The following is a 56,379-nucleotide window of genomic DNA, read 5'->3' on the forward strand; positions in this document are numbered from 1 at the left end:
ATGTTGAATCAGAACCGCGATGATTTGGGAATCCTACGACTCCTATAAAGCTCATCCCGCTCTAGCCTTCGTCGCCCTAGCCGGCGCAGTCGGCACCACGGCCTATGCCGAAAACAATGCCAGCGAAAAGATGCGCGAGGGCACGATGATGCGCCTCAGCACGGCGATAAGCGATACCAACGGCACCATCACCTTCGACCAGTTTTCCGACGCCATGAACGCGCGGCTGAAGAAGCTCGTCGCCGACAATGGCGGCAAGCTGACCGTCGCCGAGCTCGCCGACGCGCTGGAGAAGGCGCGTTTTGAGCAAATGGCCAAACGCATCATCGCCCGCTACGACACCAGGGGCGATGGCACGTTGACATCGGACGACATCACCAGTCGCCAGAAGAAGGTCTTCGCCATGCTCGACAGGAACAATGACGGCAAGATCGAGAAGAGCGAACTGCCGAAAGGCGACCGCTTTGGCCGTCATCGTGAATGGGAAGGCGACGGCAATGGCGGTGATGACGTACAGTAACATCATCAGGTGAGCTCCGGCGGCGGCGCGGGTCGCCGGAGAGCTTTCTCGATCTTCAACTTTCGTGCAGCTACTCTGTCCGCCTTATCTGCTGGAGCACGCGGCTCGCGTGTGCCTTCAAAATCCTATCGCGCAGATAGGCATAGAAGCGCGGCGGCAGCATGCCATAGTCGAAGCGGGATGGCTTGATGCCTGCAATGGGTCTGAGATCTGGGCCCGGCCAAAGGAAATCGTTGGTTTCAGTCACGACGATCCATGACGGCGTGCCATCGAGGCCGAGATAGGCCTTGAGTGGCGCGGGTATCTCTATTGCATCGGCAGGATCGGACGGCGCCGAGTGCGTGATCGGGACCACCGTTACGACCTCACGGCCTCTATTATCCGGCGAGCGGCGACGATCGCGCAGGGCCGGCTTTTACGGCCTTCTTCCGCACCCTTTTCGTGTTCTCTCACCCAGAGGTACGAATAGGAAATCACCAAGCCGGGGATAGGCTTGGGCAGGCTCACGGCGTCCAGTCTTTGAGCATTGCGTCGAGCCCGGCATATTCGTTCGGAACGGTGCTCTCGGCGATGGCGTTAAGCGTCTCGTCGTCGAGTTCTTCCACGGGACGGGCGACCCGCCGTTTGACCAGAACCTCGAACATCGCCGCCGACAGGAGCACCGTGTGAGTCCGGCCATTCTTGGTGATTGCGACCGGCGCATGCTGGGCAGCGTCCTGGAAGCGCCCGACATTCTGTTGGAATTCCGTTGACGTCACCCGCATGACAAATTCTCCTTTCTCTTATCTAAAATAGATAAAATAGATAATTTGTCAAAGCATCTCACCTCGCATCTGCACGGGAGATGAGGATTAAGGTGGGCGAGATATCCTAGGCCGCGACCTTGATCGCCGGCGCGGCCTTCTTGACCGGAATGCGCACCGACACGATCGTGCCGACGCCTTCGGTCGAACGGATCTTCAGCGCGCCACCTTGAAGTTCAGCAAGCGAGCGTGAGATGGCGAGGCCGAGGCCGGACCCGGCATGGCTCTTGGAGAACTGGTTCTGCACCTGTTCGAAGGGACGGCCGAGCTTGCCGAGCGCGTCTTTGGGGATGCCGCAGCCATTATCCTCGATGGTCAATACAAGCGCGCCGGAGGTGTTGCGGGCCCTGACCGATATGTGGCCGCCCTGACCGGTGAATTTCACCGCGTTGGACAAGAGGTTGATGACGATCTGCTTGATCGCGCGGCGATCTGCGAACAGCGTCAGCGCGTCGGCGATGCGTGTTTCCACGGCGATCGCCTTTTGCGCCGCCTGCAGCGAGACGACGCGAACCGTCTCGCTGATCAGCGGACCGAGGTTGATCTGTTCCTGGTCCAGCGAGAATTGGCCAGCCTCGATCTTGGACATGTCGAGAATGTCGTTGATGACGCCCAGCAGATATTTGCCGCTGCTGTTGATGTCGGTGGCATATTCCTCGTAGCGCTCCGACCCCAGCGGACCGAACAGGCCCTGTTCCATCAGTTCGGAGAAGCCGATGATGGCGTTCAGCGGCGTTCGCAGTTCATGTGACATATTGGCGAGGAATTCGGACTTCGCGCGGTTCGCCGCCTCGGCGCGTTCGGTTTCCTTCATGTATTTGCGGTTGAGGTCGACCAGTTCGCGCGATCGCTCCTCTTCGGCCCGGCGGGCGAGGCTCAGATCATGGATCGTCGCCATCAGCCGGCGCTCGCTGTCGACCAGCTTCTCCTGGTGCAGCTTGATCTGGGTGATGTCGGAGCCGACGGAGACGATGCCGCCGTCCCGGGTCTTCAGTTCGTTGACCTGCAGCCAGCGGCCGTCGGCCAGCTGCCGCTCGAAGGTGGCGCCGCCCTGCAGTCCGCTGGTGTTGGCCAGCCGCCGTTCGGAAGCAAAGGCCAGCATCCGGTCTTCCAGCACCGCGCGCGCGGTGCCCGGCATCACGTCGCGGTCCGAAAGCCCGTTGTCCTGCTGGTATTTGGAATTGCACATGATCAGGCGCTGGGCCGAATCCCACAACACGAAGGATTCGTTGATGTTTTCGATCGCCGTTCGGAGGCGAAGGTCGGCCGCCTCGGAACGCAGCGCCAGATGGCGCTGTTCGGTGACGTCGACGGCGATGCCGATCAGCTGGATCTCCGGCGCTTCGGGATCGATGACCTGTGCCCGGGCGCGCATCCACACCCATTGGCCGTCGGCGTGCCGCATACGGAAAACCTGGTCGATATGGTCGATTTCGCGGGCGACGATTCTGTTGGCGAGCTCGAACAGGTCGCCGTCCTCGGGATGGATGATCTCGTCGACCTCGCCGAAGGACAGCATCGTGTCGCAGGGCTTGTAGCCGAGCATGTCGTACATCGAGCGCGACCAGTACATCTTGCCGCGCACCATGTCCCAGTCCCACAGGCCGCAGCGGCCGCGAACCAGCGCCATGTCGATGCGCTGATGCGCTTCGAGATAGATGCGATCGGCCGCCTGCGCGCGTGCCGCCTGGCCGAAATAGGCGTAGAGGATGACGATCAGCACGCCGGCCGTCAGCACGAACAGGGTGACGTTCAGCGAGACAGTCTTGCGCCAGGTGTCGAAAACGGCGTCCTGAGGGACCAGTGCCGCCGCGGCACCCTTTCGCCCGTTCGCCAGGCTGACCGCCGCATACCAGTCCCGTCCGCCGATGTTGACCTCCATGACGCCGGCGCGGTCACCGAACATGAACAATGGCTGGCCGCCCTGGACGAGGCCGTCGAGAGAGTGGCTTTGCCATGGCACCGAGCGCGGTGTCACCGCGACGATCTTGAAAGCGCTGTCGGTGATGACGAGCACATGGCTGCGGCCCATCGCGCCCTGACGGCTGGTGGTCTCCAGCAGGTCCTGGATGGCGCCCGGCACCGTGTCCGAAGTGATGGCGAGCGAACTCGCCAGTTGACCTGCCGCCAGCGTGAGGATCGCCTTGGCGTTGCGTTCGATATCGTCGCGCTCGTTCATCAGCGACAGGATCCGCAGCGCGGCGATGACGATCAGGAAGGTGATGATGAGGGCCGGTATCGATCGGCGCAGCAGCGGCTCGGCGGCCAGAAGCCGCCGGTAGGCCGGTTCGGCGATGAGCCGCGTGTTCCCGGCAAGGCCGTCGCTTCGCGTCTCGCGATGCGCAAAAACCTTCCCCCCGGGCGCGCCCCACGCGTCCGCCTTCGCCATAAATGGCACTCCCCGAAGTTGCCTATGCAGCTTTGATCCGGCAAACGCCGCACATCCGAATCGTCAGTAAAGAATCAAAGGTGATTCGCCTTGTCCAGTGGTCCGGCGAAAAAAGATTAAAAATTGACTAAAATAGTGCCGAAACGGCCCTTTCCGGACGAGAGCGCACGCCTAGGCCAGCGTGCGATCGACAATATCGCTCAGATCCGCCGACAGGTCTCCGGCTTTCGCGATCGAAAGCAGCGCTTCCCTGGCCTTGGCCTGTCGGCCAAGTTCGAGCGAACGCCATGAGCGGAGTGCCGTCGCCAGCCTCGCCGCCAATTGCGGATTGCGCTTTTCGACCTCGAGCACGGTCTGCGAGAAGAACCGGTAGCCCTCGCCATCCGCACGGTGGAAGCCGGTCTGGTTGGCGCTGGAAAAGGTGCCGATCAACGAGCGCACCCGGTTCGGATTGTGCATCGAGAAAGCGGGATGAGCGGTCAGCGCGCGCACCGTGTCGACGGCCTGCGGACCGGGCACGCTGGCCTGGATCTGGAACCATTTGTCCATGACCAGCGGGTCGGAGCCATAAGTCGTCTCGAAAGCCGCCAGCGCCTGGATCGCCTGGGGCGAACCGTGGTGGCGATGCGCAAGCACGGCAAGGGCCGCCGCGCGGTCGGTCATGTTGGTCGCCGACTGGAAATGTCCGGCGGCAAGTGCTGCTCCCCCCGGCTGCAGCGAGAGGTAGTCCAGCAGGGTGTTGCGCAAGGCCCGTCGTCCGGCGCTCGCCGCATCCGGGCTGAACGCCGCCTTGTCGGCAAGTCTGTCGTAGAGACCGGCAAAATTGTCAGAGTTGGCCGTTCCGATCGCCAGTGCAAGCGCCTCGCGGGCAGCGTAGATGGCGTCGGGGTCAATGTTGCTGCCGATATCGCGCGCAATGTCGGCTTCGCCAGGCAGCGCCAGCGCCAGCGCCCGGTAGGCCGGCTCCAGCGTCTCGTCGGCGGCGATGCCGCCGGCGAGTTCGGTCAGCCGCGACGCGAAAACCGGCTGCCTGCCGCCGAGGATCTCGCGGAAGGCGGCAATCAGCGCGTCGGTCAGCAGCGTGTTGAAGGCCTGCCAGCGCGAGAAGGCGTCGCTGTCATGGCGGGCGAGGAAGAACTGGTCGTCAGCCTTCTGCTCGACGGACAGCGTCACCGGCGCCGAAAAACCGCGGTTGAGCGACACCGCCGGGCGTTCGGCAACACCTGAGAACCGCACCATGTGGCGGCGCTTGCGGACATGGATGACGCCGTCCTCGACGCTGGCGCCCTCGACGCCGCTATAGTCGACCGGCTGGCCACTAGCGCCGATCAGGCCGAAGGCCAGCGGGATGTGCATCAGCCGCTTGCGGCTTTCAGAGGGTGTCGGCGGCACCGACTGCTCGATTTCGAGCATGAACTCCTGCGACGCCGGATTGTGCGTCGAACTGATGGTCAAATTGGGCGTGCCCGCCTGGTGATACCAGAGCGCGAACTGCGACAGGTCGCGGCCGGACGAATCCTCGAACACCTTGATGAAATCCTCGATCGTCGCCGCGTCGCCGTCGTGCCGCTCGAAATAGAGGTCCATGCCGGCACGAAAGGTATCAGGCCCGAGAATGGTGCGGATCATGCGCACCACTTCGGAACCCTTTTCGTAGACCGTCGCCGTGTAGAAATTGTTGATCTCGCGGTAGCGGCGTGGCCGCACCGGATGCGCCAGCGGGCCCTGGTCCTCGGGAAACTGGTGGGCGCGCAGCGTGCGCACTTCGTCGATCCGCTTGACCGCGCGCGAGCGCTGATCGGCGGAGAATTCGTGGTCGCGGAAAACCGTCAGCCCTTCCTTCAGGCAGAGCTGGAACCAGTCGCGGCAAGTGATTCTGTTGCCTGTCCAATTGTGAAAATACTCATGCGCGATGATCGCCTCGATATTGGCGAAATCGGCATCCGTCGCTGTCTCCTGATCGGCCAGCACATATTTGTCGTTGAAGATGTTGAGGCCCTTGTTCTCCATCGCCCCCATGTTGAAGTCGGACACGGCGACAATATTGAAGACGTCGAGGTCGTATTCGCGGCCGAACGCCTCTTCATCCCATTTCATCGACCGCTTCAGGGCGTCCATCGCGTAGCCGGCCAGCTTCTCCTTGCCGGGCTCGACATAGATGCCGAGCTCGACCATGCGGCCGGATAGGGTGACGAAACTGTCGGCGACTTTGCCGAGATTGCCGGCCACCAGCGCGAACAGATAGGACGGCTTGGGGAAGGGGTCGTGCCATCTAGCAAAGTGCCAGCCATCGCCGACGTCACCCTTGTCGACCAGGTTGCCGTTGGACAAAAGCAGCGGCGCCTCGTCGCGCAGGGCTTCGATGCGCACTGTGTAGACAGACAGGATGTCGGGGCGATCGAGGAAATAGGTGATGCGGCGAAAGCCCTCGGCCTCGCATTGCGTACAGTAGACATTGCTCGAGCGGTAAAGGCCCATCAGCGCTTCGTTGCCCACCGGCGCCAATTCGGTCTCTATGAGCAGCTGGAAGCGCCGCGCGGCCGGCGGCTCGAGGATGGTCAGCTGGTCCGGCGTAACCAGAATATCGGCCGGTTTCGCATTCTTGCCGCCGATCTCGACGCGCTTGAGCGTCAGCCCGTCGCCGTCGAGCACCAGTGGAGCCGACGCGGATACACCGTCACGGCGCTCGACCGTGAGCACGGCCGTGACGCGCGTTGCGTCTGGCGAAAGGCGGAAGGTGAGGTCGGTTTGCGGAATGAGGTAATCATTGGGGCGGTAGTCTTCGAGCTTGAAGACCTGGCCGGTGTCCGTGCGCATTCCGTGGGTTTTCCTGTCGATTGCGTTGGCGGCGGAGTGTTTCCGCTGGTCCAAGAAATTTGAAGTCCGCGCTCTTTACACGAAACGGCCCCTCGACAAAACTGAGACAATGCCTATTTCAGGCGTTCCTCTTCCAGCCATCATCACGAGGCATCCATGACCGTCGCCACGCCGAAATTCGGGATGGGCGCATCTGTGCTGCGGCGCGAGGATGCTGCCTTCATCCAGGGCCAGGGCCGCTATACCGACGACATCCAGCCGGCTGGCGTCCTGCATGGCTATGTCCTGCGCTCGCCGGTCGCCAAGGCCAGCTTCACAATTGGTTCGATTGACGCGGCGAAGGCCTCACCCGGCGTCCATCTGGTGCTGACCGGCAAGGATCTTGCCCATCTCGGCGATCTCAAGTCCGGCGTCATGCAGGAACAGCCGGACGGCACCAAGGCGCCGACCCGCGACATTCCGATCCTGTGCCGTGACCGCGTCAACTATGTCGGAGACGCCGTTGCCTTCGTCGTCGCCGACAGCCGCGCTTTGGCGCAGGATGCCGCCGAACTGATCGACGTCGACTATGACGGCGAAGATGCGGCGTCCGGAACGGCGACGGCGCTCGCCGAAGGCACGCCGCTGGTCTGGCCGGAACTCGGCTCGAATCGGGCCTTCAGCTACCATACGGGCGACAAGAAAAAGGCGGACGCGGCTTTCGCCAAGGCCGCCCATGTCACCCGCATCGAATTCGTCAACAACCGGCTGGTCTGCAACTACATGGAGCCGCGCTCGGCGATCGGCGAGTGGAAGGTACAGGAGAACCGCTTCGTGCTGACCACGGGGTCGCAGGGTGTGCATTCGATGCAGTACATCCTGGCCAGCCTGTTCAAGATCAAGAAGGACCAGCTGCGTGTTATCACGCCGGATGTCGGCGGCGGTTTCGGGCCGAAGAGCTTCGTCTACCGCGAATACCCGCTGGTGCTCGAGGCGGCGAAGCGGCTTGGCCGTCCGGTGAAATGGGCGGGCGACCGCACCGAACACTTCCTGACCGACGCGCAAGGCCGCGACAATGTCGTGAAGGCCGAGATGGCGCTGGACAAGGATGGCCGCTTCCTTGGCATGAAGGTGGACCTACTCGCCAATATGGGCGCCTATGTCTCGCAATACGGTCCCTACATTCCCTATATCGGCGTCAGCATGTCGACCGGCGTCTACGACATCCAGGCGCTCGACGTGTCGGTCACCGGCCTCTACACCAACACCTGCCCGGTCGATGCCTATCGCGGCGCCGGTCGCCCGGAAGCGGCGTTCCTGCTGGAAAAGCTCGTCGACGCCTGCGCCCACGATCTGGGTCTGCCGGTCGAAGAAATCCGGCGCCGCAATTTCATCCGGCCCGAGCAATTTCCCTACCGCACGCAGACCGGCCGCCTCTACGACACTGGCGAGTTCGAAGGCCACATGACCCGCGCCATCGAACAGGCGGAATGGAAGGCGTTTCCGCAAAGGCTCGAACAGTCGAAAGCAGGTGGAAAGATCCGCGGCCTCGGCATGGCGACCTATATCGAAGCCTGCGCCTTTCCGGGTTCGGAACCGGCGTTTGTCGAACTCAACGGCGACGGAACGGTGACCCTGAAGATCGGCACCCAGACCAACGGCCAGGGGCATGCCACCGCCTACGCGCAGTTCCTGTCGGAAAAGCTCGATCTCGACATCGACAAGATCCATGTCCGCCAGGGCGACACCGACGAATTGAAGGCCGGCGGCGGCACCGGCGGCTCGCGCTCCATTCCGCTCGGCGGCGTCTCGGCGTCGCGCGCCGGTGAGGACCTGGCCAACAAGATCAAGCGCATCGCCGCTGACGAGCTGGAAGCTTCGCCCGGTGACATCGAACTGTCGAACGGTGTTGCCCGCATCGTGGGCACCGACCGCACGATCGATTTTTCGAGTATCGCCAAGGCCGCCAGGACGCCGGATGATCTCAAAGGGTTCGGCGAGTTCGTGCAGGACGAGTGCACCTATCCCAACGGCACCCATATCTGCGAGGTCGAGATCGACCCGGATACCGGCACCACCGACATCGTCCGCTACACCATCGTCGACGATTTCGGCGTCACCGTGAATCCGATCCTGCTCGCCGGTCAGGTGCATGGCGGCGTGGTGCAAGGCATTGGCCAGGCGCTGACCGAGGACACCATCTACGGCGAGGATGGACAGCTCTTGACGGCGAGCTTCATGGATTACGCCATGCCGCGCGCCGACAATTTCCCGTTCTTCCATTTCGAGACCCGCAACGTGCCTTCGACGACCAATGCGCTGGGCATCAAGGGGGCAGGCGAAGCCGGCACCATCGGCTCGACGCCGGCGGCACTCAACGCGGTGACCGACGCGCTCTGGCGTGCCTACGGCGTCAAGCACATCGACATGCCGGCGACGCCGGCGCGCATCTGGGCAACGATCCGGGGAGCGGCTAGACCATGATCCCGAAAAGTGGGAACCGGTTTTCGGAAAAGACTATGGTCAGGCAAGAAAACAGAGATCCATTCCGATCATATCGGGATGGATCAGACTCGTGACAGCAAAACCAGGTCAGGCCGCAGCAGCCAGCGACCATCCCGTCGGGCACAGCACGCTCACCGGCATCACGCTCAAGATCGTTTCGGTGGCGGTCTTCGTCGGCATGTCGACCTGCATAAAGGCGGCGGGCACCGTGCCGGCGGGCCAGATCGTCTTCTTCCGCTCCTTCTTCGCCATCTTTCCGATTATTGCCTTTCTCGCCTTCAAGGGAAAACTCGGCACTGCGTTTTCGACCAAGCGCCCGCTCAATCACATTGCGCGCGGTGTCGTCGGCGTCTGCGCCATGGGGCTTGGCTTTTTCGCGCTGACCCGGCTGCCGCTGCCGGAGGCGATCACGCTGAACTACGCGCAGCCGCTGCTGGTGGTGGTGTTCAGCTCGATCTTCCTTGGCGAAGCCATCCGCGTCTATCGCTGGAGCGCGGTCGCCGTCGGCCTCGTCGGCGTGCTGATCATCTCCTGGCCGGAACTGACGCTGCTGAGCTCCGACGAGGCGCTTGACGACCAGGAGGTGCTCGGCGTCATCGCCGCCCTTGTCGCGGCGGCGATCTCGGCGGTCGCCATGCTGCTGGTGCGCAATCTCGTTCAAAGCGAGCGCACCGCGACCATCGTGCTGTGGTTTTCGGTGACGGCGAGCGTCATGGCACTGCTGTCGCTGCCGTTCGGCTGGCAGGCGCTGACGCCGCTCCAGGCGGCGCTTCTGGTTGCCGCCGGCTTCTGCGGCGGCCTCGGCCAGATCCTGATGACTTCGGCCTATCGCCATGCCGAAGCCTCGGTCGTGGCGCCCTTCGAATACACCTCGATGATCCTTGGCGTCGTCGTCGGTTATCTCGTCTTTGGCGACGTTGCCACGCTCAACATGCTTGTCGGTGGCCTGATCGTCGTTGCCGCTGGGATCTTCATCATCTGGCGCGAGCGCCAGCTCGGCCTGGAGCGCACCCGCACGAGAAAGGCGGCGCCGCCGCAGGGGTAATATTCTCCGGGTCGAGTTCCGTCACGCCCCCCTCTGTCCTGCCGGACGTCTCCCCCTCAAGGAGGGAGATTGGCGGCTTCGGTAACGGCGCCTTCTCTCCGACATTGAAAATTGGCGAAAGCCGTCGTGATATTCGATCTCCCTCCTTGAGGGGGAGATGGCCGGCAGGCCAGAGGGGGGTGCCTCGCGCCGGCGTTCGAAGCAGAGCTTCTGACTACAGCGTCTTCGCAGCCCGCTCCTTTGCCAGCCGCACCAGCACGGTCCTCGTCTGCTCATCGGCCGGGAAGAACGATTCGATCGCCAGTTCCGACAGCGTCACGTCGAGCGGCGTCCCGAACACTGTGATGGTGCTGATGAACGACAGCACCTGATCGCCATGCGCCAGCCTGAGCGGGTGCACGATGGCATTCGGCTCGACCGGCGCCGGCCGGCTGCCGTTCAAGCCGGACGGATAAGTCCGCAGTTCGCGCTCCAGGTCGATCAGCACCGGGTCGCCGCTGGCGTCGTTCTGGTGTTTGAGGCGCTCGAGCAGGTGCGTGCGCCATTCCTGGAGATTGACGATGCGCGGTGCGATGCCGCCCGGATGCAGGCTGAGCCGAAGCACGTTGACCGGCGGCGTCAGCAGCGAAGCCTCGCTGACATCGGCAAGAAAGGGAGCGATAGCGCCATTCGCCGAAACCAGGTTCCAGTGCCGGTCGACAGCGAGCGCCGGGAATGGCTCGTGTCCCTTGAGCACGATCTCGACCGCTGCCATCGCCGGCGCCAGCGTCGTGTCGGTCAGCGAACGCTCGCCGAAGCTCGGTGCAAAGCCTGCGGCAAGCAGCAACTGGTTACGCTGCCGGAGCGGGATCGACAGTTGCTCGGCCAGATGCAGCACCATGTCGCGCGACGGCGCGGCGCGCCCGCTTTCGACGAAGCTCAGATGCCGCTGTGAGATTTCGGCTTCCATGGCAAGGTCGAGCTGGCTCATGCGGCGGCGGGTGCGCCATTCGCGAATGAGGCCGCCGGCGGAATTTTCGAACGTCGTCATGAGCGAATGACTAGGCCGGCGAGAGGCACATTTCAATTACCTGCGAGGTCATCGCTAGTGGTGAAAACCTGACTCTTGGTACCCGCAATTAACGGCGGCTTCGGGGCCGGTTGCGGACTGGCAGCTTCAGGCTGCGAATCTTCAAGAGCGGACATTATGCTCGGCGCTGGCATCGTCATGACCTGACCCAATCACGATGTTCACTTCGGCCAGTGGAATGTCTGGATTTGGCGCGCGATTCCGACCTCAGCGAACGAAGTTATGGCACGCCATTCAAGTGAAGGATCGCTTCGCCAATTGCACTGTAATAACATCCGAGACACTCGCGCTTGCCGAAGGGGCTGTCGGCTCGGACAGGATTAGCGTAAGCTAATGTCCATAAGGGGTGCACACATGCACCGTGTCATCGCCATAGCGATCGTAGTTCTGGCGGCCGTGTTCAGTTCCGCGCGGGCTGAGCTGCTGATCGGGGTCTCGGCTGCGATGACAGGGCGGCTTGCCTGGATCGGCGAGCAGGGACAGCGCGGCGCGGAGATGGCGGTGGCCGACGTCAACGCGGCGGGCGGCGTGCTCGGCCAGAAGGTGAGGCTCATCTCGGTCGACGATTTCTGCGATCCCGACCAAGCGGTCGCGGCCGCCCAGAAGCTGGTGGCTGACGGGGTGGTGCTCGTCGTCGGGCATTATTGCTCCGGGGCCTCGATCCCCGCATCAAAAGTGTACGAGGAGGCGGGCGTCGTCGAAATATCCCCAGGCTCGACCAATCCGCAGCTGACCGAACAGGGCCGTGGCAATGTCTTCCGCACCATTGGCCGCGACGACGCGCAAGGTTTAATCGCCGGCAACTACCTTGCCGATCGCTGGGGCGACAAGAAGATTGCAATCCTTCACGACAATTCGACCTATGGGAAGGGTCTGGCAGACGAGACTAGGAAGCAGCTGAACAAACGGGGCGTGACTGAAGCTGTTTACGACGCATACACGCCCGGGAAGGACGACTATTCAGCCGAGGTCGCTGCGTTGCAGACCGCCGGCGTCTCAGCCTTGTATGTGGGTGGGTATCATGCCGAGGTTGCGCTGATCGCTCGCGCTGCGCACGACCGTGGCTACACGGTTCAGCTCATATCCGGAGATGCCTTGGCTACCGAGGAATTTGCCCTGATCGCAGGCTCAGCGGCCGAGGGAACCCTGTTCACCTTCCCGGCGGACCCGCGGCGAAATGCCGGCGCGGCCGCGATCGTGGAGCAGTTCCGTGCGGAGAACTTCGAGCCCGCGGGCTACACGCTGTTGAGCTACTGCGCGGTCCAGGTCTGGGCCCAGGCGGTCGCGAAGGCAGGTTCGCTGGAGCCGAAGGCGGTCATCGCGACACTGCACGAACAGGAATTCGACACCGTCATCGGCCGGGTCGATTTCGACGACAAGGGCGACCTCACGAAGCAGAGCTGGGTTTGGTACGTCTGGCGCGGCGGAGAGTACGTGCCGGTTGAATAGGGTTGGCTGATCGCCGGCGTACCGGCTGAGACGTCTAGTCTGATGCAGACCAGTGTGGCCGAACTGTTCCGTCTCGCCGAGATGCTTGAACGCCTCGGCATACGCGGCCGGCTGTTGCTCGCTTTTTTCGGGATCAGCGCCCTTGCGGTGCTGGCAACCGCTGCGGCGCTTTATGCCTTCCTCCAGGTTGGCGACGTCGTCGACCGAATTACAACGGATCGAGTGCCGTCGGCGCTCGCCTCCCTCCAGCTGTCGCGCCAGGCCGAACGGGTCGCTGCTGCCGCGCCATCGGTGCTGGCAGCGACAAGCAGGGCCCAGCACAGCGAGGTCTCGGCTGCCGTCGCGCTCGAGATGTCCCGCCTCGAGGCCCTGCGCACGGACCTCCGGGATGCCAAGTTGGGCACAGTGCCTTTGGCCGAGATCGAGGAAGCCGCGATCGTTCTGAGGCGCAACCTGAAGGAGCTCGACTCTCTTGTTGTCGCCCGGCTCGACTTGGTCGCCCGCAAGGAGGAGCTCCTGAACCGCCTCGCCGCGACGACGACCGGAAGCCAGCGCCTTGTCGCCACCGGCATCCTAGTGATGGATTCCAGGCTCCCGCAATGGCGGGCGGTCGCGGCCGACACGTCGCTGTCGCCCGATCGACGCGCAGCGGCGATGGCCGACCTGGTCCAGGCGATTGCGGCCTACATCCCCCAGCAGAAGGCGCAGCTGGAGATCTCGGCGGTCAACGACGCGCTGGTGAAGGTCGCGAACGCGCCGACGCCGGGCGACCTGGCGTTGATCCTCTTTCCGCTACGCCGTTCGCTCGCTGCTCTTGAAAAGGTTTCCACGGAGATCGACGAAAAGCTGCGGACCCGCTTCCGGCAGCGTGTCGACGAATTCAAGGGTTTGACCGACGGCGAGGACAGCATCCCGAAGGCACGGGAGGAGGAGCTTGCGGTCCTCTCGCAGGGCGAAAGGCTTCTGGCCGAAAACAATCGGCTGTCGCGCAGTCTCACCGCTGCCGTCGACCGTCTTGTCGCAGCAGCGGACCGCGAGATCGCTGCCGCCGGTCGCGAAGCCGCGCTCGTCCAGCGCTACGGCACCGGAGTTGTCCTCGGCTCCGCCTTTCTCAGCCTGTTGAGCTCGGTTTTGGTCGTCTGGCTCTATGTCGACCGCAGCCTTCTCGCCCGTCTGGGAGCGGTGAGCCAGGGCATGCTCGCGATTGCGGGGGGCAACCTTCGTGCGCCGGTGCCAGCCGCGGGCAGCGACGAAATCGGGCGCATGGCCGAAGCACTGAGACTCTTCCGGGATACTGCTGTCGAGGTCGAGGAAAAGAACCTACGCGACGTGGCGGAAGCTCGCCAGCGGCTCATAGATGCCATCGAAAGCATCTCCGAAGGATTCGCTCTGTACGACGGGGAGGACCGGCTCGTCCTCAGCAACAGCCGCTACCGCGAGCTGCTATACGCCGGTCTGGAGGCCGAGCTAACCCCTGGCATGGCATTCGAGGAGATCATTCGCCGATCCGCCGAGCGCGGCTACATCAGGGATGCCGAGGGGCGGGTCGACGAGTGGGTTGCCGAGCGCCTGTGGCGGCACCGCAACCCTGGCGAGCCATGGGTGCAGCGGCGGGCCGACGGACGATGGATCATGATAAGCGAGCGGCGGATCAGCGCCGGCGGCACGGTAGCTGTCTATTCGGATATCACCGAGCTGAAGCAAAGGGAGGAGAACCTCGCCGAGAAGTCCACTGCCCTAGAGGCGCTGTCCAGCAAGCTGGCCAAATATCTGGCGCCCCAAGTGTACAGCTCGATATTCACCGGCCGCCAAGACGTTAGAATCGCCAGTCAGCGCAAGAAGCTGACCATATGCTTCTCCGACATCGCCGGCTTTACTGAGACCACCGACAAGATGGAGTCCGAGGATCTCACCCAGCTCCTCAATCACTACCTGACGGAAATGTCGAAAATCGCGTCGGATCATGGTGCCACGATCGACAAGTACGTCGGCGACGCTATCCTGATGTTTTTCGGCGACCCTGAGACGCGCGGCGTCAAGGAGGACGCGCTGGCTTGCGTACAGATGGCGCTTGCCATGCAAAAGCGGATCAGCGAGCTTGCCGAAGTCTGGCGGGACATGGGGATCGAAACACCGCTGCGCTGCCGCATCGGCATCCATACCGACTACTGCACCGTCGGTAACTTCGGCAGCGAGGACCGGATGGACTACACGATAATCGGCGGCGCCGTGAATCTCGCCTCGCGCCTGGAACAGGAGGCGGCACCGGGCGCCATCCTCATTTCCTACGAAACGTTTGCGCAAGTGAAGGACACGATCGATTGTGAGGAGATGGGGCACGTCCAGGTCAAGGGGATCGCCTATCCCGTCGCCACCTACCGCGTCATCGATCTGAAGGCCAATCTAGCGGGCGCTTGTCGCGCCGTTCGAACCGAGCTGCCGCACTTCAGGCTGGAACTTGAACCGGATCTGATGTCCGCCGACGAGCGTGGCGGTGCCGCCACTGCGCTTCGAGATGCGCTGGATCGGCTCTCCCACAAGCCCGGGCAGTAGGGCTTGGTTCACAACGACCCTGGCCGATCGCAGACGGAGGAGGAAAAGAGCAAATGTCCGTGGACGCGGGACCGAGAAAAGTGGACGCCGAATATGCGATTGAGTACCTCCAGGAAAATCCGGAAGCGGGGCTTTGCTGCGAGGATCGGCGCAGCTGGATTACGCCGAACGCAAACGAGACCGATCAGCGGATCCTGCTTCTTGATGTGGTTGAGGCTGACCGGCTCAAAGATGATCCTCGCCTTCGACTCGTGTCCGGAATCGCTCATGCGGGCCGGTCGCTCTGGGTCGTTCGGAGAATGACATAATTACGTGCAGCCCTCGCCCTACCTGGCGTCTGCGGTTACGATTGAGGGATATCGCCCTGCAAGCACCACAGGACCCGAGACCAATGTCGCGCGGCAAGGCGGTCGGTTATGCGATTGGCTTGCTTCCCTGCTCGGCTTGCTATTCCTCCCGGCCGGCTCGATCGGCTGGCGACCCGGGTGGCTATTCGTGGCGGTCGTCATCCTAGCCTTCGGCATCTCGGCGCTCGTGCTGGCGCGCGTCAATCGGATAAGCTCGGCATCTGATCGAGGAGATATCTGTTGGCCGACGATGATATCACCCCGCTCGACGTGCCCCCTGCCTCCCAGCGTGTCCGCTTACGGGCAGTGCGAATGTTTACCTCAACGTCTGAGATGAGGGCGCAAAGCAGTCATACGCGCCTTCGCCTGTGACAGTCTGCTACGGGGTCAGATCACGCCATACAGTGCTCGCGACTGAACGACCTTGAAGGGTCGAAAGCGGCAGGCACCAAGTGTCCGGTTTTCACCGCTAGGCGAGCGCCCGCAGCTTCGCCTTCACTTCGAGGAAATCCCGCCATGCCAGCTTCTTGTGCGCTGGGGTCCGCAGGAGATAGGCCGGATGCAGCGTTGGCATGGCCGGGATGGCGATGCCGGAAGCCGTCGTGTGGACGCGCCAGTTGCCGCGCAGCCGCAAGATGCCTTCCGAAGTGTTGAGCAAGGTCTTGGCAGACGGGCCGCCGAGGTTGATCAGCACCTTCGGATTGACCAGCTCGATCTGCCGCTCGATGAACGGCCGACAGATCTCGGTCTCGTGCGGCGTCGGCGTGCGATTGCCCGGCGGCCGCCACGGAATGACGTTGGCGATATAGACGGAAGTGCGGTCGAGCCCGATCGCCGCCAGCATGCGGTCGAGCAGCCGGCCCGAGCGGCCGACGAAGGGCAGGCCCTCGATGTCCTCGTCGCGGCCGGGCGCTTCGCCCACCAGCATGACGGCGGCCTGCGGGTTGCCGTCGGCGAACACCAGGTTCTTGGCGGTGGCCTTGAGATTGCAGCCGTCGAAGGCCGCCATGTGCTGGCGAAGGTCGTCCAGGGTCGTTGCCGTCGTTGCCAGGTGGCGCGCCAGCGCCGCCTGCGCCTCGTCGGGAACCGCAGCGGTTATCGACGGTGCACGCGCCACGGGCGGTGGATTTGCCCTGTCGGCCGGCTCGGGGCGCGACGCGCTCGTCGAACCAGGTGGCGCAACGGCGTTGGCTGACGACGCCACCGCCCGCTCCGCCGGTTTTGGCGCCCCGGCGAACCGGTTCACCGGCTGGTCTTCAAGCGCCTCGTCTACACCGGCGCTAGCATAAAAGGCCAGCAAGTCGGCAAGGTCCTGTCTGTTGATTGGGGAAGCGGCAGTCATGGCGGCACATTCGTCCGCATGGCGGCAATTTGCAAGGCTGGCTGCTTGCTCTAGCCCGTGGGTATGCGTGGATCCTGCACCAGATAGAAGGTCCAGCGCGGCGTATAATCGGTCATCAGGAATTCGAACCTTGCGGTTTTCAGCGGGTCGACCTTGCCGTTCCTGAACAGCAGCCGGTCATAGGGTTCGAAATCGCGATCGAAATCGGCGAAATTGCTCGACGAGATATTGTCCGGCGTCTTGTTGCGCTGGTCGAACGAAAGTCCGTCGCCGAACACGCTCGGCTGGTTCAGGATTTCCTGCAGCTCGAACTGGAATTCGATCCAGGCCTGGCCGCTGTTGTTGAGCACGTCGATGCGCATATACATGATGCCATTGGCGAATTCGCCGGACGGACCGAAGGCCTGGATCGGCTTGGTCGTGCGGATGGTTAGCGTCACCGGCGTCGACGAATTCAGCTCTTCGCTGATGACCAGCGGGTCGTCCTTCGTTCCGATGCCCGAAGCGCCGGTGATGTGGAAGCCGCCAAGCTCGTCGGAGAAAGAGTAAGCGCCCGTCGCCCAGACTTTCACCTCGTCCGCGGCGGCGTGACCCGGTGCCAGCATTAGAAGGGCCAAAAGAAGCGCCCGGCAGGCCCGGCCGGGCGTCGATGGAAAGCGCGTCGATGAAAAGCCGCCTGGCCCAGGAATGCGCATGGTGTGAAGTATGGCCGATAAGCGCGCCGTCGAACAATTAAAAACGTAAGCGCTGAGGGCCTTGCAAGACGAAAACAGCCGCCCAGCCCTCGCGATGCGCGACTTTTTGGCCAAAACGGCATTGTCACGTATGCGCCGGTTTCCTGTCGCCAATTGATGCGCTATGCAGCGCAGGAGCCAGCAAGATACCCGAATGGGATAAGCCAGTGCGGAGGGGCAGATGAGCGACATCGAACGCGAAAGCATGGAATTCGACGTGGTTGTAGTCGGCGCCGGCCCGGCCGGCCTCGCCGCCGCCATCCGCCTCAAGCAGGTCAATCCCGAACTCTCGGTTGTCGTCCTGGAAAAGGGCGGCGAGGTCGGCGCCCATATCCTCTCCGGCGCCGTCGTCGATCCGATCGGCATCGACCGGCTGCTGCCGGGCTGGCGCGTCGAGGAAGGCCATCCTTTCAAGACGGCGGTCACGGCGGACCACTTCCTTGTGCTTGGCCCTGCCGGCTCGTTCCGTCTGCCCAATATCCTCATGCCGCCGCTGATGAACAATCACGGCAACTACATCGTCTCTCTGGGCAATGTCTGCCGCTGGCTGGCGACCAAGGCCGAGGCGCTTGGCGTCGAGATCTATCCGGGCTTTGCCGCGGCCGGCTTGCTCTACAATGAGGAAGGCGCTGTCACCGGCGTCGTCACCGGCGACATGGGCGTCGAGAAGGACGGCACGCACGGCCCTGGCTTTGCGCCCGGCATGGCGCTGATGGGCAAATATGTGCTGATCGGCGAGGGCGCGCGCGGTTCGCTCGCCAAGCAGCTGATCGCCAAATACAAGCTGTCCGATGGCCGCGAGCCCGGCAAATACGGCATCGGCCTCAAGGAACTCTGGCAGGTCAAACCGGAGAACCACCGGCCGGGCCTGGTCCAGCATTCCTTCGGTTGGCCGCTCGACATGAAGACCGGCGGCGGCTCGTTCCTCTACCATCTCGAGGACAATCAGGTGGCGGTCGGCTTCGTCCTCCACCTCAATTACAAGAACCCCTGGCTGTCGCCGTTCGAGGAATTCCAGCGCTTCAAGACCCATCCGGCGATCCGGGGCACCTTCGAAGGTGCCAAGCGGCTGGGCTATGGCGCGCGCGCCATCACCGAAGGCGGCTGGCAGTCGGTGCCGAAACTGTCCTTCCCCGGCGGCGCGCTGATGGGCTGCGCGGCCGGCTTCGTCAACGTGCCGCGCATCAAGGGCTCGCACAATGCGGTGCTGTCCGGCATGCTGGCGGCCGAGCATGTCGCCGAGGCGATCGGAGCCGGTCGCGCCAATGACGAACTCGCCTCCTACGAGGCCGCCTGGCGGGCGACCGACATCGGCAAGGACCTGAAGAGGGTGCGCAACGTCAAGCCGCTATGGTCGCGCTTTGGCACCATCGTCGGCGTCGGTCTCGGCGGCCTCGATATGTGGCTGAACACGCTGTTCGGCGTCTCGCCCTTCGGCACGCTGAAGCATGGCAAGGCCGACTATGCGACGCTTGAGCCTGCCGCCCAGCACCAGAAGATCGCCTATCCGAAGCCCGACGGCGTGCTGACCTTCGACCGCTTGTCCTCGGTGTTCCTGTCCAACACCAATCACGAGGAAAACGAGCCGGTCCACCTGCTCGTCGGTGACATGGAGCTGCAGAAACGTTCCGAACACGATGTCTTTGCCGGACCTTCGACGCGCTACTGTCCGGCCGGCGTCTATGAATGGGTCGACAAGGACGGCAACGCCGCCGCCGATCCGGCGGCGAAGGACGTGCGCTTCGTCATCAACGCGCAGAACTGCGTTCACTGCAAGACCTGCGACATCAAGGACCCGAACCAGAACATCAACTGGGTCCCGCCACAGGGCGGCGAGGGCCCGGTCTACCAAGGCATGTAAAGTGGACCACGCCGGCGGCACTTTGCCGCCGGTCCACCCATCGTCGTTGGAAAGGAGCCGGATATGCGCTTGCTCATTCTTTCAGGTCTGGCGATCGTCGGCGCCTTGTGCGGTTCCGCGACGGCTGCATCGGCAGGCGTAAAAATCCTGGTCAAGACGCAGACATACGACATCTCCGGCAAGACCGGAGAGGCTCTGATCGAGTCCATGGACCGCAACGGGCCGAGGCATGGCTTCATGGCTCGCGCCATCGCACAGACCAGCTATACCAAGGCTTGGGAGTTCGACCTTGTTGAGGTCAAGGGCACCTGCCGCATCGGGCAAGTCAACGGAACGCTCAACCTGAATTTTACCTACCCCCGTGTCGCTTCCACCCTCCCGCCGGCCCTCGACAAGCGCTGGGCGCGTTTCTTCGCCGGCGTTCGCACGCATGAGGAGACCCATGGCGACATTGCCAGGCAGATGATGCGTGCGACCGAGAAGTCGCTCAAGGGCCTGACAGTCCCCAATGACCCCCAGTGTTCCAAGGCACGGCGTGAGGCGCGGCGGCGGATCGACGCGGTTTTTGTCGACTATGAAGCCAGGCAGAATGCCTTCGACGCGCGCGAACACCGGGAAGGCGGTCACGTAGAATATCTGGTCGAGGCCCTGGAGCGGCCCTAGGGGCAAAAACTCACTCAAATTGGCTGCCCGGTCGACGGGAACGAGCACAGAGCGCCAGGCTTGACAGTCAAATGGTCCGTTCCATCAGGACGGACTGCAACATCGGCCCGGGGCCAATGCGCACTTCGATCCGCCCTAGCGAGCTGAAGCCCAAGGCTGCATAGAACCCCTCTGCGTTGAGGCTTGACTGGCATTCGAAACGGCGCACACCGGACGAGCGTGCATCTTCTTCGCAACGCCGGTAAAGCTGGCGCCCGATCCCGCGGCCCAGCCATTCGGGACGAGTGGCGAAATGTCGGATGTGCGCGAGTTCGGGCTTCACCTCGGAGCTTCCCGGACGTTCCCGGGACCAACCGCCGCAGCCGGCGGCAAAGCCATCTTCATTGACCGCGAGATAGTAGGTGCCAGCCGAAAGCAACGCAGGGTTTGCGCGAGTGATCAAAGGCAGCGCAGCTTCAAGAATGGTCTGATCGTATGCCGTGCGCATCAGGCCGGGATAGGAAGCGAGAAGCAACTCGCTTACCCCAGCTTCGTCCTCTGGCGTGGCGCGTCTGACGATGAAGGTGGGGGACATGCACGGCACCCCGTATGTTGAACGGGCCGACCTTCGGCGGACCATCGAGCCATGTCAAATCGAACAAGCCAAGGGTCCAAACTCTGACCGTAGGGCATGATCCCAAAAAGTGGAATCCGGTTGTCGGAAGGACCATCTTCAAATGGCCTCTAACCCCGATATCCGTTTCGCGAATTTCCGGCTGATGTCAGCGACACAGTCGCGGTCTCGTGTTCGTCGGTTGGCTTTTGCTCGTTCAGCCTGAGCGTGAACTCGACCAGCACCGGCAGATGGTCCGAGCCGGTTTCTTCCAAACGTGTCGCCGAATGAATGGTTACCCCGCCCTTGCTGAAAACCTGGTCGATCGGCAGGCCGGCGAAACGCCGCAGGAAGTCCGGCAACTTGATGTATGTCCAGGTCGGACCGGCGGATGGCATGACAGTCAGCCCGCCGAGCGCGGCGACGCGGCGCACTGCGGCGCTCCATGGCACGGCGTTGCAGTCGCCCGCCATGATGGCTGTCTCGCCGAGCGATGAGAGCGATTCGGTAAGCTCACCGATCTGCCAGTGCTGCTCGCGTGGCCAAGGCCAGCTGAGATGGATCGCCGCGACATCGACGCCAATGCCGCCGAAGTCGACGGTCGCTGTCGCCATGGCGCCGCGCCGTTCGCAATGCGGTTCGGTGCCGGCGGCAAAGGGCCGCCGCGAGAGCAACGCGACGCCGAATATGCCGTTGGGGTAGGGGCAGAGGATCCGGTATGGATAGGCGCTGCTGATATAGCCAAGCTCGGTCGTCCACATCGCCGACACCTCGTCGAGGGTGATCACGTCGGGATTGGTCCGGCCGATCAGCGACAGCACCTTCTTCGGCGTTGGATTGTCGTAGCGCAGGTTCATCTGCAGCAGCTTGTAGACCATCTGGCCAGCCGGCTTGGCGACCGCTTCCACCGGCCACAGCTGCGGCAGCGCGCTGATTGTCGTGGCAAAGGTTGCCACGGCAAAGAGCAACGCAGCGGCGGCTTGCAGGCGAAATGTCGTGGCCAGCAGCGGCAGCGCGCAAACCGCCATCAGCACGGCAAGATGAACGCGGAAATGCGAGAAGGAATCGAAGGCCGGGTGCAAGGCGCCGAAGAACCCGGCGACCAGGGCAACCGAGAACATCATCATCGCGATGAATGCCAGTGAAGCTGCCATGTCTCGACTGCGTCTCATCGGCTCAGGTCTGCACGGGTTGCCAACTGTGATGCTGCACGGTTATCGGCAAAAATGCGGCCCAATCAAGATGACTGGATGCCCAATGCATGTCGCCCAAAAGTGCCTAGTGGTTTTGGGGCAACGACATGCATAAAACAAATGCATGTCGCCCAAAAGTGCCTAGTGGTTTTGGGGCAACGACATGCATAAAACAAATGCATGTCGCCCAAAAGTGCCTAGTGGTTTTGGGGCCACGACATGCATAAAACAAATGCATGTCGCCCAAAAGTGCCCAGCGGTTTTGGGGCAACGACATGCATAAAACAAAAGCATGTCGCCCAAAAGTGCCCAGCGGTTTTGGGGCAGCGACATGCATAAAACAAAAGCATGTCGCCCAAAAGTGCCCAGCGGTTTTGGGGCAACGACATGCATAAAACAAATGCATGTCGCCCAAAAGTGCCCAGTGGTTTTGGGGCAACGACATGCATAGAACAAAAGCATGTCGGCCCAAAAGTGCGCAGCGGTTTCAGCGAGACACGCTCTAGGCGATGCGCGATCGGCCTATTGGAACGCCGTCTCCGAGAAACTTCTCAGCTTGCGCGAATGCAGCCGCTCCATAGGCATTTCCGCGAGTTTCTCCATCGCCCGGATGCCGATGGTCAGGTGCTGCGCCACCTGCCGCTTGTAGAACTCGGTCGCCATGCCGGGCAGCTTCAGTTCGCCATGCAGGGGTTTGTCCGAAACGCACAGAAGCGTGCCGTAGGGCACGCGGAAGCGGAAGCCGTTGGCCGCGATGGTCGCCGATTCCATATCGAGCGCGATGGCGCGCGACTGTGACAGACGCTGCACCGGTCCGCGCTGGTCGCGCAGCTCCCAGTTGCGGTTGTCGATGGTGGCGACGGTGCCGGTGCGCATGATACGCTTGAGGTCATAGCCGGACAGGCCGGTGACTTCGGCAACCGCCTCCTGCAGCGCCACCTGGATCTCGGCCAGCGGCGGGATCGGCACCCAGACCGGCAGGTCGTCGTCAAGCACGTGATCCTCGCGCACATAGGCATGCGCCAGCACATAGTCGCCGAGCGCCTGGGTGTTGCGCAGCCCGGCGCAGTGGCCAAGCATGACCCAGGCATGCGGCCTCAGCACCGCGATATGGTCGGTGATGGTCTTGGCGTTGGAAGGCCCGACGCCGATATTGACCATCGTGATGCCGCCATGGTTCGGCTTCTTCAGATGATAGGCCGGCATTTGTGGCAGGCGTGGCGGCGCGACCCCTTCGCTGGGTGCGCTTTGCCCGCCCTTGGTGATGACATTGCCCGGCTCGACGAACTCGCTATATCCGCCGCCGCCGCCGGCCATCAGGTCGCGCGCCCGGGCAACGAACTCGTCGATGTAGAACTGGTAATTGGTGAACAGCACGAAGTTCTGGAAATGCTGCGGCGTGGTCGCCGTATAGTGCGAAAGGCGGTGCAGCGAATAGTCGATGCGCTGTGCTGTAAAGGGCGCCAATGGCCGTGGTTCGCCGAAGGCCACTTCGAAAGTCCCGTTGGCGATCTGGTCGTCGGTGCCGTCGAGGTCCGGCACGTCGAACAGGTCGCGGATCGGCCGCTTGATGCGCTCGGCGGCCGAGCCGTCGACATGGGTGCCTTCGAGAAAGGCGAAGTGCAGCGGAATGGGGGTGGTCGATTCCGACACGGTGACCGCGACACCATGATTGCGCATGATCAGGCGCAACTGCTCGACTAGGTAGCTCTCGAACAGGCCCGGCTGGGTGACGGTGGTCGAAAAATGTCCCGGCGTCGGCATATGGCCATAGGCCTGGCGCGAGTCGATCTGGGTGAACGAATTGGTGGTGACGCCGATCTCCGGGTAGAAGGCGCGGTAGCGCTTGCTGTTGTCGCCGCCCGCTGTCGCCAGTGCCGCGAAGGACTCGCGCAGGAACTTGGTGTTGCGGTCGTACAGCGCCTGCAGTGCGGCGACGGCCTTTTTGGGGCTATCAAAGCTTTGCCGGCCAAAAGGCTCCGGCATGACGACCGATTCGATGGCTTGTGGGTAGATTCGCTTTTCCATGGCCCAATATAGAGACTTGGATCGGCACTTGGGAGGGGTGTCGCAACCGAAGGCGGCCAAAGCGTCGTTTTTCTTTAACCGCGCTGCAGGCTGACCAGGAGCACGAAGCCGACACCGGACTTCCTCAAAGCGGGTGCTTCGATCGTCGAACCGGTATCGGCGCGCATCATCGGCACGGCCAGAACCGGAGCAGCCAGAACCATCAGGATAAGCGCCGCCCGCGGCAGAAGCCGAAGGGTCTTGAGAGTGTTGGCGGCGATGCGGTTCATGGTGTTCTGCTTTTCTTTTCGAGGTCTTGGTTTCTTTGTTCAGTTGCGAAGGTGGGTGGAGCAGGTGAGGCGACAGGTTCTGGAACTGGCTTCGTCCCAGGCGCGGGCCGGACGGCCCGTTTCGGCGACGAGGATTGCGAAGAACATTCCAAACAGGCTCATCAGCAGGCAGACGATGGTGAAGCGGCGAGCAAGCATTGGGTCGTGTCTCCTTCAACACGCAGGAGAATGCCCGAGCGCGACTGAACCGGCTCTGATGCCGGCGTTCATCTGCGGTTCAAATTGGTTGACGGGTTGACGGCGTCGGCGTCAGTCCCGGCCGGCGCGAGGCCATGCACGGGCTCCTCGCGCCTGGGCAAATAAAAACGGGGCCTGTCGAGGCCCCGTTTTCATGTCGCAAGGATGCGGTCGATCAGAGCTTGTGCCAGGTCTGGCTCTTGCAGATCAGTCCGCCAAGCACGCAGCCGCTCATCTTGAGCGAGGTGCCCGACAATGTCGCCTTGCCCGAATAGGTTTTGTCGTTTGCCGGATCGGTGATGTTGCCGGCATATTTGTTGTCGCCGGCGGCCTTGAGCGAACCGATGGTCTTGCCGGCATATTTGCCGGACTTGAGCATGATGGAAAACGTGCCGCTGCCGCCGATGGCTGCGGTATCGCCGGCCTGTGTCTTCCAATTACCTTCGATCGGATCGGCCCACGCCGCACCCGCCATGATCAATGTGGCCGCCAGGGCCAGGCTCACTTTTCGAAACATGGGCTTCCTCCCTTTGGATATCCGGCCGACGCTCCGCCTCGTCGGTCTGCCGCTTACGCAAACGTAAGCTAATCCAGCTCCCCGCAAAACAAAAGTGGTGCCGCCGCGTAAGATTTTCGGGATTCTGAAAGGCGCCCACGCGGGCCGCACGGGCAAGAAAGGAAAGTATCCGCGGACCGTGTTTGTTTCCCGTGGTTAGCGGAGTGTTGATTCCTGCCGCGAAAATTTTCGTCGAATTTGAGGAAAACCGGCCCGATTGCTGGCTTTGTATCCTTAATGAATTTCCGCGTTTACCTCTTGTTTTAGCTTTGTTTTCCTCAAATTAAGCACGCCATTTAACGACGGATTCAAGCCTCCACGGCATTCTCGAAAGCATCGGAAGAGCAGCCCGCAAGGACAAACGAAGGCAGCTCTCGGGAGCCAGACAGGGCCAGAACAGGGGATTGAAAATGGCACGTTTTGAAATGCTTGAAGCAGGCTTCGGCGCCATGGGGGCAACCGCCCAGGCCGACATTCTTTTCGAACTGGGCATGATGTATGCGACCGGCCGCGATTGCGAGACCGATGTCGTTGCCGCCCACAAATGGTTCAACATCGCCGCGATCAAGGGTTCGGCCCGCGCCGCGGAACTGCGCTCGGAACTGTCGGCAGCGATGTCGAAGGTCGAGATCGCCAAGGCGCTTCGCGAAGCCCGTGAATGGATGACCATGCACTGAAATCCGCCGACCGCGGATAGACCTATCCAAGACAGGGAAGCCCGGGATCAAGACCGCACAGACGGCCAGACCCGGCGGAATGGAAGGCCGCGCAAGACGGTCCTGGAGCAGGTTCTCGGAATCAGGCTCGAACAAGAGATAAAAAGAACGCGGCAGGCCGGCCAGGCTCAGTCGTGCGATGCGGGGAAGGCGAGCGGGATTTCGGGGCGCTTGGGGCCGCTTGACGAGCAAAAAGCCACGACCAGCCGAAACAAGGCTGGCGTGGCTTTTTTGCGTGGATGACGTCTTGCAGGCCCAATCGAGTGCCGCCGATGCGCCTAGACAGGCCCGGTGAAGGATGAAATTGTCCCGCCTCTCTGGAAGAAGCGCGGCCGGGCGGCCGCGCGTGAGTGGAGGAGTTCTATCACCATGAAAAAAATGAGTATTTTGAGCGCGGCCGTTTTTGGCCTGATGATGAGTGCGCCGGCCGCATTCGCTGACGACATCACCTTTGCGGTGGTCGGTCCGATGACTGGACAACTCGCCACCATCGGCGATCAGTTCAAGCAGGGCGCACAGGCCGCTGCTGACGCGATCAACGCGGCGGGTGGTGTCGACGGTCGCCAAATCAAGCTGAGTATCCAGGACGACCAGTGCGATCCCAAGCAGGCCGTGTCGGTCGCCAACCGCATCGTCGCCGATGGCGTCAAGTTCATCGATGGGCACGCCTGTTCGGGTTCGAGCATTCCGGCCTCTGCCGTCTATGCCGAGGCTGGCGCCCTGATGATGAGCCCGGCCTCGTCAAACCCGGTGCTGACCGACGCGGCGGCCAAGGCCGGCTGGCCGACGATCATGCGCCTTTATACGCGTGACGATGCGCAGGGCGCCTTCATTGGCCCATGGATCGCCAAGAAGTTTGCTGGCAAAAACGTCGTCGTCCTGCACGACAAGAGTGCCTACGGACAGGGCGTGGCTGACGCCGTCAGGGCAACCATGAATGCCGGTGGCCTCAAGGAGGTGTATTATGACGGCATCAATGCCGGCGAGAAGGACTATTCGGCTCTCGTCACCAAGCTCAAGGATCTGAAGGCCGATGTCGTCTATTTCGGCGGTTACCATCCTGAAGCCGGCCTGATCCTGCGCCAGTCGGCGGAACAGAACCTGAAGTTCCAGCTGATCATGCCGGACTCCATCGCTTCGCCGGAATTCTGGCAGGTTGCCGGCCCGGCCGGCGAGGGCACGATGTTCGTCTTCCCGTCGGATCCGCAGGCAAAGCCTGAAGCCAAGGCAGCCGTCGACAAGATCAAGGCGGGCGGGTTCGTGCCGGAAGGCTTCACGCTGTTCTCCTACGCGGTGGTCCAGGCTTTCGCCGAAGGCGTCAAGCGCGCCGGCAGCGACGATCCGGGCAAGGTTGCCGAAGCGTTGAAGAACGGCACGCCGATCAGCACCGTTGTCGGCAACGTCACCTTCGACGAAAAGGGCGACCTCAAGAATGCCAGCTATGACATCAACCAGTGGCACGACGGCAAATACGCGCCGATCGCGCAGTAATGGCTGACGTCGCTCCAGCGACCACCCTAGAGAAATGGCCGGGTTCGTCCCGGCCATTTTTCTTTTGTAATCCGTCGTCCGCCTTCGGCTGTCAGTTCGCAGCCGCGGTCGAGGCATCCCGTTCCTCGACGAACCGCACCAGCACCGTCCCATCGGTTACCTGCGCGCCTTCGGTGGCGATCTCGGCGATCACCCCGTCATGCGGCGCGGCGATGGTGTGCTCCATCTTCATCGATTCGAGGATCAACAGCGGCTGGCCCTTGATCACGGTATCGCCTTTTGCCGCGCGCACCAGCTTGACCAGCCCCGGCATCGGGGCGCGGAGGCTGCCGGCGCCTGCCGCCGCCTCATCCGCCCGCGCCAGCGGGTCCGGCACGGCGAAGATATAGCCAACGGCGCCGTCGAACACGGTAATATGGCCCGGCCAGCGGGCGAGGCGTGGCGTGGCGCGAAAATCATGCCCGTTGGCGTTGTCATAGGGCTCGTCCAGCGCCACCTGGAACCGCCCGTCCGGTCGCATCGAAACTCTTGCCGCGATATCGATTTCGCCGAACTTCAGCCGTGTGCGCCGGGCCACGCTGTGGAAATGCGCGTAGCCGGCAAGCGACGACCATGGGTCGCTCGACGACGGCAACGTTCCGGCGCCTGAGGCCGCAAGCGCGGCTGCCGCAACGGTCTCGTCGCTCGGCGGCGCGACCTCGGTCAGTGCCGGTTGATGCCTGGCGATCAAGCCGGTGTCGACATCGCCCGCGGCAAAGTCCGGATCGGTTGCCAGAGCGGCAAGAAAGGCAGTGTTGACGGTCGAGCCGGCGATCTCGGTTTGCGACAACGCCGCGCCGAGCGCTTCCAGGGCCGTCTGCCTGTCCTTTGCGTGGACGACCAGCTTGGCGATCATCGGGTCGTAATAGGGCGAGATGGCATCACCGGCCCGGACGCCGGTCTCGATGCGCATCGTGGCGCCTTCAGGGGCCGCGTCCGGAAACTTCAGATGATGCAAGGTGCCGGTCGCCGGCAGGAACCCCTTTGTCGCATCCTCGGCATAGATGCGCGCCTCGAAGGCATGGCCGGTAAGCGCGATCTCGTTCTGCGTCTTCGGCAGCTTTTCGCCGCTGGCGATCCGCAATTGCCACTCGACCAGGTCCGTGCCGGTGACCATTTCGGTGACCGGGTGTTCGACCTGCAGGCGGGTGTTCATTTCCATGAACCAGAAGCGGTCGGCCTTCAGGCCTTGCGAGGCATCGACGATGAACTCGATGGTGCCGGCGCCGGAATAATTGATCGCCTTGGCGGCTTTAACCGCCGCATCCGTCATCGCCTTGCGCAGCGCCGGGGTCATGCCGGGTGCGGGGGCTTCCTCGATCACCTTCTGGTGGCGGCGCTGCGCCGAGCAGTCGCGTTCGTAGAGATGCACCGCATTGCCGAAGTTGTCGCCGAACACCTGCACCTCGATGTGGCGCGGCTTGTCGACATATTTCTCGACCAGCACGCGGTCATCACCGAAAGCGGCCTTTGCCTCGCGCCGCGCGCTGGACAGCGCCTCGGAAAACTCATCGGGATGCTCGACCCGGCGCATGCCCTTGCCGCCGCCGCCGGCACGCGCCTTGATCAGCACGGGATAGCCGATCTCGCGCGCCTTGGAGGCCAGCAGCACGATCTCCTGCGCCTCGCCATGGTAGCCCGGCACCACCGGCACGCCGGCCTTCTCCATCAGCCGCTTGGCGGCATCCTTCAGCCCCATGGCCCGGATCGAGGCCGCCGACGGACCGATGAAAACCAACCCCGCCGCCACCACCTGGTCGACGAAATCGGGGTTTTCCGAAAGGAAGCCGTAACCGGGATGAACGGCTTGCGCGCCCGCAGCCAAGGCCGCGGCGACAATCTTGTCGCCGCGCAGATAGCTTTCGCCGACAGGCGAGGGGCCGATGCGCACGGCTTCGTCGGCCATCTCGACATGCAGGGATTTTGCATCGGCATCCGAATAGACGGCGACGGTGTGCACCCCCAACTGGCGCGCCGTGCGGATGACACGGCAAGCGATCTCGCCGCGATTGGCGATCAGGATCTTGGCGAACATGGAGCCTCCCGGGTCTGCCTCGGGCGGCGCCAGCCCGGCCGCCGGCTTACTTCGACGCAACGATCGCGCAACCGCCGCTTGCAGTCTTGACCTTCCACCTGGCGAAGCCGCTCTGACAGCCACGCAACGCAGTCTCCTCGGCGTCCCTCTGCGAAGGTGCGTTCAGCTTCACGCTGCAGAAAATGTGGAGATCGACGACGCGTGAATAGAACGTCGTGGCGTAGGCTGAATTGCCGCTCGCCGCGATATAGGCGAGGTAGGATTTGTAGCAGGCTTCTTTCGGGTCGAGCGACAAGGTCGGAGAAAACCGCTTGTCGCCCATCTTGCCCGCCAGCGATTCCGCTGAGCCGACGCCATGCGTTGCGAATATGAGCAAACTTGCAAGTATAGAACCAATCGTCTTCTGGCAATATCTCAGTTTCATTTTCACCCTGTCTCCGTTGCACTGTGCAGGATGAGCGATAGAGAATATTTTGCCTCCCCGCCAGCGCGCCAGCGGAGATTCGAGTTTGCCTATGCTGGTAAATCGGTTGGTCCATGCAGTTCAGCCCTTTCGCGGGGCAGCAACGGCCTGCCGGTATAGTTCAGCCGTTTGGTTGTCGAAGCAGCAAAAAGTGATGGTTTCCGGCATTGTTCGCTTCTCGACGAACGCGCTGACTGTGTCGACGGCGATCTGTGTCGCCTCTTCTTTCGGGTAGCGGTAGACACCCGTTGAGATCGCCGGAAACGCCACGGTGCGGCAGTCATTCACGGCGGCGAGTTCGAGCGAGCGTATATAGCAGGCGGCCAGCAGTTCGGCTTCACCCTTGCCGCCGCCTTGCCAGACCGGCCCGACCGTGTGGATGATGTACCGCGACGGAAGTTTATAGCCCTTGGTGATCTTGGCTTCGCCCACTTTGCATCCATTCAACATACGGCATTCGAACTCGAGCTCACGGCCTGCCGCGCGATGAATAGCGCCATCGACCCCGCCACCACCGAGAAGCGAGGTGTTGGCGGCGTTGACGATGGCGTCGACTGCCAGTTTGGTGATGTCGCCGGCATGAACCTGGATCCGCGGACGGTCATTCATGTCACATCCTGAACACGCCGAAGCGCGTTTCCTCAATCTCGGCATTGAGCGCAGCGGACAGGCTGAGCGCCAGCACGTCGCGCGTCTTCGCCGGGTCGATGATGCCGTCGTCCCAAAGGCGGGCGGACGAGTAGAGCGGATGGCCCTCATGCTCGTATTTCATCAGGATCGGCTTCTTGAATTTTGCCTCCTCCTCGGCGCTCCATTCCCCGCCCTTGCGCTCGATGCCTTCGCGCTTGACCATGGCGAGCACCGTCGCCGCCTGCTCGCCGCCCATCACCGAGATGCGGGCGTTCGGCCACATCCACAGGAAGCGCGGTGAATACGCGCGGCCGCACATGCCGTAATTGCCGGCGCCGAACGAACCGCCGATGATGACAGTCACCTTCGGCACCCTGGCGGTGGCGACCGCCATCACCAGCTTGGCGCCGTCCTTGGCGATGCCGCCCGCTTCGTATTTCCGACCGACCATGAAGCCGGTGATGTTCTGCAGGAAGACCAGCGGGATCTTGCGCTGGCAGCACAATTCGATGAAGTGCGCGCCCTTCAGCGCGCTCTCGGAAAACAGCACGCCATTGTTGGCGATGATGCCGACCGGCATGCCATGGAGATGGGCAAAGCCGGTGATCAGCGTAGTGCCGTAGTTCTGCTTGAACTCGTCGAATTCGGAGCCATCGACGATCCGCGCGATCACTTCGCGCACGTCATAGGGCTGGCGCAGGTCCGTCGGCACGATGCCGTAGAGCTCATCGGCTGCGTGAAGCGGCGGAATCGATTTCTGTAAGTGCAGCCGTACAGTCTTGTTCCGATTCAGGTTTTTGACGATACGGCGGCAGATGGCAAGCGCATGGTCGTCATCCAGCGCATAGTGGTCGGCAACGCCGGAAAGCCGCGTGTGCACGTCCGCGCCACCGAGGTCTTCGGCGCTGACGTCTTCACCAGTGGCCGCTTTCACCAGCGGCGGGCCGCCGAGGAACATGGTCGCCTGGTTGCGCACCATGATCGTCTCGTCGGACATCGCCGGCACATAGGCGCCGCCCGCCGTGCAGGAACCCATGACGCAGGCGATCTGCGGGATGCCGGCCGCCGACATGTTGGCCTGGTTGTAGAAGATGCGGCCGAAATGCTCGCGATCGGGAAACACCTCGTCCTGGTTGGGCAGATTGGCGCCGCCGCTGTCGACCAGATAGATGCAAGGCAAATTGTTCTGCAGCGCGATCTCCTGCGCCCGCAGATGCTTCTTCACCGTCAGCGGATAATAGGTGCCGCCCTTCACCGTCGCGTCGTTGACGACGACCATGACCTCGGTGCCTTCGACGCGACCGATGCCGGCGATCATGCCGGCCGCGGAAATCTCCTCGCCATACATCGACCACGCGGCGAACTGGCCGATCTCGAGGAAGGGCGAGCCGATGTCCAGCAACTGCGCAAGGCGCTCGCGCGGCAACAGCTTGTCACGCGAGACGTGGCGCTCTCGTGCCTCCTCCGAGCCACCGCGCTCGACGCTTGCAGCCTTGTCCGCAATGTCGGCGACCAGCGCCCGCATGCGCTCGGCATTGGCGCGAAAGGTGTCGGAGGACGGGGAGATCTGGGTTTGAAGTACGGCCACGGTCGATTCCTATTGCTCCGCCACGACTTGCAACTTGCCGTCTACGCGCTCGAAAATATACTCGGATAGAAGGTCGGGTTCGTTCTTAAAAATTTTGTCTATCTTGATGCGACTGTCGGTCTTCAGACACGAAATGACTTCAGCCCGCAGTACAGCGACGTTTTCGAATCGCAGCGGATCAGAATAAGCGGTCCCCGCAGATACCGACAGCGAAATTAATGCGACGACGGCGCGTGTGATTGTTTCGAAATAGTCCTGCAAACTACCCATTTTGAAATCGCTTACACTCCCTCCGCCACGATTTCCCGCCCGATCAGCCAGCGGCGAATCTCGCTGGTGCCGGCGCCGATTTCGTAGAGCTTGGCGTCGCGCAACAACCGGCCGGTCGGATAGTCGTTGATGTAGCCATTGCCGCCCAGCAGCTGGAGGGCGTCGAGGGCCATCTGCGTTGCCTTTTCGGCGGCAAACAACACGCAGCCGGCGGCATCCTTGCGCGTCGTCTGGCCGCGATCGCAGGCGGCGGCGACGGCATAGACGTAGGCGCGCGCGGCGTTCATCGTCGTGTACATGTCGGCGAGCTTGCCTTGCACCAGCTGGAATTCGCCGATCGGCTGGCCGAACTGCTTGCGCTCGTGCACATAGGGGATCGCCACGTCCAGGCACGCCGCCATCAGACCGATCGGCCCACCGGCGAGCACGGTGCGCTCGTAGTCGAGGCCTGACATCAGCACTTCGACGCCGCGGCCTTCCTCATGCAGCACGTTTTCGAACGGCACTTCGACATCCGAAAAAACCAGTTCGCCGGTGTTGGAGCCGCGCATGCCGAGCTTGTCGAGTTTTTGCGCCACGGAGAACCCGGCCATCGCTTTCTCGACGATGAAGGCGGTGATGCCGCGCGATTTCCGATCGGGATCGGTCTTGGCATAGACGACCAGCGTTTCGGCGTCCGGCCCGTTGGTGATCCACATCTTGGTGCCGTTGAGCACATAACGGTCATTGCGTTTTTCGGCGCGCAGCTTGAGCGAAACGACGTCCGAGCCGGCGCCGGATTCCGACATCGCCAGCGCACCGACGCGCTCGCCGGAACACAGCGGCGGCAGGAATTCTTCCTTCTGCGCCGGCGTTGCCCAGCGGCTGATCTGGTTGACGCAGAGGTTTGAGTGGGCGCCGTAGGAGAGGCCGACCGATGCCGAGGCGCGGGAGATTTCCTCGACGGCGATCACATGCGCAAGGTAGCCCATGCCACTGCCACCGAAATCGGGGTCGGCGGTAATGCCGAGCAACCCGAGCGCGCCGAGTTCACGCCATAGATGCGCCGGGAATTCGTTCGAACGATCGATGTCGGCGGCGATCGGCGCGATCCTGTCCTGGGCGAAGCGCCGCACCATGTCGCGCAGCGCCTCGATATCCTCGTCATGCCCGAAGCTGAGCGTGTTCGTGTACATGCCTTCCTCCTGCCCGCATGACCCCGAAGATCCCTCTCGATCTTCGAAGGAGCATACGCGAAATCAAAGTGCTGCGGCGTCTCTTGCGCGTCCGAGGGCGCGCGCGCTGCCATGGGTCGTCTCGCCGACGGTTCCTACTCCAACCAGACGCATTGTCATTGAAAGATATGTCGCCGTCACTTCAGCGATCGACAGCCGCTCGCCCGGGCGAAACCAAACGATGACGCCGGTCATCATCTGGATCAGCGCCATGGCCGTCAGCCCGGTGTCATCGATGTTGAAGACGCCGGCCTCGGCGCCATCGCGCAGTATGGCGCGCAGCTCCTTTTCGTAGGCCGTGCGCAGGCGCAGGATCTGCGTCAGCCTTTCGGGCGACAGGCTGCGCAACTCCATGTTCGACACATGCGTGGCATGCCGACGCTCGATATGAAAAGCGATGTGGTTTTCGACATAGGCGGCGAGCCGCCGCACGGGATCCGTGCTGGTCGGGCGGGCTGCTTCCCACGCATCGCTCAGGCCTTCCATATGCTCGCGCATCAGCGTGAACAGAAGCTCTTCCTTGGTCGGAAAATAGCGGTAGAGCGCCGCTGCCTGCACGCCGACTTCAGCGGCGAGCTGGCGCATCGACATCGCTTCGTAGCCAAACCGCGCGATCAGATTGACGGCCGCCTCGCGGATGGTCGCTTCGGTCTTTTCGCCATCGGATCCGGTGGTGCGCGCCATGTCAGCCTCTTTGCGGGACAATAATAAAACGAACGTTCAATTAATTCAAGAGTACTCGAACACGATCCATCGTCATGCGACAATCCTGAACCCAACAGAAGCGTTTCCGGCGGCCAACTCCTCGACGTCGACCCTGGAAACCGACGCCGCGGACGGCCCTTTCCGCAGTCGCCCGATCATTGTCGAGACCGCCTCATCGGGGCCCGCAATCTGGGTCGTTACCGATCCGTCCGCTTCATTGCGAACCCAGCCCGCTAGACCAAGGCTTGTGGCCTCGCCCCGAACCCAGATCCTGAAGCCGACGCCTTGCACATTGCCGTAGACGCGTGCCCGTACTTCCCTGCGATGATCAGCCATGAATCTCTCCAAGCCTGTCTCTCTGGAATCTGGCGTATGGCGCAGGGAATGCAACCTGAATTGCGTGCGGCGTCGGGCTCTTCGGGTTTTGAAATTTAGTTGACTCAGTCCATTAATTTGGGAAAATGGAGCTGCCATATCGGAGTTGGACGCAGATGTTGGACGAACGCAACGCATTGGTGGCGCAGATCCGCCACTTCAACCGGTTCTACACCCGCACCGTCGGCCTTCTCGACGAGACGTTGACCCAGAGCGCGTTCACCTTGACCGAGGCGCGGGTGCTGTTCGAACTCGGCCACCACAGCCGCCCGGCTTCGGCCGAGATCGCCGGCGAACGCGGTTTCCTGGCCGGAGCATTTCGGCTGGAGAACGGCCCGGCGGCCTCCGAAATCGCCAGCCAATTGCGTGTCGATGCCGCCTATCTGACGCGGATCTTGCGCAAGTTTGCCGGCGAGGGGCTGACCGAGGCCCGGACGGATCCCGCCGACCGGCGCCGAAGGGTTCTCTCGCTGACGTCCAGGGGCGAGGCCGCTCTTGCGAGGCTTCAGGCGGCGGCTGATCGGGACACGGCGCGGCTGATCGAAAGCATCCCCGACGACAGGCTGCGCGAACTGGGCGGCGCCTTGCGCAAGGCCGGGGAATTGCTGGGTGATCCCGCCAGCGAGAACGGCGAGGTGACGCTGCGGCCGCACCGCGTCGGCGACGTCGGCTGGGTCGTGCAACGGCAGGCCCAGCTCTACGCCGATGAATATGGCTGGAGCATCGAGTTCGAAGCCATGCTTGCCGAAATCGGCGCCGACTTCATCCGCAATTTCGTGCCGGGTCGCGATTTCTGCTGGATTGCCGAGCGCGGCAGCGGGGAGCCAGTTGGCGCGGTGTTCCTGGTTCATCTGGACGACGAGGTGGCTAAGCTGAGGATGCTGCATGTCGAGGCGGCGGCGCGCGGCCTGGGCATCGGCAAGCGCCTGGTCGCGGAATGCGTGAGCCGGGCCCGCGCCTGCGGCTACAAGCGATTGGTGCTGTGGACCAACGATATCCTCGTCGCGGCGCGCGCGATCTATGAGCGTGCCGGTTTCAAGCTGGTCTCGGAGGAGCACCACCACAGCTTCGGCAAGGACTTGACCGGCCAGAACTGGGAGCTGGATTTGTAAGCGCGACCCGGCCTTGCATGATCCCGAAAAGTGGGTGCCGGTTTTCGGAAAAGATCACGCCGAAACAAGAATGTTCCATCCCGATTCATCGGGATGGAACAGCTCTAATTCCCTCGCGCCGCCGCCAGCGCACCGGGCAGTTCCTCGGCGAAAATGTCCAGTTCGTGATCCAGTCCGACGCTGACGCGGATGCAGCGGTCGAGCACTGGTACCATCGGCTTGCGGATGAAGACGTCGCGTGACAGCAGGCCCTGCAGCACTTTCAGCGCGAAGGCGCCGTCGCCACCACAGTCGATGGTGACGAAATTGGTTGCCGAGGCCAGCGGCTTCAGCCCGTTCTGTTCGGCTATGCCGGCGATGCGTTGGCGGCCGGCCGCGACCCGCGCCACCACACTCCGCAGATAGTCCTGATCGGCAAGTGCCTCGACGCCGGCGATCTGCGCCATGCGGCTGACGCCGTAATGGTTGCGGATCTTCTCGAAATCGCGGATCACCTGGGCCTCGGCCACCGCATAGCCGCAGCGTATGCCGGCGAGCCCGTAGGCCTTCGAGAAGGTGCGCATGCGGATGATGTTCGGTCGCGAGATATCGATCGGCGGCAGTGCCGAGGCTGGTCCGAGTTCGCCATAGGCCTCGTCGAGCACTAGCATGGTGGCTTCCGGCAGCGCCTCGATGAAGCGGATGAGCTCGCCCGCCTCCCACCAGCTGCCCATCGGGTTGTCCGGATTGGACAGGTAGACCAGCGGTGCCTTGTCCTTGCGCACAGCCGCGAGCAGGCCGTCCAGGCTTTCCCTGTCGTTCTCATAGGGGACGGTGACCAGCCGTCCGCCGACACCGGCGACATGGAAGTTGAAGGTCGGATAGGCGCCGAGCGAGGTGACCACGGCATCGCCGGGCGCCACATACATGCGTGCCACCAGGCTGAGCAGGCCATCTATGCCTTCGCCGACCACGACGTTTTCGACCTTGACGCCGTGATGCGCGGCGGCCGCCACTTTCAGGTCGTGATTGTCGGGATCGCAATACATCCACATGTCACGGGCAATTCCGGCCATGCGCTCAATGACGCGCGGCGAAGGACCAAAACTGCTCTCATTGGCGCCGATGCGGGCGCGAAAGTCGCGGCCACGCTCGCGCTCCTGCGCCTCGGGGCCAACAAAAGGCACCGTCGAGGGAAGCGCTGCGACGAGCGGAGTTAGGGGAGGGTGTGGGCGCATGGAGGAAGCTCGCTTGAAACGGGTCTTCTTGCTAGCCTGCCCGCTTGGTCGGTGCAAGTTGCCCGCGGCCTGCAACCGTAATGCTGGATTCCTTCGTCCCTTTTTGCTAGCGAGGCGCAATGAACAATCGTCTGCCGCCAGCCTGGTCCAAGCACCTGAAGGTCCAAACCGGGCCGAAAGCCAAGTTCCCGCAGCAAAATCTGCCGCAAGGAAATCCGCTTTCGCGTACACAGGCAGACGACGCGCTGCTGGAGCAGGCGTACCAGTTTCAGCAGGCCAAGCGGCTTAACGAAGCTCAGGACCTGTGCCTTCGGGTGCTGGCGCGCACGCCCAACCATCCACTCGCCCTGTATATTTTGGGGACCGTGTGCATAGGCTACGACGATGAGGCGGCGTTGCGGTATTTCGCACGCGCACTCAACGAGGAGCCAAAGAACCCCTACTACCACCTTGGCCTGGCCTCGGGCTACGTGAAGGTCAGTGAGTTTTCACCAGCAATCGAACATATGCAGTATGCCTTGGAGTTGCAGCCGAACCTCGTCGAAGCACTTTGCGCATTGGGGGATGCCTATATCCAGTTTGATAAGCCCGAGATGGCTCTGCCGCTCTATGAAAAGGCGCTGAAGACCAACCGCGATCATCCCAAGGTGCGGACAGGACTGGCTCGCGCGCTCAGCAGCCTGGGGCGCATGGACGAGGCCGCCGTCTATTTTAAGGAAACAATTGAACGTGGCATCGCAGTGCCGACTGCCTACAATGATCTTGTGCAGACGCGAAAGTTCACCGAAGAGCCAAAGGAACTCCAATCCATCATTCGTGAACTCGGCAATGCCAAGCTTGATCCGGACGGTTTAGAGAAGCTCCATCTGGCCGCCGGCAAGGTGCTGAACGACCTCAAGCGCTATAAGGATGCATTCGACCATTTCAAGAAGGCCAAGCAGGCTTCAGGCCGCATCTTCGACATCGACCAATACCGTCGCTGGACGGACTCTCTGATCGAGACCTTCACGCCTGAGATGCTGGCTGCCAGGTCCGGTTACGGAAGTCCTTCGGACGTTCCTGTTTTCGTGGTCGGCATGCCTCGCTCGGGAACGACGCTTACGGAACAGATTTGCGCCAGTCATCCCGATGTCCATGGCGCAGGGGAACTGAGCAAACTCAGAAGAGTCGCGAATGCGATCGACCTCAAAAAGTCATCGGCCGGACGTTTAGACCAGGTGATCGCGTCGATCACAAAAGACCTGTCCAGAACGTTGGCCGAAGAGCATCTGACCTATCTGAGGGAGCGGGCACCTTCCGCGCTTCGGATCGTGGATAAGATGCCTCATAATTTCGAACTGATCGGTCTTATCGCCGTTCTCTTTCCCAACGCGCGCATCATTCATTGCCGTCGTGACGCCATCGACAATTGCGTCTCTTGTTTTGTCCAGAGATTCGGCGAGGGGCACAGTTACAACGCCGACCTGAAGGCACTCGGCCTGTACTATCGCGAATATGACCGCCTCATGCAGCATTGGAATGAGGTTTTCCCGGGCCTGATCTTCGAGAATCAGTACGAAACGTTGGTCCAGGATCAAGAAGCACAGTCTCGTCGGCTTATAGATTATCTTGGGTTGCCTTGGGACGACGCCTGCCTGCGCTTTTTCGACAGGGATGGTTCGGTCAACACGCCAAGCCGCTGGCAGGTCCGTCAACCGATTTACAGGTCGTCCGTCAAACGCTGGAAGAATTATGAAAATGAAATTCAGCCGCTGATTGATGCATTGGGCGACCTGGCGGACAAATAGTCCCAATTCCGAAACTTGCGAACGAGCTTTGTGGGTACTGAAGCGCGCGATGCGTCTGCGACCTGCGCTCTCGAGGCCGAACCAAAGTTAGGACCGCGAACTGCAGCACCGCATGCAATGGTCGCGCAAAGTCCTGAAAAAACCCGGCGGTTGCCCGCCGGGTTTTCGATTTCGACAAGCCGAAACCTGTTAGAACGAGCGCTGGAAGCGGAGGATACCGCCGACGCTGTTCTTCTTGTCGGCGTTGACCCAGTTGCGATCGTCGGCATCGCCAAACTTGCCATCGTGGTTGTAGTCGACTTCGCCCGTGACCGTGAAGCCGGGGACGATGTCGTAGGCAACGTTGGCCGCGACGCCGACGTTCTTGTCGTCATCAGCCGACGCCTGGAGGTTGAACGAGGTCTTCTCGTTGAACTTGTAGGTGCCGCCGCCCCACACTGCCCAGTTGCCGCCCCACTGCTTGTAGAAGTTGCGGTCGATGTGATCGTCCGAACCATAGCCGCCCATGATCCACAGCGTCAGGGCGTCAGACGCTTTCACGTCCAGGCGAACCTTGCCGGTCCACTCTTCCCAGGTGCTGTCGTAGGATGCCACGCCGGTGATGGCACCCCAGCCCTGCGTGTACTTCACGCCGCCGACGACGTCCGGAACGTAGCTGTCGATGGTGTCGTTGCCGGAAGTCGCGTTGAAGAGATAGTTGCCGGCCCCGTCGAAGGTGGCAGCGCCAGCATCACTGGAGCCTTCTTCGAGTGAGACGACGGCCGAGAAGCCGTTGCCCCCGTCGAAATAGTACTGGACGACGTTGGTGTCGAAGCCGCCATAGGGGACGATCGTATCCTGGATGACTTCGCCGGCGTAGCCGATGAACGTATTGAAGGCCGATTCGTCCTTGCCGACGCGGAGACCACCGAGCTGGATCCAGGCGAAGTTCAGCGTGATGCCCTTGTTGTGGGCATCATTGCCGTATGCGTCGCCATAGCCGTTGGAGTTGCCGAATTGGATGCGGGTTTCGGTGTAGGTCTTCAACGTGCCCAGCTCGGTTTCCTGGCCGGTCCAGGTCTTCAGCGTGAAGCGGGTGTTCTTTGCCCACGTGTCCTGCAGCTTGGGATCGCCAAGCTGGTTTTCGGCACGCGCGCCATCGAACGAGCCGACGTCGCCGCCGCCGATGTCGTAACGGACATAGCCGCCGATGCGCAGGCAGGTTTCCGTGCCGGGGATGTAGAAGTAGCCAGCGCCGTAGACGTCGCAGATCTTGACGTATTCAGCGGGTTCCGGCTCGGCGACGACAACGGCGTCGGCGGCGCGCGCACCGGAAACTGCGAGCAGAGCCGCAGCGGAGCCGAGGAGAAGGCTCTTAATGTTCATTTTCTGACCTCCAGTCAGAATCGAACAAAACAGCGTTGCCTTCAGTGCATTTTTGGCACGGGGTTGCGTTCCGACGGCAACGGATTGCCTGCCTATCTATCTGATTTAATGGGATGAATTTTGATGGGCCGCCTTCGAGGCAGGCAGAGATGGCGGAGAGGATGGGATTCGAACCCACGAGAAGCTTTTGACCTCTACTCCCTTAGCAGGGGAGCGCCTTCGACCACTCGGCCACCTCTCCGTTGCGCCGCTGGATAAAGAAAAGCGCCGGCACAATCAACAAGCTCGCACCATTATATGGAAAAATAAGAACGCACCGAGCTGCGGCTTTCCATGGATGCGGCGGTTCTGCGGCAGTTTCCTGGCTGGCGACTCGGGGCCTCGCCATGATTCCGTCGGCCGATCGCCGGATTCGACTGGAAATAAGCGGTTGCGGCGGCCCCAATGGTTAACGAGAGCTTTCTGAGTGAGGCCAAATCGTGTCATTTGTGCAACAACGCCAGGGGATAGCAGCCGAACAGCCCTTTCGCCGGTACGATCGTGGTTGAACGCCGCCGTCTCATGGGTAATGTCGAATTCGAAGGAGCGGCGCGGTGCGCATCTTTTTCGGTAGTGGGGATGGGGCAGGGAACGCTGTCCTTCAGCAAAGAATACCCAGACCCGTTTTTTAACTTTTGACTGGAGGTCAGAAAATGAACATCAAGAGCCTTCTCCTCGGCTCCGCTGCGGCTCTGCTCGCAGTTTCCGGTGCGCGCGCCGCCGACGCCGTTGTCGTCGCCGAGCCGGAACCCGCTGAATACGTCAAGATCTGCGACGTCTACGGCGCTGGCTACTTCTACATCCCCGGCACGGAAACCTGCCTGCGGATCGGCGGCTATGTCCGTTACGACATCAGCGGCGGCGACGTCGGCTCGTTCGATGGCGCAAGAAGCGCAGATCATATGGATGTCGATGAGAGCAACGACACTTGGCGTAAGCGGGCCCGCTTCACGTTCAAGACCTGGACCGGCCAGGAAACCGAACTGGGCACCTTGAAGACCTACACCGAGACCCGCTTCAACTTCAACAACGCCAATGCCGACACAAGCCCTTACATCAACGAGGCCGGCAACTCGGGCGCCTCGCTGAACTTCGCCTGGATCCAGCTCGGTGGTCTCCGCGTCGGTAAGGACGAATCGGCCTACAACACATTCATCGGCTACGCCGGCGAAGTCATCCAGGATACGCTGGTTCCTTACGGCGGCTTCGACACCAACGTCATCCAGTACTATTTCGATGCTGGCAACGGCTTCTCGGCCGTGGTCTCGCTCGAAGAAGGCTATGGCGGCTACACGATCGACAGCTATGTTCCGCATGTCGTCGGCGGCGTGAAGTGGACGCAGGGCTGGGGCGCCATCACCGGCGTCATCGCTTATGACAGCAACTACGAAGAAGTGTCCGGCAAGGTCCGCTTGGACGTGAAAGCGTCTGACGCTCTGACTCTGTGGGTCATGGCCGGCTTCGGCACGGACGACAACCTCACCGACGATACCTTGAATTTCCCGGCCAACGGTCGCGGCATGTACAAGCAGTGGGGCGGCACCTGGGCAGTCTGGGGTGGTGGCAGCTACCACTTCAACGAGAAGACCTCGTTCAACGCCCAGATCTCGTATGACGATTGGCAGAATCTCGGCGTCGCCGCGAACGTCGCCTACGACATCGTTCCCGGCTTCACGGTCACGGCCGAAGTCGACTACCTCAATGCAGGCAAGTTCGACGACGCCGACTTCTCCAACTGGACCCATGCCGACAAGAAGAGCAACGTCGGCGGTATCCTCCGCTTCCAGCGCTCGTTCTAAGGGCTGGTTCTACACAGGTGAAATCCAGCCCGGGCGCGCAAACGCCCGGGCTGTTTTTGTTTCGTGACTGGGTCAAGGCAAACAGAAGGAACAGGGGGTAACGGTAGCTGAATAGGGTCCGTGGGTGATTTCGTGGGATCCGCTGATGGGCGGAGGAAATCACAACTGCGTGATTCAAATCTCTTGAAAGGACGCCTCCAAGCGGATAGGGCTGATCTATCCCACTCGGGGGTGTGGCAAATGATGACGACCGAAGCGATTCAAGAGGGTGAGCCTTCTGATCATTTTTCGATGTTTTCTTCTCAAAAATCGAATATACGATACAGTTACAACAAGATCAGAGAAGTAAAGTCGTATAGGGTTCGAGAGCTCTTTTTAGCATACCGGGACATATTGTGGGATGATGGGCGGCATAAATACAATGTCAGCTCTTTCATCGGCGAGATAGACGAGCTTCTCCTTGGAGAGCGATTCAGCGCCTTTGACCAGAGTACCCTGGATAACCTTATTGGTACCTTGCGCCAGCGCGGCAACAGCAACGCAACCATCAATCGAAAGATGGCTGCCCTCAGCAAACTGCTGCGCAAGGCTCATAAGATGGGAGATATCCACAGCCTGCCGGAGTTTCGCCGCCAGAAGGAGCGGGCGGGACGGATTCGTTTCCTTGAGAGGGACGAAGAGGCTCGGCTGTTCGCTGCCATCAAGAGCCGCAGCGAGGATGCCTACAGGCTTTCAGTCTTCCTGGTCGATACCGGATGCCGTCTCGGTGAGGCGCTTGGGCTGATCTGGAACGACATCCAGGAGCATCGCGTCAGTTTCTGGATCACCAAATCCGGCCGCAGCCGCACCATTCCGATGACCGAGCGGGTCAAGGAGGTCATCAAGCTGCCGGCTACCGAAGGCCGCCGGCCCAAAGGCCCGTTCACCAAGCTCAGCCAGGCACAATTCCGTGCCATCTGGAACGATGCCAAAGCCGAAGTCGGCCTTGGCGCCGATGACCAGGTGGTGCCGCATATCTTGCGACACACCTGCGCCTCGCGTCTCGTCCAGGGTGGCATCGACATCCGCCGTGTGCAGATGTGGCTCGGTCACCAGACGCTATCGATGACCATGCGTTATGCGCATCTGGCCACCAATGACCTCGATGGCTGTGTGGTTGTCCTGGAGACACCCCGCGGCGAGCAACCGGCAAGCAGTGGCGAAGGCTCCATGTTTTCGTCGCCTGTGACCACTCCTTCATCCCCGCCCACAGCACGGAAACAGCGGGACGAATCAGCTGCGGCCTCGCCGAAAGCGCCTCGGAAAAATTCAAAAGCCAAATAGGCAGGCCAGCTAGCTTATACTGTTGTGTCAACCCCAGGACCTTGTTTGGTCTTGGGGTTTACTTTAGATGCGCTGTCACTCGGCGCGATCAAGGAAAGACGCGATGGCGTCCGGCAAGTCGCCGGTTTCGAGGAAAGGGGCGTGGCCCTGGCCCTCTACAGTGATCGTCTCCATCATGGAATGATGCTCTTGCATCTGCCGTAGCGTGTCTGTGGACAGCAATCTCGAGTTGGCGCCGCGTATGGTGAGCAATGGGATCGCGGCCAACGCGTCGAATTGCGGCCATAGGGCAGGCAGAGGCTGCGTCAGATCGAGACCCGCAGCGGTGTCGACCAGCTTCGGGTCGAAATCCGGCAACAGGCCCTGATCCGTCTCGCGGTTGAGCGCCCGTACCATCCGCTCCCAATCCACGTCGGTGAGCGCGGAAAAGTCCTGGCCGTGAACGCTGCGTTGGGCAGCCACGGCCTCGGCGAAGGTTCTGGGGTTCGGTGTCCGTTCAAGATAGGACTTGATATGGGCGAGACCGGCCGCCTCGATCACCGGCCCGATGTCGTTGAAAACAATGGCTTTCAGGATAGCCGGCTGCATCATGCCGAGCACATGGATGATCAGCCCGCCGCGTGATGTTCCGATAAAGGCGGCCGCCTCTATCTCCAATGCCGCCAGCCCGGCAAGGATGTCGCCGGCTTCGACGCCGACATTGTAATGACCGACATCGGCATCGTAGGCGGACTGCCCACGCCCGCGATAATCGAAGGCAACGACCTTGCGCGGAGCCTCAGCTCGGGCCGAAAGATGGAGTGCAAGCTCATGAAAATCCCGGGCGTTGCGGGTCAGGCCGGGCAGGCAGACGACCGGCCAAGGACCGGCATTCGCGTCACCATAGACGCGCGCATGAAGTCTTAGCCCATCCGATGCCCTGTAGAAAAAGTCGGAAAAACCTTCACTGCTCGACATCTGGATTCTCTCCGCCGGTGCGTCAGCCGACTGCTACAGGCGAGGGCGGGGATGGTCAAATCGGGAAGGCGCTCTTTCCCTTCTCCCCTTGTGGGAGAAGGTGGATCGGCGCTCTAGCGCCGAGACGGATGAGGGGTGCTGGAAGAAATGGGACGCTGGTTTTCCCTGGAACGCCCCTGATCCGACCTCGCTGCGCGAGGCCACCTTCTCCCACAAGGGGAGAAGGGAAGGGAAGCCTAGCCGCGCCCGTTCACCAGATCTCCAACGATGTCGTATTTGCCGGAAATACGCATCTTGTAGACCTCGTAATTCTCCATCACGCGCTGCACGTAACTTCTTGTTTCCGTGTAGGGAATCCGCTCGATCCAGTCGACGACGGCGTCGATGTCCTTGCCGCGCGGGTCACCGTATTTCGCGACCCACTGGCTGGCCCGGTTGGGACCGGCATTGTAGCCGGCGAAGGTCAGAACATAGGAGCCGTTGAAGCGGTCGAGCTGTTCGCCAAGGAAGGCCGAACCGAGCGTCGCGTTGTAACCGGCGTCGGTGGTCAGCCGTGTCTGCGAGAATTGCAAACCGGCCTTCTTCGCCAATTGCTTGGCGGTGCCCGGCATCAGCTGCAGCAGTCCGCGAGCGCCTGCGCTCGACACTGCACCGATGTTGAATTCGCTTTCCTGGCGGGCGATCGCATAGGCCAGCGCCTTGCCCGAGCCGGAAATGTTGGCCGAATCGGGAATGACGCCGAGCGGATGCGACAGCGCGCCGACATCGATGCCGCGCGCGCCAGCGATCTTGCCGACTTTCAGCGCCATGAAATGGTTGCCTTGCTTTTCCGCCAAGACGGCGAGCAGCGCCAGTTCGCCTGGGCTGGTCAACTGCCCGGCAAGGTCGCGATAGAGCGTTTCGGCATAGCGGTCGTAGCCCGCCTCCTGCAGCCGCTTGATGGCGCTGACGGCCTCGCGGCCGGCAAAATTCTGCCGGTCGGCTGCATCGGGCTGCGGGTAGGCAATGTTGAGCGCCTGCCGGCCGACGCGTTCGGCGGCAAGCTGGCCGTAAAATGTCGTGCCGTAGGCAGCGGCGCGCGCAAAATAGTCCTTGGCGCTGCCCGGGCCGCCGACTTCCGCCGCACGGCCGAGCCAGTAGTAGGCGCGCGACAGGGTCATCGGTCCCTGGGCGAGGTCGGCGATGCGCGCAAAATGCGTTGCAGCAAGCTTTGGATCGTTCAGGCCACGCAGCGCATACCAACCGGCATGGAACTCGGCCTCGGCCGCATTGGTGGCACTTTCGGCGGCATGCGTGGCGACGATCCGGTAGGCCGTCTTCATGTCGCCCTGGTCGACCAGTTCGCGCGACAACACCCGGCGCTCGACCCACCAGGCGTCCGGATCGACCAAAGCTTCGCGATCCGTCGGTGCCTGCATCACGACAGCCGCGGCGTCGGCAAAATTCTCTTTTTTGCGCAGATATTCGGCCTGCGCGAAGAAGTAGCCGGCCGAACGCTGCGCCGCCGGCACGGCCTTGAGCAGTTTCGGCGCATTCTTGTCGCCTCTGTCCGCCGCCGCCCAGGCGTCGGCAAGCTGCTGGGCACCGGCGAGGCCGGCGACGCGCTGCGCCGAATTCGCCCGATCGGCATAGAACATGCGCTCCATGCGAAAACGGTGGTCGGCGGCCGGAATCAGGCTGCCGAATTCCTTGAGCAGCGCCGCCTCGTCCTTGGCCTCCAGGATCGCGGTACGCCAGAACGGCGACAGCACCGAACGCGCCGCCTTGGCATTGCCCGACGCCACATAGGCGCGGGCGAGAACCATCACGCCTTCGAATGTCTGCGGCTGGCTGCCGTCGAACGCGGCAATGACGGAATTGGGGGCAGGGTTTTCGCGATAGAGCGCGCGCTCGCTGTTCTTGCGCAAGGCGACGGTGCCGGGCCAGGTGGGCAGCATCTTCGCGGCGGCGGCAATATCGCCGCTCGGAACCTTGTCACCGCCGTAGAGCGCGATCGCCCAGGCAAGGATATGCTGGTCGAGCGAGTGGCCGGGAAGGGCATCACGCACCGCGCGGGCGCCGGGAATGTCGCCAGCCGCCAGTGCATCCAGCCCGCTTTTCAAAAGGGCGACGCTTGGCGAGGCATTCTGTGGCACCTCGGCCTGCAGGCCCGGCATCGGGATGGTCGAGGTGACCTGCACATCGACGCTGCCGCCGATCGCCATGCCCGGCATCAGCGCGAGCGTGGCGCCAAGCAGCGCGAAGAGGTGAGGCCGACTGGTCGGCATGGTCTTTTCGTCTTTCCTTGTCCTGGCATTCTACCAGCAGGCGCAGAAGCTTCGAAGCCTAAACTTAGGTCGTGAAGAGCCCGTAAACAAAGAGTTAGCGCGGTCGTTCGAATTGCGCTTGCTGGCACCATGGCAATGCTTGCCGCGCAACAGTGTCGAGACTATGGTGCGCCGCTTCGCTTTCGGCTAGAAGGCGCGCACGACGAAACACCGATGCATGTCGCCTAAAAGTGGGTACCGGTTTTAGGACATCGACATGCATGAACAAACAAGTGCCAAGGAGTTGGACGACATGCTGAGAGGCTCGCTTACTGCGCTCGTGACACCGTTCGAAAAGAGCGGGCGTTTCGACGAGAAAGCCTTTCGCGCGTTCGTCGACTGGCAGATCGCCGAGGGCACGACGGGCCTGGTCCCCGTCGGCACCACCGGCGAGTCGCCGACGCTGTCGCATGACGAGCACCGCCATGTCGTCAAGGTCTGCATCGAGGTGGCCAGGGGCCGTGCCCCGGTCGTCGCCGGCGCCGGCTCCAACAACACCGAGGAAGCGGTCGGGCTGGTGCAATATGCCGAGAAGGCCGGCGCCGACGCCGCATTGGTCGTCACGCCCTACTACAACAAGCCGACGCAGCGCGGCCTCTACGCGCATTTCGCCGCCGTCGCCAGGGCAACCAGCCTGCCGATCATCATCTACAACATCCCGCCGCGCTCGGTCATCGACATGAGCCCGGAGACGATGGGCCGGCTGGTGCACGACTTCAAGAACATCATCGGCGTCAAGGATGCCACCGGCAAGGTCGAGCGGGTTTCCGAGCAGCGCGCTACGTGCGGCAAGGATTTCATGCAGCTTTCGGGCGAGGACGCTTCGGCGCTCGGCTTCAACGCGCATGGCGGCGTCGGCTGCATTTCGGTGACGTCGAATGTCGCGCCGCGGCTCTGCGCCGAATTCCAGGAAGCAACGCTTTCCGGCGACAGCGCCAAGGCGCTGGACTTGCAGGACCGCCTGCTGCCGCTGCACAAGGCGATCTTCCTCGAGCCCGGTGTTTCCGGCGCGAAATATGCGCTGTCGAAGCTGGGCAAGGTCGAGAACGTGCTGCGTTCGCCGCTGATGACGGTCGAGCAGTCGACCGCCGACAGGATCGATGCGGCGATGAAACACGCCGGCTTGATAAACTAGGGATGAGGCGCCACCTCTCCACATCATGAATCAAGTCAGAAAAGCCGATCCCAACAACAAGACCGTTGCGGAAAACCGCAAGGCGCGGTTTTCCTATGAGGTGCTCGACACGATCGAGACCGGCTTGGTGCTGACCGGCACCGAGGTCAAGTCGCTGCGCCAGGGCCAGGCCAACATCCAGGACAGCTATGCCTCGGTCGAAGGCGGCGAGATCTGGCTGATCAACTCCTACCTGCCGGAGTATCTGCAGGCCAACCGCTTCAACCACGAGCCGCGCCGGCGGCGCAAACTCCTGCTCAACAAGCGTGAGATGGCCAAGCTGGCACAGAGCGTCGACCGCGAAGGCATGACGCTGGTGCCGCTGAAGATCTATTTCAACGATCAGGGCCGTGCCAAGCTGCTGCTCGCCGTCGGTCGCGGCAAGAAACTGCACGACAAGCGCGAAACCGAGAAGCAGCGCGACTGGTCGCGCGAGAAGGGCAGGCTCTTAAAAGAGCGGGGGTAGGCAGGGGCCATTCGTTTGAAGAACCGGATCGTCCTTTGGGGTTTGGCCAGCCTGGTTCTGGTGTGTTTCATCGCTGCGGGCGGCTATCTCTATTTCAGGGCATTCTCGCCAGACAGCGGCAAATATCCGGTGAGGGGCATCGACGTCTCCCATCACCAGGGCCTGATCGACTGGCGCCGCGTTGCCGCCGACGATGTCGCCTTCGCCGTCATCAAGGCGACCGAAGGTGGCGATCATGTCGACGATGCCTTTTCCACCAATCTGCGTGAGGCCCGCGCGGCCGGACTTGCGGTCGGCGCCTATCATTTCTTCACCTTCTGCCGGCCCGGCGCCGACCAGGCGAAAAATTTCATCTCGGTGGTGCCGCACGACCAGCCTTTGCTGCCGCCGGTCGTCGACATCGAGTTCGGCGGCAATTGCCCGCAGCGGCCAACGCCCGAGCAACTGAACGCAGAACTTGCCGCGTTCCTCGCTCCAGTCGAGGCCGCGTTCGGCAAGCCGGCGATTGTCTATCTGACCGACGAGGCTGAGCAGGCCTATGCCGGGCGCATCCCCGCCCGGCCGCTCTGGCTTCGCTCGTTGCTGCTGCAGCCGGATCGCGGCGACTGGATCTACTGGCAGTACCACAACAAGGGACGCGTCGACGGCATCAACGGCGATGTCGACCTGAATGTGCTGCAGGGTGGGCTGGCCGTGTTGGCCGCGCTGTCGGCGCCATCATCGGGATCGATCGTTCCGCAAGCCAAGTGATCCCCAAGCCAAGTGATCCCCTGAAGCCATTCCGGGACCTCGCTCGTCGTCTCAAGCTGCAGCCTGGGAAGCCTCCGGCGCCAGCGTGACATTGGCATCGCCCCAGACTTTGAGCGCGGCGATCACCGGTTCCAGGCTTCTGCCGCGCGGTGTCAGGCTGTACTCCACCTTCGGCGGCACTTCAGGATAAATCTTGCGCGCGATCAGCCCATCGGCTTCCAGTTCGCGGAGCTGGTTGGTCAGCATGCGCTGCGTGCAGTTCGGAATGCGCCGGCGGATCTCGTTGAAGCGCAGCGTGCCCTCGAACAGATGATAGAGTACGACGCCTTTCCACTTTCCGTCGATGTAGCGGAGTGTGCCCTCCACCGTGCAGCCGGGGCTGCAATCGAATCGCTCATGGCGAATGCGCGGCATGATGGTATCCTTTTCGACACTATGTGCTTTATATGTGCATTCTTGCGCTTCCGGCACATAATCCGCATCTCTGCTCCGAACAACACTCAAGAGCAATCGCGGAGACCAAAATGCGCGCCGTCGGCTATCAAATCCCAGCCCCCATCAGCGATGACACCTCCCTGGTCGATATCGATTTGCCCAGGCCCGAGCCGAAAGGTCGTGAGCTGCTGGTCGAGGTGAAGGCAATCTCGGTCAACCCGGTCGACACCAAGGTGCGGCAAAGCGCCAGACCCGAGGCCGGAGCATGGCGTGTACTCGGCTGGGACGCTGCCGGCCGGGTCGTTGCGGCCGGTCGGGACGCCAGCCTGTTCAAGGCGGGCGACGATGTCTTCTATTCCGGCGCCCTGGCGCCACAAGGCACCAATGCCGAATTCCACATTGTCGATGAGCGCCTTGTCGGCCGCAAACCCGGCTCGCTCGGCTATGCGCAGGCGGCGGCGCTGCCCTTGACGGCGGTCACCGCCTGGGAGGCTCTGTTCGACCGCCTTGATGTCAGGAAACCTGTCGCTGGCGCGGCTAAGGCCATTCTGATCATCGGCGGTGCCGGCGGCGTCGGCTCTATCGCGGTGCAGCTGGCGCGCCAACTGACCGATCTGACGGTGATCGCCACCGCATCGCGGCCCGAGACACGCGACTGGGCGCTTGGGCTTGGCGCTCATCATGTCGTTGATCACTCCAGACCGCTCGCCGCCGAAGTCGCAGCCCTTGGCCTCGGCGCACCAGCCTTTGTGTTCTCGACAACCAACACCGACCGGCACCTGGCCGAGATCGCCGAATTGATCGCGCCGCAAGGCCGTTTCGGGCTGATCGACGATCCCAAATCGCTCGACATCAATTCGTTCAAGCGCAAGAGCGTCTCTGTGCATTGGGAGTTCATGTTCACCCGCTCGATGTTCGAGACGCAGGACATGGCCGCTCAGGGCGAGCACCTCAACGAATTGGCCCGGCTTGTCGACGCCGGGACCATCCGCACGACGCTGGGCGAGACCTTCGGTCCTATCAATGCCGCCAATCTGAAGCGCGCCCATGCGCTGATCGAGACCGGCAAGGCCAAGGGCAAGATCGTGCTGGAGGGGTTCTAATGCATGTCGCCCAAAAGTGGCCCCGGTTTTGGGACAACGACATGCATAGAAACAAGCGCGGCGCTATTTCTGCAGGAAGGCCGCGATCTCGCTGAAGACGCTGACGAACATCGCCTCGGTCAACACACCTGTGTTGGTGTTGTAGCGCGAGCAATGATAGCTCGAAAACAGCGTGATGCCCCCGGCCGGCAGCTGCCCGCCATGCCTGAACGGATAGGCGGCGGCGCGCCCACCCAGCGCGCGCACCGTCGACTGGTGCGCGATCGACCCCAGCGCCAGCACGGCGCGCAGGTTGGGAAAGCGGGCGATCGTCGGCACCAGGAACGTCCGGCACGTGGCAATCTCGGCGCCCACCGGCTTGTTCTCCGGCGGCACGCAGCGCACCGCATTGGTGATCGCCGTGCCGACCAACTCCAGTCCGTCATCCGGCCGCGCCTTGAACTCACCGCGCGCAAAACCGTGCGAGATCAACGTCGAGTACAGCAGGTCGCCGGCATAGTCGCCGGTGAAGGGGCGTCCGGTGCGGTTGGCGCCGCGCAGGCCGGGCGCCAGCCCGACGATCAGAAGCCGGACGGCGTCGTCGCCATCGGGTGGCAAAAAAGTCGGCACCGGCGCGTTGAACCAAGATGGCTCGCGTTGCCGCCATTCGGCGATGAAATCATGCAGCCGCGGGCAGAGCAGGCAGTCGCGGCCGGGCTCGGAGATGGAAAGGGCGGTCAACGCGACCGGCCTCAGTAGTCGTCCTCGTCGACTTCTGCCGGCTCGGGCCGGCGCATCGGCCGCTCGGACGGATCGCGACCGACCTCGTTCTTCAACGTGGTCAGGTCGATGAAATGGTCGGCCTGGCGGCGCAGGTCGTCGCTGATCATCGGCGGCTGGGAGGCCATGGTCGAGACGATCGAAACCTTGCGGCCGCGCCGCTGCAGCGCCTCGACCAGCGTGCGGAAATCGCCGTCGCCGGAAAAGATGACATAGTGGTCGACGACATCGGCGAGTTCCAGCGCATCGACCGTGAGTTCGATGTCCATATTGCCCTTGATCTTGCGGCGGCCGGTCGAGTCGGTGAATTCCTTGGCCGGCTTGGTGACCACCTTGAAGCCGTTGTAATCGAGCCAGTCGATCAGCGGACGGATCGAGGAGTATTCCTGATCCTCGACCAGCGCGGTGTAGTAGTAAGCGCGCAGCAGATAGCCGCGCTTCTGGAAGCTCGACAGGAGCTTGCGGTAGTCGATGTCGAAGCCGAGCGCGCGCGACGTCGCGTAGAGATTGGCGCCGTCGATGAATAGGGCGATTTTTTCACGAGGGTCGAACATGGAAAATAGTCCTTTTCGAAATAATCGGCCGTCTAACGAAATGCGATAGCGACTATCGGTCAGGCTCATAATAAACCGGCTGACCTTCGCGCTATCCGAGATAACGCCAGTTTCACGGCAATCCAAGGGCGTGTTGGCGCACTGCAAGCAATTGTGATCGGGCGCCGAACCCACGGATGCAGCCTGATTTTGCCGATCGGGTGTTTAAATGAAGGCTTTGGAGGCCCCGCGACCCCGCCATTGCCATGATGCTTGTGTTTTGGCGGCGTTCGGGTTAAGGACCGCGCCTGATTTCCATCAAATCCATCGCATGAAAGGGGCAGTCCATGGCCCGCGTAACCGTTGAAGATTGCATCGACAAGGTCGACAACCGCTTCGAACTGGTGCTCCTTGCCGGCCACCGTGCCCGCCAGATCAGCCAGGGCGCGCCGATCACCGTGCCGCGTGACAACGACAAGAACCCGGTCGTGGCGCTGCGCGAGATCGCCGACGAGACATTGTCGCCCGGCGACCTCAAGGAAGACCTGATCCACTCGCTGCAGAAGCATGTCGAGGTCGACGAGCCCGAAGCCGATGGCGAGGCGATTGCCGACCAGACCGGCGCCGCAGTCGCGGCCACCGATGCCGACGACGCCGAGGAGAACATCACCTTCGACCGGATGACCGAGGAAGATCTCCTGGCCGGCATCGAGGGCCTGGTGCCCCCGGAAAAGAGCGACGACTACTAAGCGAGCCTCCCGTTCTGGAGGTCGCTGGAACAATCTTCCGCACTTCCGTATCGGCAGTTTCGTGGCTATCTATGACATGCGCCGTACAGCAGTGCGGCGCATGATTCATTTCACCGCTGCGAGATCCCGCCCATGATGCGTCAGTATGAGCTTGTCGAGCGCGTTCAGCGCTACAAGCCTGACGTCAACGAGGCGTTGCTCAACAAGGCCTACGTCTATGCCATGCAGAAGCATGGCCACCAGAAGCGTGCTTCCGGCGATCCTTATTTCTCGCATCCGCTCGAAGTCGCCGCCATCCTCACCGAAATGCACATGGACGAGGCGACGATCGCGGTCGCCCTGCTGCACGACACCATCGAGGACACCACGGCGACGCGGGCCGAGATCGATGAGCTGTTCGGGCCCGAAATGGGCAAGCTGGTCGAGGGACTGACCAAGCTCAAGAAGCTCGACCTCGTGTCGAAGAAGGCCGAACAGGCGGAAAACCTGCGCAAGCTTCTGCTGGCAATTTCGGAAGATGTCCGCGTCCTTCTGGTCAAGCTCGCCGACCGCCTGCACAACATGCGCACCCTCGACCATATGCCGGAGGCCAAGCGCCTGCGCATCGCCGAGGAGACGATGGACATCTATGCGCCGCTGGCCGGGCGCATGGGCATGCAAGGCATGCGCGAGGAGCTGGAGGAGATCGCCTTCCGCTACATCAATCCGGAAGCCTATCGCGCCGTCACTGCCCGGCTCGCCGAGATATTCGAGCGCAACAAGGATGTGCTGTCCGAGATCGAGAAGGCGCTGTCCGCGCTGTTCGAAAAGCATGCGATCAAGGCCAGCGTGAAAAGCCGTCAGAAGAAGCCGTGGTCGGTGTTCCGCAAGATGGAGGCCAAGGCGCTGTCCTTCGAGCAGCTGTCCGACATCTTCGGCTTCCGAGTCGTCGTCGATACGGTCGAGGATTGCTATCGCGCACTCGGAGCCATCCACACCGCCTGGTCGATGGTGCCCGGCCGCTTCAAGGATTACATCTCGACGCCGAAGCAGAACGACTACCGGTCGATCCACACCACCATCGTCGGGCCGTCGCGTCAGCGCGTCGAGCTGCAGATCCGAACCCGCGAGATGAACAAGATCGCTGAATACGGCGTCGCCGCGCATTCGATCTACAAGGACACCGGCGGCAAGACCAACGGCGCCGCCCATGCGATCTCGAAGGAGACCAACGCCTATGCCTGGCTGCGGCGCACCATCGAGCAGCTTGCCGAGGGTGACAATCCGGAAGACTTCCTCGAAAACACCAAGCTGGAACTGTTCCAGGACCAGGTGTTCTGCTTCACGCCGAAAGGCATGCTGATAGCCTTGCCGCGAGGTGCTACGCCCATCGATTTCGCCTATGCGGTGCACACCGATGTCGGCGACACCTGCGTCGGCGCCAAGGTCAACGGCCGCATCATGCCGCTGATGACGGAACTGAAGAACGGCGACGAGGTCGAGATCATCCGCTCCAAGGCGCAGGTGCCTCCGGCGGCCTGGGAATCGGTCGTCGTCACCGGCAAGGCGCGCTCAGCCATCCGCCGCGCCACCAAGAATGCCATCCGCAAGCAATATTCGGGCCTCGGCATTCGCATCCTGGAACGCGCCTTTGAACGCGCCGGCAAGACCTTCACCAAGGAGAGCCTGAAGCAGGTGCTGCACCGGCTGGCGCGCAAGGATATCGAGGACGTGCTGGCCTCGGTCGGCCGTGGCGAGCTCGCCTCCACCGATGTCATGAAGGCGGTATTCCCCGACTACAAGGACGAGCGTGTCACCACCGCCGCGCCCAAGCAGCGCGAGGAGGGCTGGTCGAAAATCCGCAACGCCGCCGGCATGCTGTTCCAGATTCCGGGCCGCGCGGCGCGCAAGGACAAGGACCAGCCGCGCGATGGCGCCGTGCCGATCCGCGGTGTGCGTGGCGACCTGCCGGTGCGTTTTGCGCCGGAAGGGGCGGTGCCTGGCGACCGCATCGTCGGCATCGTCCAGCCCGGCACCGGCATCACCATCTATCCGATCCAGTCGCCGGCGCTGCAGGCCTTCGACGACCAGCCCGAACGCTGGATCGACGTGCGCTGGGACATTGACGAGCGCACCAAGGAACGGTTTCCGGCGCGCGTCTCGGTCACCGCCATCAATGCGCCGGGTTCGCTCGCCGATATCGCCCAGGTCGTTGCGTCGAACGACGCCAACATCCACACGCTGTCGATGGTGCGCACCGCGCCCGACTTCACCGAAATGCTGATCGATCTCGAAGTCTGGGATCTGAAGCACCTCAACCGGCTGTTGTCGCAGCTCAAGGACAATTCGAGCGTCAGCGATGCAAGGCGCGTCAACGGCTAGACCATGATCCCGAAAAGTGGGGACGGTTTTCGGACAAGATCGTGGTCAATCAAGATGGGGCAGAAATGAACACCGATGAAGTGCTGGGGATTTTCCGCGAAGCGGGTGCTGTTCTCGAAGGGCATTTCATTTTGACCTCGGGCCTGAGAAGCCCGGTCTTCCTGCAGAAGGCACGCGTGTTCATGCATGCCGACAAGACCGAGCGGCTGTGCAAGGCGCTGGCCGAAAAGATCCGCGCGGGCGTGCCGGACAAGATCGACTACGTCGTCGGTCCGGCGATCGGCGGGCTGATCCCGGCCTACGAGACCTCGCGCCATCTCGGCGTGCCGGCGATATGGGTCGAGCGGGAAGGGGGCGAGTTCCGCCTGCGCCGCTTCGAGATCGCCAGCGGCGCGCGCGTCGTCATCGTCGAGGATATCGTCACCACCGGCCTGTCGATCCGCGAGACCATCGAGTGCCTGCGCGAACTCGGCGCCGAGGTGGTTGCCGCCGCCTGCATCATCGACCGTTCGGCCGGCAAGACCCATGTCGGTGTGCCGTTGATCGCGCTCGCCGAATATGAGGTTCCGGCCTATCCGGCGGACCGGCTGCCGCCGGAGCTGGCCGCCATACCGGCGGTCAAGCCCGGCAGCCGCAATATCTGACGGCGAGGCCGAGATGATCGCAGGCATCGATCATTTCGTGCTGACGGTCGCTTCGCTGGACGTGACCTGCGCCTTTTATCAGCGCGTGCTGGGTTTTGAACGCATCGATGCGCCCGGCCGGCCGACAGCGCTGGCTTTCGGCACCCAGAAGATCAATGTGCACGAGGTCCGCCGCACCTTCGAGCCGAAGGCGAAGGCGCCGACGCCCGGCTCGGGCGACTTCTGCCTGATCACCGACCGGCCGCTGGGCGAAGTCAGCACCCGTCTCGCGGCCAATGGCGTGGTGGTGGAACTCGGACCGGTCGAACGCGTCGGGGCTCGTGGTCCGATGATGTCGGTCTATTTCCGCGACCCGGACGGCAATCTGGTCGAGGTCAGCGAATATCTGCCGTAGCCGCCGGCGCCGCTGCGCCTTTCGGCCATGCGGCAATGCCGGTTCCTTAAATTCGCCGCGATTGTCCAATGTTCGAAGCGAGGAATGCCATCCCGAAAGGGCGGCAACAAACGCACGCCGCGCAGGCGGCGTTGGTTGTTCTCTTGCCAGCGCGTCGCTATATCAACGTTGCGATTGCCATCGGGGGATCGTAAAGCGCAAGATAGTGCTGTTGCGCCCGGCTGAAAGTGCCGGCGCGGGAGCTGTGAAACGGGTATAGAGTGCTTTTTCGACGCCGCAAGCCTGATGGCCTTCTCGAGCGGGTGCGTACCTATTTATGGCCGCGCCGCTCGTTTTCGCGCTCGCTTCAGTATTTCTCCAAGCGCATCCTGCGGCTGAAGGCCACACCGCACGCCGTGGCGGCCGGTGTCGCCGCCGGCGTCTTCGCGTCGTTCTTTCCAGTGGGCTTTCATTTCGCCATTGCCGCCATCCTGTGCTGGGTGATTGCCGGGAATCTGGTGGCGGCGGCCCTTGCCGCCGTGTTCTTCGGCAACCCGCTGACCTTTCCGCTGCTGTGGGGCGCCTCCTGGGAAACCGGCAAGCTGATCCTGCATGACCGCCTGCCTGCGCATGGCCCACCGGCGCATCTG

The 56,379-nt window shown here is 62.3% G+C and carries 51 protein-coding genes and 1 tRNA gene (1 of these 52 only partly in view); 23 read left to right on the forward strand and 29 right to left on the reverse strand.

The window, feature by feature from the left end:
* Positions 1–19 precede the first annotated feature (19 nt).
* Entirely contained in the window at positions 20–520 is a 501-nt protein-coding gene (locus AC07FD_RS06220; protein ID WP_478349128.1) for an EF-hand domain-containing protein, read from the forward strand.
* A 70-nt stretch (positions 521–590) separates the two neighbouring features.
* On the opposite strand, the gene AC07FD_RS06225 is transcribed toward AC07FD_RS06220, so the two are convergent.
* The 4 genes from AC07FD_RS06225 to pepN form a co-directional block, all read right to left on the reverse strand.
* Positions 591–875 (reverse strand): hypothetical protein, encoded by a 285-nt coding sequence (locus AC07FD_RS06225; RefSeq protein WP_478349129.1) that lies wholly within the window; start codon positions 873–875, stop codon positions 591–593.
* Positions 876–1,023: 148 nt separating this feature from the next.
* Entirely contained in the window at positions 1,024–1,284 is a 261-nt protein-coding gene (locus AC07FD_RS06230; RefSeq protein ID WP_478349130.1) for a type II toxin-antitoxin system prevent-host-death family antitoxin, read from the reverse strand.
* Between the two features lie 106 nt (positions 1,285–1,390).
* Positions 1,391–3,712, reverse strand: a complete 2,322-nt coding sequence (locus AC07FD_RS06235; RefSeq protein WP_478349131.1) for a PAS domain-containing sensor histidine kinase — start codon at positions 3,710–3,712, stop codon at positions 1,391–1,393.
* Between the two features lie 171 nt (positions 3,713–3,883).
* Complete coding sequence (gene pepN, locus AC07FD_RS06240) at positions 3,884–6,529, reverse strand: aminopeptidase N (RefSeq protein WP_478349132.1); 2,646 nt, start codon at positions 6,527–6,529, stop codon at positions 3,884–3,886.
* A gap of 156 nt (positions 6,530–6,685) precedes the next feature.
* Between pepN and AC07FD_RS06245 the strand changes: the two genes are divergently transcribed.
* Together AC07FD_RS06245 and AC07FD_RS06250 are read left to right on the forward strand one after the other, a co-directional pair.
* On the forward strand, positions 6,686–8,992 hold the full coding sequence (locus AC07FD_RS06245) for a xanthine dehydrogenase family protein molybdopterin-binding subunit (protein WP_478349133.1): 2,307 nt from the start codon (positions 6,686–6,688) through the stop codon (positions 8,990–8,992).
* A gap of 91 nt (positions 8,993–9,083) precedes the next feature.
* On the forward strand, positions 9,084–10,058 hold the full coding sequence (locus tag AC07FD_RS06250; protein ID WP_478349134.1) for a DMT family transporter: 975 nt from the start codon (positions 9,084–9,086) through the stop codon (positions 10,056–10,058).
* 214 nt (positions 10,059–10,272) lie between these two features.
* On the opposite strand, the gene AC07FD_RS06255 is transcribed toward AC07FD_RS06250, so the two are convergent.
* Entirely contained in the window at positions 10,273–11,088 is an 816-nt protein-coding gene (locus tag AC07FD_RS06255; protein WP_478349135.1) for a helix-turn-helix domain-containing protein, read from the reverse strand.
* Positions 11,089–11,481: 393 nt separating this feature from the next.
* Between AC07FD_RS06255 and AC07FD_RS06260 the strand changes: the two genes are divergently transcribed.
* The 3 genes from AC07FD_RS06260 to AC07FD_RS06270 all read left to right on the forward strand — a co-directional run bounded on the left by AC07FD_RS06260 (position 11,482) and on the right by AC07FD_RS06270 (position 15,437).
* A complete protein-coding gene (locus AC07FD_RS06260) occupies positions 11,482–12,576 on the forward strand; it encodes a branched-chain amino acid ABC transporter substrate-binding protein (protein ID WP_478349136.1) in 1,095 nt (364 codons plus the stop codon).
* A gap of 81 nt (positions 12,577–12,657) precedes the next feature.
* The gene (locus AC07FD_RS06265) at positions 12,658–15,129 is read left to right on the forward strand and encodes an adenylate/guanylate cyclase domain-containing protein (protein WP_478349316.1); all 2,472 of its coding nucleotides are present in this window, start codon (positions 12,658–12,660) and stop codon (positions 15,127–15,129) included.
* Positions 15,130–15,182: 53 nt separating this feature from the next.
* Positions 15,183–15,437: a hypothetical protein gene (locus AC07FD_RS06270; RefSeq protein WP_478349137.1), complete on the forward strand. Its 255-nt coding sequence runs from the start codon at positions 15,183–15,185 to the stop codon at positions 15,435–15,437.
* A 508-nt stretch (positions 15,438–15,945) separates the two neighbouring features.
* Here AC07FD_RS06270 and AC07FD_RS06275 read toward each other — a convergent pair.
* Together AC07FD_RS06275 and AC07FD_RS06280 are read right to left on the reverse strand one after the other, a co-directional pair.
* A complete protein-coding gene (locus AC07FD_RS06275) occupies positions 15,946–16,818 on the reverse strand; it encodes a uracil-DNA glycosylase (RefSeq protein WP_478349138.1) in 873 nt (290 codons plus the stop codon).
* 50 nt (positions 16,819–16,868) lie between these two features.
* Positions 16,869–17,513, reverse strand: coding sequence for a hypothetical protein (locus AC07FD_RS06280; RefSeq protein WP_478349139.1), 645 nt, complete (start codon positions 17,511–17,513; stop codon positions 16,869–16,871).
* A 220-nt stretch (positions 17,514–17,733) separates the two neighbouring features.
* Between AC07FD_RS06280 and AC07FD_RS06285 the strand changes: the two genes are divergently transcribed.
* Together AC07FD_RS06285 and AC07FD_RS06290 are read left to right on the forward strand one after the other, a co-directional pair.
* On the forward strand, positions 17,734–19,413 hold the full coding sequence (locus tag AC07FD_RS06285; RefSeq protein WP_478349140.1) for an electron transfer flavoprotein-ubiquinone oxidoreductase: 1,680 nt from the start codon (positions 17,734–17,736) through the stop codon (positions 19,411–19,413).
* 63 nt (positions 19,414–19,476) lie between these two features.
* Positions 19,477–20,076: a DUF922 domain-containing protein gene (locus tag AC07FD_RS06290; protein ID WP_478349141.1), complete on the forward strand. Its 600-nt coding sequence runs from the start codon at positions 19,477–19,479 to the stop codon at positions 20,074–20,076.
* A 67-nt stretch (positions 20,077–20,143) separates the two neighbouring features.
* Here the strand turns inward: AC07FD_RS06290 and AC07FD_RS06295 are convergent, their stop codons facing one another.
* The 6 genes from AC07FD_RS06295 to AC07FD_RS06320 form a co-directional block, all read right to left on the reverse strand.
* Positions 20,144–20,650, reverse strand: coding sequence for a GNAT family N-acetyltransferase (locus tag AC07FD_RS06295; protein ID WP_478349142.1), 507 nt, complete (start codon positions 20,648–20,650; stop codon positions 20,144–20,146).
* A gap of 149 nt (positions 20,651–20,799) precedes the next feature.
* Positions 20,800–21,822 carry an endonuclease/exonuclease/phosphatase family protein gene (locus AC07FD_RS06300; protein WP_478349143.1) on the reverse strand — a complete coding sequence of 341 codons (1,023 nt, stop codon included), beginning with the start codon at positions 21,820–21,822 and terminating at the stop codon, positions 20,800–20,802.
* Between the two features lie 561 nt (positions 21,823–22,383).
* On the reverse strand, positions 22,384–23,847 hold the full coding sequence (locus AC07FD_RS06305; RefSeq protein ID WP_478349144.1) for an AMP nucleosidase: 1,464 nt from the start codon (positions 23,845–23,847) through the stop codon (positions 22,384–22,386).
* A 116-nt stretch (positions 23,848–23,963) separates the two neighbouring features.
* Positions 23,964–24,158: a hypothetical protein gene (locus tag AC07FD_RS06310; RefSeq protein ID WP_095081732.1), complete on the reverse strand. Its 195-nt coding sequence runs from the start codon at positions 24,156–24,158 to the stop codon at positions 23,964–23,966.
* Between the two features lie 39 nt (positions 24,159–24,197).
* Complete coding sequence (locus tag AC07FD_RS06315; protein ID WP_478349145.1) at positions 24,198–24,356, reverse strand: hypothetical protein; 159 nt, start codon at positions 24,354–24,356, stop codon at positions 24,198–24,200.
* 214 nt (positions 24,357–24,570) lie between these two features.
* Positions 24,571–24,912, reverse strand: coding sequence for a DUF2147 domain-containing protein (locus AC07FD_RS06320; protein WP_478349146.1), 342 nt, complete (start codon positions 24,910–24,912; stop codon positions 24,571–24,573).
* A 449-nt stretch (positions 24,913–25,361) separates the two neighbouring features.
* Between AC07FD_RS06320 and AC07FD_RS06325 the strand changes: the two genes are divergently transcribed.
* Together AC07FD_RS06325 and AC07FD_RS06330 are read left to right on the forward strand one after the other, a co-directional pair.
* Entirely contained in the window at positions 25,362–25,628 is a 267-nt protein-coding gene (locus AC07FD_RS06325; RefSeq protein ID WP_010915070.1) for an SEL1-like repeat protein, read from the forward strand.
* Between the two features lie 408 nt (positions 25,629–26,036).
* Positions 26,037–27,158 (forward strand): ABC transporter substrate-binding protein, encoded by a 1,122-nt coding sequence (locus AC07FD_RS06330; protein WP_478349147.1) that lies wholly within the window; start codon positions 26,037–26,039, stop codon positions 27,156–27,158.
* A gap of 91 nt (positions 27,159–27,249) precedes the next feature.
* On the opposite strand, the gene AC07FD_RS06335 is transcribed toward AC07FD_RS06330, so the two are convergent.
* From AC07FD_RS06335 to AC07FD_RS06370, 8 genes are all read right to left on the reverse strand, one after another.
* On the reverse strand, positions 27,250–29,232 hold the full coding sequence (locus AC07FD_RS06335) for an acetyl/propionyl/methylcrotonyl-CoA carboxylase subunit alpha (protein WP_478349148.1): 1,983 nt from the start codon (positions 29,230–29,232) through the stop codon (positions 27,250–27,252).
* Between the two features lie 46 nt (positions 29,233–29,278).
* Positions 29,279–29,656 carry a hypothetical protein gene (locus tag AC07FD_RS06340; protein ID WP_478349149.1) on the reverse strand — a complete coding sequence of 126 codons (378 nt, stop codon included), beginning with the start codon at positions 29,654–29,656 and terminating at the stop codon, positions 29,279–29,281.
* 120 nt (positions 29,657–29,776) lie between these two features.
* The gene (locus tag AC07FD_RS06345) at positions 29,777–30,304 is read right to left on the reverse strand and encodes an O-acetyl-ADP-ribose deacetylase (protein WP_478349150.1); all 528 of its coding nucleotides are present in this window, start codon (positions 30,302–30,304) and stop codon (positions 29,777–29,779) included.
* Between the two features lies 1 nt (position 30,305).
* Positions 30,306–31,913, reverse strand: a complete 1,608-nt coding sequence (locus AC07FD_RS06350) for a carboxyl transferase domain-containing protein (protein ID WP_478349151.1) — start codon at positions 31,911–31,913, stop codon at positions 30,306–30,308.
* Positions 31,914–31,922: 9 nt separating this feature from the next.
* Positions 31,923–32,183: a hypothetical protein gene (locus tag AC07FD_RS06355; protein WP_478349152.1), complete on the reverse strand. Its 261-nt coding sequence runs from the start codon at positions 32,181–32,183 to the stop codon at positions 31,923–31,925.
* 11 nt (positions 32,184–32,194) lie between these two features.
* Positions 32,195–33,358 carry an isovaleryl-CoA dehydrogenase gene (locus AC07FD_RS06360; protein ID WP_478349153.1) on the reverse strand — a complete coding sequence of 388 codons (1,164 nt, stop codon included), beginning with the start codon at positions 33,356–33,358 and terminating at the stop codon, positions 32,195–32,197.
* Positions 33,359–33,421: 63 nt separating this feature from the next.
* A complete protein-coding gene (locus AC07FD_RS06365) occupies positions 33,422–34,081 on the reverse strand; it encodes a TetR/AcrR family transcriptional regulator (protein WP_478349154.1) in 660 nt (219 codons plus the stop codon).
* 72 nt (positions 34,082–34,153) lie between these two features.
* Complete coding sequence (locus tag AC07FD_RS06370; RefSeq protein ID WP_478349155.1) at positions 34,154–34,438, reverse strand: acylphosphatase; 285 nt, start codon at positions 34,436–34,438, stop codon at positions 34,154–34,156.
* A 155-nt stretch (positions 34,439–34,593) separates the two neighbouring features.
* On the opposite strand from AC07FD_RS06370, the gene AC07FD_RS06375 reads away from it, so the two are divergent.
* Positions 34,594–35,589 carry a bifunctional helix-turn-helix transcriptional regulator/GNAT family N-acetyltransferase gene (locus tag AC07FD_RS06375; protein WP_478349156.1) on the forward strand — a complete coding sequence of 332 codons (996 nt, stop codon included), beginning with the start codon at positions 34,594–34,596 and terminating at the stop codon, positions 35,587–35,589.
* A gap of 104 nt (positions 35,590–35,693) precedes the next feature.
* On the opposite strand, the gene AC07FD_RS06380 is transcribed toward AC07FD_RS06375, so the two are convergent.
* Complete coding sequence (locus tag AC07FD_RS06380) at positions 35,694–36,806, reverse strand: pyridoxal phosphate-dependent aminotransferase (protein ID WP_478349157.1); 1,113 nt, start codon at positions 36,804–36,806, stop codon at positions 35,694–35,696.
* 119 nt (positions 36,807–36,925) lie between these two features.
* Here AC07FD_RS06380 and AC07FD_RS06385 point away from each other — a divergent pair, with 119 nt between their 5' ends.
* Positions 36,926–38,593 carry a tetratricopeptide repeat-containing sulfotransferase family protein gene (locus tag AC07FD_RS06385; RefSeq protein WP_478349158.1) on the forward strand — a complete coding sequence of 556 codons (1,668 nt, stop codon included), beginning with the start codon at positions 36,926–36,928 and terminating at the stop codon, positions 38,591–38,593.
* Positions 38,594–38,782: 189 nt separating this feature from the next.
* On the opposite strand, the gene AC07FD_RS06390 is transcribed toward AC07FD_RS06385, so the two are convergent.
* Both AC07FD_RS06390 and AC07FD_RS06395 read right to left on the reverse strand, forming a co-directional pair.
* Positions 38,783–39,958 carry a porin gene (locus tag AC07FD_RS06390; RefSeq protein WP_478349159.1) on the reverse strand — a complete coding sequence of 392 codons (1,176 nt, stop codon included), beginning with the start codon at positions 39,956–39,958 and terminating at the stop codon, positions 38,783–38,785.
* A gap of 150 nt (positions 39,959–40,108) precedes the next feature.
* Positions 40,109–40,199, reverse strand: a tRNA-Ser gene (locus AC07FD_RS06395).
* 451 nt (positions 40,200–40,650) lie between these two features.
* On the opposite strand from AC07FD_RS06395, the gene AC07FD_RS06400 reads away from it, so the two are divergent.
* Entirely contained in the window at positions 40,651–41,796 is a 1,146-nt protein-coding gene (locus AC07FD_RS06400; RefSeq protein WP_478349160.1) for a porin, read from the forward strand.
* A 240-nt stretch (positions 41,797–42,036) separates the two neighbouring features.
* Entirely contained in the window at positions 42,037–43,119 is a 1,083-nt protein-coding gene (locus tag AC07FD_RS06405) for a tyrosine-type recombinase/integrase (protein ID WP_478349161.1), read from the forward strand.
* Positions 43,120–43,194: 75 nt separating this feature from the next.
* Here the strand turns inward: AC07FD_RS06405 and AC07FD_RS06410 are convergent, their stop codons facing one another.
* Together AC07FD_RS06410 and AC07FD_RS06415 are read right to left on the reverse strand one after the other, a co-directional pair.
* Complete coding sequence (locus tag AC07FD_RS06410) at positions 43,195–44,076, reverse strand: alpha/beta fold hydrolase (protein WP_478349162.1); 882 nt, start codon at positions 44,074–44,076, stop codon at positions 43,195–43,197.
* Positions 44,077–44,312: 236 nt separating this feature from the next.
* Positions 44,313–46,343 (reverse strand): lytic transglycosylase domain-containing protein, encoded by a 2,031-nt coding sequence (locus tag AC07FD_RS06415; RefSeq protein WP_478349163.1) that lies wholly within the window; start codon positions 46,341–46,343, stop codon positions 44,313–44,315.
* A 292-nt stretch (positions 46,344–46,635) separates the two neighbouring features.
* Here AC07FD_RS06415 and dapA point away from each other — a divergent pair, with 292 nt between their 5' ends.
* From dapA to AC07FD_RS06430, 3 genes are read left to right on the forward strand one after another with little or no spacing between them, the layout of a single operon-like run.
* A complete protein-coding gene (gene dapA, locus AC07FD_RS06420; protein ID WP_478349317.1) occupies positions 46,636–47,517 on the forward strand; it encodes a 4-hydroxy-tetrahydrodipicolinate synthase in 882 nt (293 codons plus the stop codon).
* Positions 47,518–47,542: 25 nt separating this feature from the next.
* Positions 47,543–48,022, forward strand: coding sequence for an SsrA-binding protein SmpB (gene smpB / locus AC07FD_RS06425; RefSeq protein ID WP_013896388.1), 480 nt, complete (start codon positions 47,543–47,545; stop codon positions 48,020–48,022).
* A gap of 15 nt (positions 48,023–48,037) precedes the next feature.
* Positions 48,038–48,772 (forward strand): glycoside hydrolase family 25 protein, encoded by a 735-nt coding sequence (locus tag AC07FD_RS06430; RefSeq protein WP_478349164.1) that lies wholly within the window; start codon positions 48,038–48,040, stop codon positions 48,770–48,772.
* A 51-nt stretch (positions 48,773–48,823) separates the two neighbouring features.
* Here the strand turns inward: AC07FD_RS06430 and AC07FD_RS06435 are convergent, their stop codons facing one another.
* Positions 48,824–49,186: a winged helix-turn-helix transcriptional regulator gene (locus AC07FD_RS06435; RefSeq protein WP_478349165.1), complete on the reverse strand. Its 363-nt coding sequence runs from the start codon at positions 49,184–49,186 to the stop codon at positions 48,824–48,826.
* A 110-nt stretch (positions 49,187–49,296) separates the two neighbouring features.
* Between AC07FD_RS06435 and AC07FD_RS06440 the strand changes: the two genes are divergently transcribed.
* Positions 49,297–50,310 carry a zinc-binding alcohol dehydrogenase family protein gene (locus AC07FD_RS06440; protein WP_478349166.1) on the forward strand — a complete coding sequence of 338 codons (1,014 nt, stop codon included), beginning with the start codon at positions 49,297–49,299 and terminating at the stop codon, positions 50,308–50,310.
* Between the two features lie 63 nt (positions 50,311–50,373).
* On the opposite strand, the gene AC07FD_RS06445 is transcribed toward AC07FD_RS06440, so the two are convergent.
* Positions 50,374–51,030: a uracil-DNA glycosylase gene (locus AC07FD_RS06445; protein WP_478349167.1), complete on the reverse strand. Its 657-nt coding sequence runs from the start codon at positions 51,028–51,030 to the stop codon at positions 50,374–50,376.
* A gap of 11 nt (positions 51,031–51,041) precedes the next feature.
* On the reverse strand, positions 51,042–51,623 hold the full coding sequence (locus AC07FD_RS06450) for a LabA-like NYN domain-containing protein (protein ID WP_095086599.1): 582 nt from the start codon (positions 51,621–51,623) through the stop codon (positions 51,042–51,044).
* A 326-nt stretch (positions 51,624–51,949) separates the two neighbouring features.
* Here AC07FD_RS06450 and rpoZ point away from each other — a divergent pair, with 326 nt between their 5' ends.
* From rpoZ to AC07FD_RS06475, 5 genes are all read left to right on the forward strand, one after another.
* Complete coding sequence (rpoZ, locus tag AC07FD_RS06455) at positions 51,950–52,351, forward strand: DNA-directed RNA polymerase subunit omega (RefSeq protein WP_478349168.1); 402 nt, start codon at positions 51,950–51,952, stop codon at positions 52,349–52,351.
* A 132-nt stretch (positions 52,352–52,483) separates the two neighbouring features.
* Entirely contained in the window at positions 52,484–54,712 is a 2,229-nt protein-coding gene (locus AC07FD_RS06460) for a RelA/SpoT family protein (RefSeq protein ID WP_095086593.1), read from the forward strand.
* Between the two features lie 65 nt (positions 54,713–54,777).
* The gene (pyrE, locus tag AC07FD_RS06465; protein WP_478349169.1) at positions 54,778–55,356 is read left to right on the forward strand and encodes an orotate phosphoribosyltransferase; all 579 of its coding nucleotides are present in this window, start codon (positions 54,778–54,780) and stop codon (positions 55,354–55,356) included.
* 13 nt (positions 55,357–55,369) lie between these two features.
* Positions 55,370–55,750, forward strand: a complete 381-nt coding sequence (locus AC07FD_RS06470; protein ID WP_478349170.1) for a VOC family protein — start codon at positions 55,370–55,372, stop codon at positions 55,748–55,750.
* A gap of 260 nt (positions 55,751–56,010) precedes the next feature.
* Positions 56,011–56,379, forward strand: partial view of a DUF2062 domain-containing protein gene (locus tag AC07FD_RS06475; RefSeq protein ID WP_478349171.1) — the 5' portion only. 231 nt of this gene lie beyond the right edge of the window; the window shows 369 of its 600 coding nt (coding positions 1–369); its start codon is at positions 56,011–56,013; its stop codon lies beyond the right edge, outside the window.

The organism is Mesorhizobium waitakense (assembly GCF_056431085.1).

Excerpts from the sequence above, each read along its gene's own strand:
- AC07FD_RS06400 (WP_478349160.1), top strand. The coding sequence starts at position 40,651 with ATGAACATCAAGAGCCTTCTCCTCGGCTCCGCTGCGGCTCTGCTCGCA.
- AC07FD_RS06230 (WP_478349130.1), bottom strand. The coding sequence starts at position 1,284 with ATGCGGGTGACGTCAACGGAATTCCAACAGAATGTCGGGCGCTTCCAG.
- smpB (WP_013896388.1), top strand. The coding sequence starts at position 47,543 with ATGAATCAAGTCAGAAAAGCCGATCCCAACAACAAGACCGTTGCGGAA.
- AC07FD_RS06255 (WP_478349135.1), bottom strand. The coding sequence starts at position 11,088 with ATGACGACGTTCGAAAATTCCGCCGGCGGCCTCATTCGCGAATGGCGC.
- AC07FD_RS06300 (WP_478349143.1), bottom strand. The coding sequence starts at position 21,822 with ATGGCAGCTTCACTGGCATTCATCGCGATGATGATGTTCTCGGTTGCC.
- AC07FD_RS06440 (WP_478349166.1), top strand. The coding sequence starts at position 49,297 with ATGCGCGCCGTCGGCTATCAAATCCCAGCCCCCATCAGCGATGACACC.
- AC07FD_RS06330 (WP_478349147.1), top strand. The coding sequence starts at position 26,037 with ATGAAAAAAATGAGTATTTTGAGCGCGGCCGTTTTTGGCCTGATGATG.
- AC07FD_RS06340 (WP_478349149.1), bottom strand. The coding sequence starts at position 29,656 with ATGAAACTGAGATATTGCCAGAAGACGATTGGTTCTATACTTGCAAGT.
- AC07FD_RS06450 (WP_095086599.1), bottom strand. The coding sequence starts at position 51,623 with ATGTTCGACCCTCGTGAAAAAATCGCCCTATTCATCGACGGCGCCAAT.
- AC07FD_RS06470 (WP_478349170.1), top strand. The coding sequence starts at position 55,370 with ATGATCGCAGGCATCGATCATTTCGTGCTGACGGTCGCTTCGCTGGAC.
- pyrE (WP_478349169.1), top strand. The coding sequence starts at position 54,778 with ATGAACACCGATGAAGTGCTGGGGATTTTCCGCGAAGCGGGTGCTGTT.
- AC07FD_RS06280 (WP_478349139.1), bottom strand. The coding sequence starts at position 17,513 with ATGCGCATTCCTGGGCCAGGCGGCTTTTCATCGACGCGCTTTCCATCG.
- AC07FD_RS06380 (WP_478349157.1), bottom strand. The coding sequence starts at position 36,806 with ATGCGCCCACACCCTCCCCTAACTCCGCTCGTCGCAGCGCTTCCCTCG.
- AC07FD_RS06360 (WP_478349153.1), bottom strand. The coding sequence starts at position 33,358 with ATGTACACGAACACGCTCAGCTTCGGGCATGACGAGGATATCGAGGCG.
- AC07FD_RS06435 (WP_478349165.1), bottom strand. The coding sequence starts at position 49,186 with ATGCCGCGCATTCGCCATGAGCGATTCGATTGCAGCCCCGGCTGCACG.
- AC07FD_RS06270 (WP_478349137.1), top strand. The coding sequence starts at position 15,183 with ATGTCCGTGGACGCGGGACCGAGAAAAGTGGACGCCGAATATGCGATT.
- AC07FD_RS06295 (WP_478349142.1), bottom strand. The coding sequence starts at position 20,650 with ATGTCCCCCACCTTCATCGTCAGACGCGCCACGCCAGAGGACGAAGCT.
- AC07FD_RS06245 (WP_478349133.1), top strand. The coding sequence starts at position 6,686 with ATGACCGTCGCCACGCCGAAATTCGGGATGGGCGCATCTGTGCTGCGG.
- rpoZ (WP_478349168.1), top strand. The coding sequence starts at position 51,950 with ATGGCCCGCGTAACCGTTGAAGATTGCATCGACAAGGTCGACAACCGC.
- AC07FD_RS06260 (WP_478349136.1), top strand. The coding sequence starts at position 11,482 with ATGCACCGTGTCATCGCCATAGCGATCGTAGTTCTGGCGGCCGTGTTC.
- AC07FD_RS06405 (WP_478349161.1), top strand. The coding sequence starts at position 42,037 with ATGATGACGACCGAAGCGATTCAAGAGGGTGAGCCTTCTGATCATTTT.
- pepN (WP_478349132.1), bottom strand. The coding sequence starts at position 6,529 with ATGCGCACGGACACCGGCCAGGTCTTCAAGCTCGAAGACTACCGCCCC.
- AC07FD_RS06335 (WP_478349148.1), bottom strand. The coding sequence starts at position 29,232 with ATGTTCGCCAAGATCCTGATCGCCAATCGCGGCGAGATCGCTTGCCGT.
- AC07FD_RS06315 (WP_478349145.1), bottom strand. The coding sequence starts at position 24,356 with ATGCTTGCTCGCCGCTTCACCATCGTCTGCCTGCTGATGAGCCTGTTT.
- AC07FD_RS06275 (WP_478349138.1), bottom strand. The coding sequence starts at position 16,818 with ATGACTGCCGCTTCCCCAATCAACAGACAGGACCTTGCCGACTTGCTG.
- AC07FD_RS06220 (WP_478349128.1), top strand. The coding sequence starts at position 20 with ATGATTTGGGAATCCTACGACTCCTATAAAGCTCATCCCGCTCTAGCC.
- AC07FD_RS06320 (WP_478349146.1), bottom strand. The coding sequence starts at position 24,912 with ATGTTTCGAAAAGTGAGCCTGGCCCTGGCGGCCACATTGATCATGGCG.
- AC07FD_RS06385 (WP_478349158.1), top strand. The coding sequence starts at position 36,926 with ATGAACAATCGTCTGCCGCCAGCCTGGTCCAAGCACCTGAAGGTCCAA.
- AC07FD_RS06365 (WP_478349154.1), bottom strand. The coding sequence starts at position 34,081 with ATGGCGCGCACCACCGGATCCGATGGCGAAAAGACCGAAGCGACCATC.
- AC07FD_RS06325 (WP_010915070.1), top strand. The coding sequence starts at position 25,362 with ATGGCACGTTTTGAAATGCTTGAAGCAGGCTTCGGCGCCATGGGGGCA.
- AC07FD_RS06390 (WP_478349159.1), bottom strand. The coding sequence starts at position 39,958 with ATGAACATTAAGAGCCTTCTCCTCGGCTCCGCTGCGGCTCTGCTCGCA.
- AC07FD_RS06375 (WP_478349156.1), top strand. The coding sequence starts at position 34,594 with ATGTTGGACGAACGCAACGCATTGGTGGCGCAGATCCGCCACTTCAAC.
- AC07FD_RS06410 (WP_478349162.1), bottom strand. The coding sequence starts at position 44,076 with ATGTCGAGCAGTGAAGGTTTTTCCGACTTTTTCTACAGGGCATCGGAT.
- AC07FD_RS06460 (WP_095086593.1), top strand. The coding sequence starts at position 52,484 with ATGATGCGTCAGTATGAGCTTGTCGAGCGCGTTCAGCGCTACAAGCCT.
- AC07FD_RS06265 (WP_478349316.1), top strand. The coding sequence starts at position 12,658 with ATGCTTGAACGCCTCGGCATACGCGGCCGGCTGTTGCTCGCTTTTTTC.
- AC07FD_RS06305 (WP_478349144.1), bottom strand. The coding sequence starts at position 23,847 with ATGCCGGAGCCTTTTGGCCGGCAAAGCTTTGATAGCCCCAAAAAGGCC.
- AC07FD_RS06290 (WP_478349141.1), top strand. The coding sequence starts at position 19,477 with ATGCGCTTGCTCATTCTTTCAGGTCTGGCGATCGTCGGCGCCTTGTGC.
- AC07FD_RS06235 (WP_478349131.1), bottom strand. The coding sequence starts at position 3,712 with ATGGCGAAGGCGGACGCGTGGGGCGCGCCCGGGGGGAAGGTTTTTGCG.
- dapA (WP_478349317.1), top strand. The coding sequence starts at position 46,636 with ATGCTGAGAGGCTCGCTTACTGCGCTCGTGACACCGTTCGAAAAGAGC.
- AC07FD_RS06345 (WP_478349150.1), bottom strand. The coding sequence starts at position 30,304 with ATGAATGACCGTCCGCGGATCCAGGTTCATGCCGGCGACATCACCAAA.
- AC07FD_RS06370 (WP_478349155.1), bottom strand. The coding sequence starts at position 34,438 with ATGGCTGATCATCGCAGGGAAGTACGGGCACGCGTCTACGGCAATGTG.
- AC07FD_RS06355 (WP_478349152.1), bottom strand. The coding sequence starts at position 32,183 with ATGGGTAGTTTGCAGGACTATTTCGAAACAATCACACGCGCCGTCGTC.
- AC07FD_RS06310 (WP_095081732.1), bottom strand. The coding sequence starts at position 24,158 with ATGAACCGCATCGCCGCCAACACTCTCAAGACCCTTCGGCTTCTGCCG.
- AC07FD_RS06285 (WP_478349140.1), top strand. The coding sequence starts at position 17,734 with ATGAGCGACATCGAACGCGAAAGCATGGAATTCGACGTGGTTGTAGTC.
- AC07FD_RS06415 (WP_478349163.1), bottom strand. The coding sequence starts at position 46,343 with ATGCCGACCAGTCGGCCTCACCTCTTCGCGCTGCTTGGCGCCACGCTC.